Here is a 55,796-nt window from a genome sequence, read left to right as displayed (position 1 = left end):
CGAGGTCGGGTCGTTGACGTCCCAGCCGGCGATCGCCTGCAGGATCGCGGCACAGTCGGCCGCGGACCGGCACATCGGCCCGACATGGTCCAGCGAATCCGCCAGCGCGAAGACGCCGTGCCGGCTGACCCGGCCCCAGGTCGGCTTGATCCCGGTCAGACCGCAGGTGGCGGAGGGGAAGCGGATCGAACCGCCGGTATCGCTGCCCAGCGCGCCGAAGCACATGCCCAGCGCCGTGGCGACGCCGGAGCCGGTCGAGGAGGAGCCGACCCAGTAGCCTTCGTTCCAGGGGTTCGGCGGATAGGGCACGTCCGGGTGATGGCTGGTATAGGCGCCCTCGGTCATCGACAGCTTGCCCAGCATGACCGCCCCGGCGACCTCCAGCCGCTGCACCACCGTGGCGTCGAAGGGCGCCATGAAGCCCCTGTGAATCGTGGTGCCGGCGGTGGTCGGCGCATAGGTGGTGTAGCAGAGGTCCTTCACCGCGACCGGTACGCCGTGCAGCACCCCCTTCCGGATGCCCTTCGCGATTTCCGCATCCGCCTGCGCGGCCTGCTGCAGTGCCCGTTCGGCGCAGAGATGCAGATAGCAGGTATAGTGCGGATCCAGCTCCGCGATGCGTTCCAGGATGGCCTCGGTCACGCCGACGGAACTGACCTCGCCGCGCCCGATCGCGGCCGCGACCTCGGTCAGATTCCTGTAGTGCAACGGTTCGCCCGCCATGCCTGCCCCCTTAAGTTCCTGCGCGCTTGCGAGAGCGGGATACTGGCATCCTGCGGTATGTCGGCGCCAGTGCCCGATCGCAACCGTACTTGCGGGCATACCAAGAAGCGGAGCTGTGCGGTCCCTAGCCGCCGAAGGAGATCGTCGCCACCGCGCGGCCCATCCGGTCCTCCGGCCAGGGCGCCGGGGCCTCGGGGGCGGCCGCCGCACCGTCGACCATCGTGCCCATCCCCTTGGTCAGGGTGACGGTGCCGCCGGCATTGGTCACCGTCACCTCGCCGTCCAGCACGATCACCCCGTAACGGCCGTCCAGCGGCCCGCCCCAGACGGTGGTGCCGCGGATGCCCAGGGTGCCGACCGGGGTGTCGATGGTGACGTCGCCGCCATGCGGCTTCTCGACCTGGCCGCCGACGAACAGGAAGGCGCCCTGCACCACCTCCAGTGCCAGGGAGCCGCCGCGCGGGCCCGGTTCGTAGACGAATTCGTCGATCCGCAGAACGGCGTTCTCGCCCAGCGTGATCTGCGTCTCATCGATCAGGGTTGCCTGCAGGCGGGCATCCGCCCCGGACCGCAGCAGGTCCTGGAAATAGACCGGGCTGCCATCGGCCAGGGTCCGCTGCCCGGCGCCCTGCTCGGCCAGAACGGTGTTCTGCACCTTGTCCACCGCGCCGATATCCTGCCCTTCCGCCCGGGCAGATGCGGCACCGACGACCAGCAGGAGGCCGGCGCACAAGGCCCCGGCCAGACTTCTCGTGGCGACTGGCATCGATTTCATCCTCCTTTGACGGTTTCCGGCCCTGGCTTGCCGCAGACCGGCGGGCCGCATCAGGCCACGGCGCGCCGGCCGGACGACCGGTCCCGCAGCCAGCGGCCTGCGGCCTCCGGCGGCATCGGCCTGGCGAACAGATAGCCCTGCCCCTGGCCGCACCCCATCTCCGCCAGCAGGGCGGCCTGCTCCTCGGTCTCGACCCCTTCCGCGATGGTGGGAATGACCAGATCCTCGGCCAGTCGCAGAATCGTCTGCACGATCTTGCGGCCGTTCTCGCCATGGTCGAAAGCGGCGATGAAGTTGCGGTCGATCTTCAGGGCGCCGATCGGCAGGCGGTGCAGATGGCCGAGGCTGGAATAGCCGGTGCCGAAATCATCGATCGCGACATCCACGCCCATCTCGCGGCAGCGGTGCAGGCTGTCGCGCACGCGATCCGGCTGCGCCAGCATCAGGCTTTCCGTCACCTCGATCTTCAGCCGCCCTTCGGCGTCCGGCCGGCTTGCCAGGCAGGAGGCGATGAAGCCGGGAAAGTCCGGGTCCTGCAGGTCGGCGACGGAGACGTTGACGGTGACATAGACCTGCGCCGCCGAGGCTGCCTCGGTCAGCCGGAGCAGATCATCCAGGGCGCGTGGCAGCGCCCAACGGGTGATCGCCGTGATCAGCCCGCTGGTCTCCGCCCGCGGGATGAAGTCGGCCGGCGGCAGCAGGCCGCGCTCCGGATGGTTCCAGCGCGCCAGGGATTCGAAGCCCAGCACCCGGCGCTCCGCCAGTTCGACGATCGGCTGGAAATGCAGGCAGAGCTCGCCGCGGGCGATGCCCTTCACCAGGTCCTGCTCCAGCCGGATATCCGCCATCGCGCTATGCTCGCCCGTGCCGGGTTCCGGGCCGGTGGCGGGCACCGGCGCGTCGGATGCGGCAGCACGCTCGGTCCTGGCCAGCTGCGCCATGGTGGCGCGCAGCCGGCCGGAGAGCACGTCCACCACCATGCGCAGGACCGGGTCCGCCGCCGCCAGCCGGTGCGACAGCCGGTCGGCGGTCACGACCAGAAGACGGGAATCCTCGATTGCCGTGGCGGTGGCGGAGCGGGTGCTGCCGTCCACGATCGCCATCTCGCCGAAGATCTCGCCGCGTCCCCGCATCGCCACCCGGCGGGACTGCGCCGCATCCTGCAGGGAGATCGCGATGCGCCCTTCCTCGACCACATAGGCGCAGTCGCCGGCATCGCCCTGCCGGAACAGGACCGTCCCTGCGGGCACGAATATGCTGTCCTTGGATGGCACGAACTGCGCTTCCCTGTCCGCCCCGCTCATTCAGGCCTGCGGCCCGGGCATGGTCCCGCAGTCTGGAATATCGGGCCTAACAAATAGTTTCAGCACCATCTGTCCATCCCGCTGATGTAAAACGGTTGCCGGGAAAGGCCAGCCGTGTCGTCGCCGCGGCCTGCCGGGCTGAACAAGCCCGATGGCCTGCAAAGACCCCTGAAAGACCGACGAGAAGCCTTGTCGCGCCGCTACCGATACCTGACCCTGCTGGCCGGGCTGCTGGCCCTGGCCGCTTTCGTCGTGCTGCGCGTCGCCCTGCCGCCCCCGTTTACGGCCCTGCGGGAAGCGGCGTTCGACCTGCTGCAACTGCAGGCGCCGCGACAGGAACGCCCGGTTCCGGTGACGGTCGTCGATATCGACGACACCTCGCTGGAACGGGTCGGCCAATGGCCCTGGCCCCGGGACACCCTGGCCCGGCTGATCGCGCAGCTGGACGGGATGGGTGCGGCTGCGATCGTCCTCGACATTCTGCTGTCGGAGCCGGACCGCGCCTCCCCGGCCCGGCTGGTTGCGGACTGGCAACGCCGCGGCCTGCTTGACCTGTCGCTGGCGCCGGACGCGATGCCCGACTTCGACCGCGACCTGGCGGCGACGATGGCGGCGGCCCGGGTGGTGACGGGTTTCGGCCTCACGCCGCGGCCGTCCTCCCGCGCGCCCGCGATCAAGGCCGGCTTCGCCGTCATCGGCCCGGATCCGATCGGCGGCCTGTTCGCCTTTCCCGGCGCGGTCACGAACCTGCCGGTGCTGGAGGCAGCGGCGACGGGCAATGGCAGCTTCAGCCTGGTCGGCGGCGATGGCGGAATCGTCCGCCGCATCCCGCTGCTCTCCGCCTTTCGGGGCGAACTGGTCCCCTCCCTGGCACTGGAGGCATTGCGGGTCGCGCAGCGGCAGGAGACGATCGCGGTGCGGACGGCACCGCCCGCATCCGCCCCGTTCGTCGACGGGCCGGGCATGCTGCTCCGGGTCGGCGGAATCGAGATCCCGGTCAACAGCGCGGGCGAGTACTGGCTGCATTTCCGGCCGGCTGGCAGCGGCCGGATGCTGCCGGCATGGCAGGTGCTGGACGGGCAGGTGCTGGACGGGCAGGCGGACATCGCCGCCCGGGTCCGCGGCCATATCGTCCTGATCGGCACCAGCGCCGTCGGCCTGTCCGACCTGCGCACCACGCCGGTCAACCCGTTCGAGCCGGGGGTCAATCTGCACGCCCAGGCCCTGGAGCAGATCCTGACCGGGGCCCATCTGGTGCGCCCGCCCTGGGCGCCGGCCGGGGAACTGGCGTTGGGCCTCGCCGGCGCCGCCATTGTCCTGCTCTGCGCCGCCTGGCTGCGTCCGGCCGTGGCGCTCGGCCTGTTCCTGGCGCTGGCGGCGGCGCTGGGCCTCGGCGCCTTCGGGCTGTTCACCGGCGCCCGCCTGCTGCTGGACCCGGTCACCCCGGCTCTCGCCATGGCCACCGCCTTCGCCGCCGCCAGCCTGACGCGCACTGCCCTGGTGGAAGGCGACCGGCGCCGGCTGCGCCACGCCTTCGCCCACTACCTGGCGCCGGAGATGGTGCGCGCCATCGCCGACCGGCCGGACCGGCTGCGTCTGGGGGGCGAAAGCCGCTCCATGACCTTCCTGTTCACCGACCTGGAGGGCTTCACCCGCTATACGGAACAGGCCGACCCTGCGGAGCTGGTGGAGGTGATGAACGCCTACCTGTCGGAGGTCTGCGGCATCGTGATGCGCCATGGCGGCACCATCGACAAGATCGTCGGCGATGCGGTCCATGCCATGTTCAACGCGCCGCTGGACCAGCCCGACCATGCCGACCGCGCCGTCGCCTGTGCGATCGAGATCGGCGCCGCCACCGACCGCTTCGCCGCCGCGCAGGCCGACCGGGGCCGGTCGATCGGCATCACCCGGATCGGGGTCAATACCGGCCCGGCGGTGGTCGGCAATTTCGGCGGCGCCGGGCGCTTCGACTACACCGCCCATGGCGATGCCATCAACACCGCCGCGCGGCTGGAGGCGGCCAACAAGCCGCTGGGGACCCGGATCTGCATCGCAGGCGCGACGGCGAAGGCGTGCAGACGCTTCGCCTTCCGTCCGATCGCGACCCTGCTGGTGAAGGGACGCAGCACCGGGATCGAAACCGTCGCGCCGGTGGCGGCGGAGACGGAGGCGGTGCGCGCCTACCGGCAGGCCTTCGAGACGCTGGCGGCCGGCGGGCCGGATGCCGGCGCGGCAATGCTGGCCCATGCCGCCGCCCATCCCGACGACCCGCTGGCCCGGCTGCATGCCGCCCGCATCGCCGCAGGCGAAACCGGCACCGTGGTCAATCTGTCCTGATCAGTCCCGCCAGCAGCAGGACATAGGCGAAATGGGTCAGCTGGTGCAGCGCCTGGTCAGCGCCCAGCAGCCACCAGAAGCGCGGCTCCGTCGGCGGCGTGCCGCGGGAGGCCAGCGCCTTGCCGCGGTCGATGCCGGCATGGACGGCAATGTCGACCAGGGCCAGGAACCAGAACTGCGGCGCCGCGACCAGGGCGATGGCCAGGGTGCCGGCGGCATGGATGCCGACATGCGTCGCCAGCGGCCGCAGCCAGCCGGCACTGCGTTCCTTGCCGCGCGCCATCCATGTGGTCTGCAGCAGGAAGTCGCAGAGGAACTGCTTCGCCACGAAGGCGATGTAGATGGCGATCAGGGTGGCGAAGCCGTCGGTCATCCCGCCGTATAGTCCGGCGCCGCGCCGCTGGCAAAGGCCCTATGCTGGGTGGCCCGCTGCGGCGCGGCGGCCGGTGCGACGGTGGCGGTCGTCAGCTGCCGCTGTCCGCGTAACGTTCCACCAGAAGGAATTTCTGCACCTTGCCGGTCGGCGTGCGCGGCAGGGGCTCGTCGGCGAACAGCACCGTCTTCGGCGTCTTGAAGCCGGCCAGGCTCTGCCGGCAATGGGCGATCACCGCCTCCTCCGTCAGGCCGCCGCCGGCCTCGCCGCCACGGACGATCAGGGCGGTCACCCGTTCGCCCCAGAATTCGTCGGGCAGGCCGAAGACGGTGGCGTCGGCGACCCCGTCCAACGCCAGCAGGCAATCCTCGACCTCCGCGGCATGCACGTTCTGGCCACCGGTGATGATCATGTCCTTCAGCCGGCCCTTGATGAACAGGAAGCCGTCCTCGTCCATGAAGCCCAGGTCGCCGGTATGGACATAGCCGCCGCGGAAGGTCTCCGCGCTCTTTTCCGGGTTGTCGAAATAGGCGGTGACGGTGGCGGGCGAACGGCCCACCACCTCGCCCAGTTCGCCCGGTGCGGCGCGGCTGCCGTCGGCGCGCTCGATATGGATGTCGGCGAATGCGAGCGGCACGCCGACGGACTCCGGCTGCACTTGCCGGTCCAACGGCGTGGTCATCACAAGCGCGCCGGTCTCCTGCATGCCGTAATATTCGTACAGCGCGGGGCAGAGCTTCTCCGCCACCTTCTGGCGCAGGCTGGGCGGAAACATCGCCCCGGCGAAGACCAGGCCGCGCAGGCACGACAGGTCGCGCCCCTCCAGGCTGGGCTCCGCCAGCAGCATCGCCGCCATGGTCGGCACCAGGTTGAGGATCGTGACTTTCTCCGCCTCGAACAGGCGCAGCGCCTCGGCGGGGGCGAAGTCCGTCAGCACGTTCCGCGCCCCGAACATCAGCCCGGCCGCGATCCAGGCATAGCCGACCCGGCCGAAGGCGGGAAAGACGGTCATCATCACGTCGCGCGAGGTGGTGTCCATGCCCTCGAACATCGGGCTGATCGCGCAGTTGTTCAGATGGGTCAGGCGATAGGCCTTCGGCAGGCCCGTCGTGCCGGAGGTCAGGTTGAAGTAGAACGGGTCGGCCTCCGCCACCTCGACCTCCGGCGCCGCGGCGGAGGCGCCGGCCAGCAGGTCCTCGTAGGGCCTCGCCCAGTCCGGAGCGTCGTCGCCGATGGCGACGAACTGCGCGACCTGCGGCAGGGCGGCGCGGACCCCCTCGGCGGCCGCGGCGAAGCGGGTCGCGAACAGCATCGCCTTCGCCCCCATCGACTGCATCAGGGCAACGATCTCCGCCGGCGCCAGGCGATAGTTCAGCGGCAGCCCGACCAGGCCCAGCTTGGCGATGGCGAAGTAGGCCTCCACCACCTCCGCGCGGTTGTTGCACAGGAAGGCGACGCAGTCCCCCTTTGCCAGACCCAGCCCGGCCAGGCCGTTCGCCAGCCGGTTGGCGCGCGCGTCCACCTGGCGGAAGCTGAAGCGCCGTCCGGTGCCGGCGCAGGTGATCGCCTCCCGGTCGCGAAAGCGCATCGCCGCCACCGCGGGGATGCTGCCCGCCACCATGCGGCCGAGCGCACGGCCTTCAGCCGGTGCGTTGATGGCGCCGCTATCGTTGCTGTCCATTGTCGTTCCTCCCGTTGCGCGCCGCGCCGGCACATTCAGCGTCCGGCGAATTTCGGCGCGCGCTTCTCCACGAAGGCCGCCGCCCCTTCCTTCAGGTCGTCGGTGACGAAGGCCTTGGTCTGCGCCTCGGCCTCGCCGTCCAGCACCGCGTCCAGGTCGGCGGTCCAGGCGGCCTCGCATTCCGCCTTGATCAGCGCCATGGCGATCGGCGGGCCGGCGGCCAGCTTCGCCGCTACGGCCAGCGCCTCGTCGCGCAGGGCGGCATCGTCGACGCATTTCCAGATCAGCCCCCATTCGGCGGCCTGTTCCGCCCCCAGCGGTTCGCCGGTCAGGGCGAGCGCGCGGGCCCGCGGCGCGCCGATCGCCTGCTGCAGCAGGCGCGAGGTGCCGCCGTCCAGCACCGCCCCCAGCCGCACGAAGGACAGGATGAAACGGGCCGAACGGGCGGCGATTACGATGTCGCCGGACAGGGCGACCCCAACCCCGGCGCCCGCCGCGGCGCCGTTGACCGCGGTGACGATCGGCTTGCCGCAACCGCGCATCTTCGCAATCAGCGGATTGATGGAACCGCGCATCTTCTCGCCGATGCCGGCACCGCGGTCGAAGGTGTCGCCGCCGAACTGGGCGCCGGCGCAGAAGCCGCGCCCCGCCCCGGTGATCACGACCGCCCGCACCCCGTCATCTGCCAATGCCGCATCCAGCGCATCCTGCAGGCCGGTCATCAGGTCTGCCGCAAGCGCGTTCATCTGGTCGGGATTGTTCAGGGTCAACAGCGCCACCGCGCCGTGCCTTTCCGTCAGGATCATTGCCATCGTTCGTTCCTCCATTTGGCGGCCGGCCACGGCCCTATGCCTCAGCGACCTTTGCCTTTGCCGGCACGCGCCGGACCGCCAGCCCGTCCACCAGCCGCTCGACGAAGCCGTCGGCGATTTCGTCCACCGACAGCGGACCGTCCGGGCTGTACCAGGTGCCGATGCCGTTCAATGCGCCGGTGATCACGAAGCCGGCGACCTTCGGGTCGCAGGGGCGGATGGATCCGTCGGAGATGCCGCGCGCGATCTGCTCGCGAAAGGCGGCGTCGATGCGGCGCTTGGCGCGACGGATGTCCGCGCGCGCTTCCGGCGACAGTTCGCGGTCGTCGAACCGCACCAGACACTGGCCGAAATCCTGGGTGATCACCTTCGCGTAGGAGCGGATCAGGGCCCGCAGCTTCTCCAGGCCCGAGCCGTCGCGGGCGGCGATGTCGGCGATGCCGGCCTCGTACATCTCCCGCCCCAGGCGGCAGCATTCGAACAGGATCTCGTCCTTGCTGCGGAAATAATTGTACAGCGCCGGCTTGGTGATGTTCAGCGCGGCAGCGACCTCTGCCAGGGAGGTGCGGTGGACGCCGTTCTCCAGGAACAGGCGCACCGCCATGCGCAGCACGGCTTCCTTCTTCCGGCCGCGGGCCCGGCGCCGGTCCTCGAACGGGATCCAGGGCTGAACCTCCACCCCCGTCGCCGTCCCTGCCTCGCCCTCTTCGTCCGTCACCTGTCCTCCGGTCCTGTCTTGACGCTCATCGTCGGCGATTATATTACCGGTGGGTCATTTAATGTCCACGGGGTAATCTTCTCCGGGACCACGGACGGGAGGGAACGGCATGGATCCGAAGGTCATCGTCGCGGGGGTCGGCATGATCCCCTTCGCCAAGCCGGGCGCCAGCGCGCCCTATGACGAGATGGGGACGGAAGCCGCCCGCCTCGCCCTGAAGGATGCGGGGATCGGCTACGACCTGGTGGACCAGGCCTATGCCGGCTATGTCTATGGCGACTCGACGGCCGGCCAGAAGGCGATCTATCCGCTGGGCCTGACCGGCATCCCGATCGTCAATGTGAACAACAACTGCTCGACCGGCTCCACGGCGCTGTTCCTTGCCCGCCAGGCAGTGGCCAGCGGCGCCGCCGACTGCGTGCTGGCGCTCGGCTTCGAACAGATGCGCCCCGGCGCGCTGGGTGCGATCTTCAACGACCGGCCGAGCCCCTTCGTGGAGTTCGACAAGGTCACCGACCGGCTGGTGGGCAACGAGGAAATCCCGCTGGCACTGCGCTATTTCGGCGGTGCCGGCCTGTCGCATATGGAGAAATACGGCACGAAGCTGGAAACCTTCGCCAAGGTGCGGGCGAAGGCCAGCCGTCATGCGGCGAACAACCCGCTGGCGCTGTTCCGCAAGGAGGTCACGGCCGACGAGGTGATGGGCGCGCAGGTGATCTGGCCCGGCGTGATGACCCGCTTGATGGCCTGCCCGCCGACCTGCGGCGCGGCGGCCGCGATCCTTGTCTCGCCGGAATTCGCGAAGCGCCACGGCCTGGACGCCTCCGTCGGCATTGCCGGCCAGGCGATGGTCACCGACCTTTCCTCGACCTTCGACAGCGACGACATGATGAAGGTCGTCGGCTACGACATGGCGAAGGATGCGGCGGACAAGGTCTACGACCAGGCCGGCATCGGGCCCGACGATCTGGACGTGGTGGAACTGCACGACTGCTTCGCGCAGAACGAACTGATCACCTACGAGGCGCTGGGCCTCTGCCCGGAAGGCGGGGCGGAGAAGTTCGTCGAGGATGGCGACAACAGCTATGGCGGCAAGGTGGTCACCAATCCCTCCGGCGGGCTCCTGTCAAAGGGCCATCCGCTGGGCGCCACCGGCCTGGCGCAGTGCTACGAACTGACCCGGCAGCTGCGCGGCACCGCCGGCACCACCCAGGTGGAGGGGGCGGCGACGGCCCTGCAGCACAATCTGGGCCTGGGCGGCGCCTGCGTCACCACCCTCTATCAGCGGGTCTGAGGCGGCGATGGTCGACCAGTCCGCCGTGGGGCGCAGCTTCGCCCCGGTCCACGCGGTCGTGGAGCCGGGGCGCCTGCGCTTCTTCTTCGACACGATCGGAGAGACGAACCCGGTCTACCGCGACCCGGCTGCCGCGAAGGCTGCCGGCCATCGCGGCGTGCCGGTGCCGCCCACCTATCTCTTCTGCCTGGAAATGATGGATGCCGAGAACCCCTTCGCCTTCCTGGAGGATCTGGGCATCGACCTCGCCCGGGTGCTGCACGGCGAGCAGAGCTTTGCCTATCACGCACCCGTGGTGGTCGGCGATGCGCTGACCTTCGCCTCCACCATCACCGGGGTGGCGGAAAAGAAGGGCGGTGCCCTGACCATCGTCGACGTGGCGACCAGGGTGACCAACCAGGACGGCGCCCATGTCGCCGATGCGACGCGCGCCATCGTGGTGCGTAATTGAGGAGGCGGCGATGACGAACCAGATCGCGGTCGGCCAGAAGCTGGTATCGAAGAGCTTCCCGCCGATCACCCGCCACCGGCTGGCGCTCTATTGCGGCGCCTCCGGCGACCACAACCCGATCCATGTCGACATCGATTTCGCGAAGAAGGCCGGCTTTCCGGACGTCTTCAGCCACGGCATGCTGGTCATGGCCTATCTGGGCAATGCCCTGACCGACGCGGTGGCCCCCGACCGGATCCGCAGCTTCTCCACCCGCTTCCAGGCGATCACCCAGCTGGGCGCGAAGCTGACCTGCGAAGGGGTGGTCACGGAGCTGTTCGAGGAAGGCGGCGAGCGACGCGCGCGCCTGTCGCTGACCACGAAGGACGAGGCGGACGAGGTGAAGCTGGCCGGCGAGGCCGTCGTCGCGCTCGGCTGAGGCGGCGCGTCGTTCCTGTCATCCCGGCCTTGAGCCGGGATCCATTCCGCCAGCGGCTGGGCGCTCCGCGGCTGGCGGAATGGGTTCCAGGGTCAGGCCCTGGAACGACGGGAGTCGGCTGGGGCGGCGGATTTCAACTTTGTCATCGCGGCGGCCGGATCGGGCCGCCAGCAGCATCTGGGGAGGCACAAACATGGGCAAGCTGGACGGCAAGGCCGCGCTGGTCACCGGCTCCGGCCGCGGCATCGGGCGGGAGATCGCGCTGAAGCTGGCGAGCGAGGGCGCGAAGCTCGTGGTCAACGACCTGGACGAGGAGCCGGGCAATGCGGTGGCGAAGGAGATCGCCGATGCCGGCGGCACCGCCATCGCGGTGAACGGCAGCGTCACCGCCGCCGGCTTCGCCGACCGCTTCATCGCCGCGTCGATGGAGGAGTTCGGCGGTGTCGACATCATCGTCAACAATGCCGGCTATACCTGGGATGCCACCATCCAGAAGATGACCGACGAGCAGTTCCAGGCGATGCTCGACGTGCATCTGGTCGCCCCGTTCCGCATCCTGCGTGCCGCCGCGGAGCCGATCCGCGTGATGGCGAAGAAGGAGGCGCAGGAGGGGCGCGAGGTGTTCCGCAAGGTGGTGAACATCTCCTCCATCGCCGGTCTGTACGGCAATGCCGGCCAGGTCAGCTATTCCTCGGCCAAGGCTTCCCTGATCGGCATGACCCGCACCCTGTGCAAGGAATGGGGCCGCTACAAGGTGAACGTGAACTGCGTCGCCTTCGGCCTGATCCGCACCCGCCTGACCCAGGCGATCGAGGACAAGCAGGCGACCATCGATGTCGAGGGCCGCGAGATCAAGGTCGGCGTGCAGCCGCAGCTGCTGCAGACCATGGACGCGATGATCCCGCTGGGCCGGGGCGGCACGCCGGAGGAGGCGGCCGGCGCCGTCTACCTCTTCTGCACCCCGGAATCGAACTATATCAGCGGCCAGGTCGTGGTCTGCGGGGGCGGCATCCTGATCTGACGAACCCCGGTCGCTCCAGGCCATAGGTCTGGAAGCCGTCCCGCCAGTCCGGACGCCGGACTGGCGGGACATGTTCCAGGCAGCCCGCCCTACCCCTTCAGGCAGCGGGACATCAGCTGGTCGATGCTCTCGTAGGGCGCGCCGCCATGCGCCTTGCTGCGGCGCAGGACCATCTCGTCCTCGTTGATCATCTCCAGCCAGAGTTCCTTGCCGCCGTCGCAGAACAGGGCCACGGTCGGCCCCTCGCGCCGCACCTCGCATGCCTCCTCCGGCTGCGCCGTGCCGCCGACGAGGCGGCGCACCGCGCCGTCGCCGACCTGCATCAGGTCGGTGGAGCAATTGCCGTCGTACTGGATCCAGTTGCCCTCGATCGCGCGGAAGACGGCGCGCTGCTGCGGCGACAACCGCGCCTTGCTCTGCGGCAGCGGCGGCAGGTCGCGGCCCTCGATCCGGAAATCGGCGACGCCCATGTCGCTGCCGTCCCTGCCCCCATCGGACTTGCCCGTGTCGGTCATGGCCGGCTTTTCCATGCTGTCCTGCGCCGGTTGCTCGGCCGGCATTTCCGGCTTCATCTCCGGCTTCGGCGGTTGCTCCTTCGCCGGCTCCGGCATCTGCGGCTTGGGCTTGGGCTTGGTCACGACCTTCGGCGCCGGCGTGTCGACCGGCTTCAGGTCATGCAGGGTCAGCACGTCGCAATAGCTCCAGCCCCGCTTCACCTCCGCGCAATAGCTGCGCGCCGCCGCCACCGTGTCGAACGGGCCGGTCAGCAGGCGGATATAGGTCCGCCCTTTCACACGCGCCTCGCGATAGAGCGGCTGGTGCCCTTTCAGTTGCGCGGGAATCCGCTTCTCCAGGATGCGCCAGCCGCGCTCCGCATCGGTGCGATTGAAGTAGGACGCCAGATGCGCGCCATAGCCTTCCTCCGCCGCGACGGCGGGCGCCATGGCGGCCGTCTGGAGCAGGATCGCCGTGCCGAGAGCCGCGAGAAGCGGAACCGGGCGCCTCATTTCCCCACCTCGAGCGACTTGTTGACGATCTCGAAGGTATCGCGCGACAGGCCGGGCATGTCGCGGATGCTCTCCAGCGCGGCGCGCATCAGGTTCTGCCGCGGCCCGTCATAGCGCTGCCAGCGGCCGAACGCACCCGCCATGCGGGCGGCAACCTGGCGGTTGAGCCCGTCCAGCTTCTTCACCTGCTCCGCCAGGAAGGCGTAGCCGCCGCCATCGGCGGCGTGAAAGCGCCATTGGTTGCGCATCGCGAAGGCTCCGATCAAGGCATAGACCCGGTTCGGGTTGGACAATCTGAAGGCGGGATGGTCCAGCAGTCGGCGCACCGTGGCAAGGGCGTCGCGGCGGGGCGCCTGTGCCTGGACGGCCAGCCACTTGTCGAGCACCAGCGCCTCGCCGCGATAGCGTTCCTCGAAATCCGCCAGAGCCAGGTTGCGCGCCGCTTCCTGGCCGTGATGCGCCAGCACGGTCAGCGCCGCCAGCCGGTCGGTCATGTTGTCGGCGTCGCGGTAATGGGCCATCACCAGGCGCTGCACCTCCGCGTCTTCCGTCAACAGGCCCAGCAGCGCCAGCGCGGCGTTGCGCTGTGCCCGCAACGCGGCCTGGTCGGCATCGGCCCGATAGGGGCGGGCCGGCTGCAGACGCGCATGCATGCCCAGCAGGACGTTGCGATGCGCCAGGGCGATTGCCCGCAGCATCGCCTCCCGCGCGGCATGCAGCCCGTCGACGTCGACCACCGCCATCTGGTCGGCCAGATAGCCCTCCTCCGGCAGCACCATCGCGACCGCCGCGAAGGACGGATCCATCGCCTCGTCGCGCAGCAGGCCGCCAAAGGCATCGACATAGCGGCCGTCGACCGCCATCGCCGGATCCTCCGCGGCGGCCATCCGAAGCAGCACCCGGGTCGCATAGCGCTGCCCCGCCTCCCAGCGGTTCACCGCATCCGGGTCGCGCACCATCAGGAAGGCATCGTCGGCATCGCCATAATCGGCGTGCAGGATCACCGGCGCGGAGAAACCGCAGTTCAGGGACGGCAGCGGCGCATGCTCCTGCGCCTCGGCGGGCCGGAAGCGGAAACGCTGGCGCGGGCCGGTCAGCCGCAGCAGATGCTCGCCCGGCGCCGACCGGTCCGGTGCGGCATCTGCCGCCTCTTCCAGCCAGGCGGCGATCGGCCGGCCCTCGCCATCCAACAAGGCCAGGCGGATCGGGATGTCCAGGGGCACCTTCTCCGCCTGGTCCGCGGTCGGCGGGGTGTCCTGCGACAGGGTCAGGACCAAGCAGCCGCCGTCCGGCAGCGCCTGCCCGCCCGCACCGGGCCCCGCACCGGATGCCGGGCCCTCGACATGCCACTGCGCCGTGACGCGGGGCGTGCCGGACTGGCTGTACCAGCGGCGGAACTGCACCAGGTCGCAGCCGCTCGCCTCCTCCATCGCCGCGACGAAATCCTCGCAGGTGGCGGCCTGCCCGTCATGCCGTCCCAGGTACAGCCGCATGCCGGCCTGGAAGCGGGCCTCTCCCAGGATGGTGTGGATCATGCGGATCACCTCCGCGCCCTTCTCGTAGACGGTCGCGGTGTAGAAGTTGTTGATCTCCACATAAGTGTCGGGCCGCACCGGGTGGGAGAGCGGCCCGGCATCCTCCGGGAACTGGCGGGCGCGCAGGGTACGCACGTCGCGGATCCGCTTCACCGCGCGCGACCGGTGGTCGGCGGTGAATTCCTGGTCGCGGAACACGGTCAGCCCCTCCTTCAGGGAGAGCTGGAACCAGTCGCGGCAGGTGACCCGGTTGCCGGTCCAGTTGTGGAAATACTCGTGCGCCACAACGCCTTCGATCAGTTCCATGTCGGTGTCGGTGGCGGTGGCCTCGTCCGCCAGGATGTACTTGGCGTTGAAGATGTTGAGGCTCTTGTTCTCCATCGCGCCGGAGTTGAAGTCCGCGACCGCGACGATGTTGAAGATGTCCAGGTCGTATTCCAGACCGAAGCGCGCCTCGTCCCAGGCCATCGACTGCTTCAGCGCCGCCATGGCGCAATGGGCACGCGCCGCCTGGCCGGGCTCGACATAGAGATGCAGGTCGACCTGCCGCCCGCTGCGGGTGGTGAAGGTGTCGGCCAGGCGGTCGAGCCGGCCGGCCACCAGCGCGAACAGGTAGCTGGGCTTCGGGAAAGGGTCCTGCCAGCGCGCCATGTGGCGTCCGTCCGGCAGCGACTGGCGGTCCACGCAATTGCCGTTGGACAGCAATACCGGGCAGCTGCCGGCATCGGCGCGGACCGTCACGTCATAGGTGGCGAGCACGTCGGGCCGGTCGGGGAAGAAGGTGATGCGGCGAAAGCCCTGCGCCTCGCACTGGGTGCAGAAGATGCCGTTGGAGAGATACAGCCCGGTCAGGCGCGAATTCGCCTCCGGTGCGATGCGGCAGCGGGTGCGCAGAACGGCGCGCGGCGGCAGCTCGTGCAGCACCAGCCGGCCGGCGCCGTCCACATGCTGGGCCGGGTCGAGCGCCGTCCCGTCCAGGCTGAGCTCCAGCAGGGTCAGGTCCTCGCCGTCCAGATGCAGCGGGAAGGCGGTCTCCGTCAGGCAGCGCAGCGACAGTTCCGCGGTGACGATGGTCTCCGCCGGATCCAGGTCGAATTCCAGGCGGATCGCATCGACGGTGAAGGTCGGCGGCCTGTAGTCCGCCCGCCTGATGGCCGCGGGCATGTCCTGTCGGTCCAGCATCCTGTGCTCCAGAAAGGTCGGTCCCGGCCCCTCCGGGCCGGCAATGGGATCGCGGGCGGGCTCAGAAGCTCTCCGTCCAGGGGCGCAGCTCGAACTCCCAGGTCCAGGCACTGCGCGGCTGGCGATGGGCGAACAGGTAGGCCGCGGCGATCGCATCGGGATCGAGCTGGCTGTCCGGTCCGCCGCGGCCCTCGCGCGGGTCGGGATTGGGCCGGCCGATGCCGCCGTCGATGACGAAATGGGCGACGTGGATGTTCTTCGGCGCCAGTTCCCGCGCCATGCTCTGGGCCAGGCCGCGCAGGCCGAATTTGCCCATCGCGAAAGGCGCGGACTGGGCAAAGCCCTTCACGCTGGCCGAGGCGCCGGTGAACAGGATCGAGCCGCGCCCCGCCGCCAGCATGTCCCGGGCGGCCCGCTGGCCGACCAGGAAGCCGGCATAACAGGACACCATCAGGCTGTGCCGGACCGCCTCGCGGTCGAGCTCCGCCACGGGCCCGCGGCTGCGCGCGCTGGGATTGAACACCACCACCTCGGGCACGCCCTGTGCCGCGGCCACCGCGTCGAAGAACCTGTCGACGGCATCCGGATCGACCGCGTCGCAGGCGAGCGCCTGCGCGCCGGTCTCCGCGCAGAGATCGGCAAGCTTGTCGGGGTTGCGCGCGCCGAGGGTTACAGGATGGCCTTCCCGCGCGAAGAGGCGCGCCACCGCGGCCGAAAGCCCGGCGCCGGCGCCGATCACGGCCACGCTGCCGGGTGCCGTCGCTGCTGAGCCTGACATCGAATCGCCCTCCTGCCCGGATTGCCCTGCCCCGCCCCGGCAACCCGAAACGGGATCCCGGACCGGCGCCCGCGGCGGGTTCTGCCACGCCCGGCATCTTCACTCTACGCATTCGCGGCCGGCGCCGCTAACTTATGCGCGCGATCCGGGGGAGGACCATGCTGGTTTACGAGATTATCGTCCTGACGGTGGTGTTCCTGACATCCATCGGCCTGGGCATGCATGTCGGCCTGGCCAACCTGTTCCGTGCCTTCCAGGACTGGGATGCCCTGCTTCTGGTCCTGTTCGGCCAGTACCTGATCATGCCCCTGCTGACCTGGGTCGCCATCCACATGGTCGGCGGCGAGCCGCAGACCGACATGTCGATCGCCATCGTCCTGCTGGGCCCCGGCAGCGAGGCCGCCGCCGCCGGCGTCTTCCTGGCGCGGGCGAACCTGCCGCTGGCGGTGATCAGCCTGGTGCTCACCAACATCATCGGGCCGGTGCTCGGGCCGGAACTGATCGACCTGATCGTGCAACCGGAACCGGCCATGTCGGGCCCGGTGCTGACCGCCTTCTCCGACATCCTGTCGATTTTCTTCCTGGCGCTGCTGGCGCCGCTGGCGATCGGCATGACGGTGCGGCAGCTGGCGCGGGCGCCGCAGGCGAACTTCGAGACACCGTTCCGCGTGTTCATCTGGCTGATGCTGGCACTGACCGTGATCTATGCGGCGCTGATGCAGGCCTTCGAGCCGCCCGGGGTGGAGGCGGCCTATGCCTTCCACGAACTGGCGGGCATCGTCGTCGTGACGATCCTCGCCTACATCCTGGTCTTCGGCATCGGCACCCTGGTGGGGATCCGCGCCGAGAACGCGATCGCCGCCGCCTTCATCGTCAGCCTGCAGCCTGTCGCGGTCAGCCTCTATGTCTCCAACAACCTGACCGATGCCTGGCCGAAGCTGACGGAACTCGCGATCGGCTATGCGATGGTGCTCCCCTTCATGATCGCGGCCTGCATCTTCGTGATCCAGCGCCGCCTGCCGTTCGTCAGGCGGCGGTAAGTCCCAGGCGGCGGTAAGTCCCAGGCAGCGGTAGGTCTCACGCGGCGGTAGGGCGGGCGCCCTGTCCGGCCGGCAGCGCCAGCCACTGCCGGACCCACAAGACCGGCAGCGGCAGGGCACAGATCGCCATCACCGCCCATATCGGCCGCGCCCGGTCGGGGTCCAGATTGGCCAGCAGCACCTGGCCGGCCGGCACGCCGGTCGCGATCGCATACCAGGCATATTCCAGGCCGGCGGCGGCGATGCCCGCCAGGCCGGCGACCGCGAGGATCCGGGGCAGCAATGGCAGCCCCAGGCGCCAGCGATCGTGCAGGCGATAGAGCATCAGCGCCACGAACAGCCCGCTCAGCACCGCCGCCTCGGAGATGTCGAGCTTCGACTGCATGAAGAAGTGCAGCAGCCCCAGGGCCGCCAGCGGATAGACCGCCCGGTGCAGATGCCGCCAGCGCTGTCCCAGCCGGCGGATGGCGGCATCGCAGGAGGTCGCCGCCAGCACCGCCAGGCCGGCCAGGGCGACGAACCCGATGGTCAGGTAGATCCGGCTGGCGATCTCGCTGGCCACCATCGCCAGGTCGAGATTCTCATTGAAGGCGTAGAGCACCAGGTGCCCTGCCACATAGGCGAAGGCGGTCAGCCCCAGCATCCGGCGCAGCCCGGCGAGCCGCGGCCAGGACAGCAGCCTGCGCATCGGCGTGATCGCAAGGGTCGCCAGCAGGAAATAGAGGGTCCACAGCCCCGTCAGGTGCAGGACCGCCTTAGTCGGTTCCGGATCATAGGCGCCGCTCAGGGCTGCGGCGGCGAACCAGGCCGCCGGCAGGACCGCCGCGGCAAAGGCGATGGCGCGCAGCGCCGCGAAGCGGCCGGCCCGGTCGTTCCAGGGCAGGTCGGCGGCGGCCGGCATCAGCCGGAACGGCAGCGGCGGGGTCTGGACGGATTTCGACATGGAATGGACGGCCCTCCGGGGCGCCGGCGCGGGAAGCCGCCGGTTCGGCCCAGAGCAAACATGGCGGAGCGCCGCCGCGGGCGCAGCCCCTGCTCACGCAGATGTTGGCGCCGCCGCCCCCGGCTCGCGCCCCTGTGACCTGCGGCCGGCCTGCGACCGGGAGCGGCGTGAGGCGGCCGTCTTCAGGGGTTCAGCACGTCCGGCAGTTCGGTCTCCACGGCACAGCGGATCTGGCCGTTCTCCTCCCGCAGCTCCTTGAACCAGATCAGCAGCTGCTTCTGCCCGTCCGGCACATCGACCGCGGTGACCTCACAGGCTTCACCGCCCCGCCCCCCGGTTTCCAGGCGTGCGACCGGCCGGACGACGATGACGCTGCCGCCCGGGCAATAGCCGCTGCCCATCGAGGTGATGCCGCCGAAGCCAACGCCGACGGACCCCTCCCAGTTCTTGAAGTGGCCGCCAAAGCACTGGACGGAGATGTAGGCGCTCATCGGCTGCGCCGCAGGCGCCTTATCGACGAACAGGTACTCGATCATCTCATTCGCCTGCGAAGGCGCCGCCTGGGCCGCAGCCGGCAGGCAGAGCGCGGCTGCTGTCAGCGCCGCGGCGGATGCGATGCAACGCAGGCGTGAAACATGAACCGACATGGGAGCGTCCCTTTGCTGTCATTGTCTGGTGGACACTCTTGTCGCAATGCTTCGCGGCCGGGCCGCGGCCGGATTGTGGCGATCCGGGGAATTCGCCCCAACGAACACGCCCCAGAGAATTCGCGGCGGTCCGCAGCCGCGACCGGTCAGGCTGGCCGCTTGAACTCCACCAGCACCTCGCGGAACACCGTGTCGCCGATATTGCGCGCGGCATGGGTCGCCGGGATCGCCGGGCCGTCGCCATCCGCCGGCGACAGGCTGTTGCCGTGCAGGGTGTAGCGGCGGCTCTCCCCGGCGGCGATGGTGAAGGTGGAGAGCTTCCGCCCCTCCGCATCCGTGGTCTCCAGGGTCGAGCCCTGGGTGACGTGGAACAGGTAGCTGTTCTCGTGGGTGTGCAGCCCGGTGCTGGCGCCGGGCGGCAGTTCCATCTCCCATACCGACACCAGGTCGGATTCGTAGACCTTGCGCGTGGCGATGTCCGTCATCTGCCGCTCCTCCCCTGCATTCACTTCCGGACAGGATAGGCACGGCCGTGGCCAGGGACCAGCAAACGCCCCGGAAACAGCAATGCCCGGCACGCGCCAGGCGGGCCGGGCATCGCTGCAAACCAAGATCGATCCGACTACGGGGCCGGCCGGTCGGTATGCATCGTGCAGTCCAGGAAGCCGCCGCTCGTGGTCAGTTCCTTGTAGCTGACCCGGACCTGGATCGGGTTTTCCGGGACCTCGAACATTGCGGGCAGGCAGGAGGTCTGCTGGCCGGTCGAACTGCGCACTTCGGACTTCACCATGACGCCGCCAAAGTCCGGGCAGCTGAAGCTGCCGATAGGGGTGATGCGGTTCGAGCCCTGGCCGACCGGGCCGGTCCACTTGATCGAACGGACCCCGATGCATTCGAGCTCGATGGTGCCGGTCAGCTGCGCCGGCACCGCCTTGTCATCGACGAAGACGAAATCAACGCGGGTCTCCTCGGCAGCCTGGGCGAGTGCCGGCAGGCCGAAGGCCGCAGCGGCGAGCGCGACGGCGGTCGCCGCGGGCGCGGCACGATGGAGGAACCCGAAATGTTTCGACATGGGAGCGTCCCTTTGTTGTCGTTGTCCTATGGACGCTCTTAAAGCGGAACTCCGGGGCCGGATGGCGGCCGGATTGGGGTCTTTTCGCGGCAGATCCCGGCGTCCCCGACCTGCGCAGCAAGGCTTTCCGGGCTTGCGCAGCGGACATGCCCGACCGCCCGGCAGGCATGCAGGATGCCCGCCGGCGACGGCGCGCCGGCGAAAGCGGAAACGACCCGCCCGGCGCTTCCGGGCCGGACTTCAGCGCATGGTCTTGAGGGCGGCGGCCCAGCGGGCGAGCTCGGTCAGCATCGCATCCGCGCTCTGGCTCTGGATGTCGTTGGGCGCGAAGGCACCGTCCTTCAGCTGCTGCGCGACCATCGGCACGGTCACGCCTTCCATGATCGGCACCATCTTCAGCACGTTCAGGGTCAGCTTGGTGGTGTGGACGGAACGCATGGCGCCGGAAATGCCGCCATAGCCGACGAAGCCCGCCGGCTTGTAGTTCCACTCGTTGTAGACGTAGTTCAGGGCGTTGAGCAGCGCCGGGGTGGGGCCGAAATTGTACTCCGGCACCACGAAGACGAAGGCGTCCGCGGCAGCGACGGAGGCCGACCATTTCTTCGTATGGTCATGCGCGTACTGCTGCAGCCGCGGATGCTTCGGCTCGTCGTAGATCGGCAGGTTGAATTCGGCCAGGTCGACCAGATGGGCGTCGAAGCCGCCCTGCGCCTTGGCCACCCCGTGGAACCATTCGGCGACGGCGGGTCCGACCCGCCCGGGGCGGGTGCTGGCGATCACGGTATGCAGGCGCAGGCTCATCGGGGGCTCCTCGGCTCGGATGGGTCCGGCCGCATTATGGCGCCCCGGGCGGCGGCGGCAATCGCCCGCCGCCCCCCTTTCGATGCCGGTGCAGTCTCCAGCTACCACTTCTCGGCGGCAAGGGCGCAGGACCGGCCGTATGGCCGCGCGAGCGCGGAGAAGGAAACCCGCACGGATGCCGGATCCCGCGGCATCTCGATATTGGTGGAGTCGCAGTCGGTGACCACGCCACGGTCGTCGCCGACCAGTTCGCCGGCGACCCACATCAGGGTCGCGCCGCGGCATTGCGGGAAGGCGATCGGGGTGACGAAGCCGCTTCCCAGGCCCGCCACGACAAGCGCCTTCTTCTCGAACAGCCGCCCCTCGTCATCGGAGCAGAGCAGTTTGATCTGCGCCTGCACCGGCACCTCGGCACGGGTCTTGTCGACGAAGGCGATCTCGTGCGGCGCCGGGCCCGGCTGCGCCTGCGCCGATGCGCCCAGCGCGCTGGCGGCGGCAAGGAAGGCGGCGAGCGCGAGCGCCGCCCGGCGTCCGACGGAGATGGGGCGCATGGCCTCGACAGATTTCGACATCGGAAGGTCCCTCCGGTTTCCGCTTGTGTCCGGAGCCTCTTAGAGCGCCGCCGCGTGGCACAATCCGGGCGGAACCGGGGTCTTTTGCGGGCAGGCCGGCCGGCCCGCGGCTATCCGTCCGGCGCACCGCCCCTGCCCCGCCGCACCGGCGGGCTGACCGCGGCGGGGTCCTCCGGCCAGGGATGCTTCGGGTAGCGGCCGCGCATCTCCTTGCGCACCTCGGCATAGCTGCCGGCCCAGAAGCGGGCCAGGTCGCCGGTCTTCTGCAGGGTGCGGCCGGCCGGCGACAGGATGTCCAGCTGCACGGCCGACCCGTCCGGCAGACGCGGCGTCTCCGCCACGCCGAACAGGTCCTGCAGGCGCAGCCGCAGCACCGGCCGGCCCTCCTCATGGTCCAGCGCGCGCTCCAGCCCGTTCGCCAGGCGCAGCCGCGACGGTGCCGCGGCCTCCAGCGCCTGCCGTGCCGGCCAGTCCAGCAGCGCCTCCAGCCCCTCCGCCAGCGTCCGTTCCAGCACCTCCGGCGCGGGCGCGGCACGGCCGATCCGCGCCGCCAGCATGCCGGCCAGGGCCTCCTGTACCGCCGCATCGGCCGGCTCAGGCCAGGCCAGGTCCGGCCGCGCAGCCGCGGCCGCCGCGATGCGTGCGCGCATCCGGCCGGCCGCACCCGTCCAGGGCAGCGCATCGGCGCCCCGCGCCGCCACGAAGGCACATATGGCGGCCTGTGCCCGGTCGGCGTCGACCTCGCCCAGGGGCCGGCGTGCCAGTTCCAGTTCCCCCAGGCGGCGGACCGCATGCCCGGTCAGGCCACGCTCCGGCGACCAGTCCAGCCGCTCCTCGGCCACGATCGCCGCAGCGAAGCGGGCCTCCAGCTCGGCCAGGGTCAGGGCTGCGGCGGCATAGATGCGCGCCCCCGACCGCGCGCCGCCGGCATCCAGGACCACCAGCGCCTCGGCCGCCGCCAGGGGATGCCGCTCCGGCAGCACCGCCTGCCGACCGTTGCGCATCTTGAACGCGCCGCCCCCGGCCGGCAGCGCCACCCGGTCCGGAAAGCCGGCTGCAAGCAGCGATCCCAGGGAGGCGCCGCGGTCGCCACCGCCGCCCGCGTCCCGCCCCTGCCCGGCCAGCCGCAGCAGCCGCTTCGCCAGGTCGGCGACCCGGCGGCTGCCCGGCCCGCGGTCGCGCCGCAAGGCAGCCAGCCTGTGGACCAGATCGATCTCGTCCGGCCCGCCGCCCTCCGACAGCAGGGCCGCCGCCTCTGCCGCCGTGGCGGCGGCGCCCTCGTCGATGCCCGCCAGCAGCAGGCGCGCCAGGCGCGGATGCAGCGGCAGGCCGGCCATCCGCCGGCCCAGCGGGGTGACCGCACTACCCGCGTCCAGGGCGCCCAGGTCCTGCAGCAGCCCGGTCGCGGCGGCGACGGCCTGCGGCGGCGGCGGGTCGATCCAGGTCAGCGCCGCGGGCTCGCCCACACCCCAATCGGCCAGGGCCAACACCAGCTCGGCCAGGTCGGCGCGGCGGATCTCGGGTTCCGGCTGCGGGCTCAACGCGCCATGCGCCGCCTTCGGCCAGAGCCGCCAGCAGATGCCGGGCGCCTGCCGCCCGGCACGGCCCGCCCGCTGGGTGGCATTGGCCTGCGCGATCGGTTCCGTCACCAGGCGCGACAGCCCCACCGCATGGTCCAGCGCCGGGCGCCGGGCGCGGCCGCCATCGACCACCAGCCGCACGCCGTCGACGGTGACGCTGCTCTCTGCCACGTTGGTGGCCAACACCACCCGGCGGCGCCCGTCCGGGTCGCGACGCAGGGCGCGGTCCTGTTCCGCCGGCGGCACCCGGCCGTGCAGTTCCAGCACCGCGACCGCCGGCGGCAGGAGCGGCCGCAGGGCGGCGGCGGTGTCGCGGATCTCCCGCACCCCGGGCAGGAAGGCGAGCAGGTCGCCCGGCTCCAGCGCCACCGCCTCCGCCACGGAGCGGGCGACCGCATCCGCCAGGCCCTCACCGTCCCGCGGCGGGGCATGGCGGATCTCCACCGGATGGCCCGGCGCGGCCAGCTCCACCAGCCCGGCATCGGGCAGCACCCGGCGCAGCGCCGCGACATCCGGCGTGGCGGACATCGCCAGCAGCCGCAGGTCGGGCCGCAACCCGGCCTGCACGTCCAGCGCCAGGGCCAAGGCCAGGTCGCCTTCCAGGTTGCGCTCATGCACCTCGTCGAACACCAGGCAGCCGATTCCCTGCAGTTCCGGGTCGGACTGCAGGCGCCGGGTCAGCACCCCCTCGGTCACGAACTCGATGCGGGTGCGCGGGCCCGCCTTGCGGTCCAGGCGCACGGCATAGCCGACGCTTTCCCCGACCGCCTCGCCGCGGGCGGCGGCCACGAATCCGGCCGCCGCCCGGGCGGCGACCCGTCGCGGCTCCAGCACCAGGATGCGGGCGCCGGGCGGCAGCCAGCCGGCATCGGCCAGCGCCGGCGGCACCCGGGTCGTCTTGCCGGTGCCGGGCGGCGCCACCAGGATCGCCTGGCGGCCCGCCTCCAGCCGCGCCACCAGGGCGGCGGCGGCGGCCTCGATATCGGCGGGCTGCGCTTCGGTATTGCGGGAAGGGGGTGCGCTGGGCATCCTGCTTGGACAAGATCGGTGTCAACAACAAACAAGCGCGGGTCCGAGGCTGCCGGGCACCACGCGAGGGGAGGAGATGGAAGCCTCGACCCCAGAGAGAAGCAAGAGCGGGACAATCAAGGCCGGGACAATAAGCGACGGGTCGATCAGGACCACCTGTCCGCGCGACTGCTACGACGCCTGCGGCATCCGGGTGCTGCGCGAGGACGGGGCGGTCCGACATGTGGTGGGCGACCGCGACCATCCGGTCAGCCGGGGTTCCCTCTGCGGCAAATGTGCGCTGGCCTATAACGGCGCCTGGCGCGATCCGGACGCGCGGCTCGGCACGCCGCTGCGGCGGGTCGGCGCCAAGGGCGAGGGCCGGTTCGAGGCGATCGGCTGGGACGCGGCGCTTGCCGAGATTGCCGGATGGCTGACCCCCCTGCTGGCTGCCGGGACGCCGGAGAAAATCCTGACTGCCCATTATACCGGCACCACCTCGGTGCTGGCGGGCGCCTTCCCGATGCGCTTCTTCAACCATGTCGGCGCCACCGAGGTGGAGCCCGACACGGTCTGCAACAATGCCGGCCATGTCGCCCTGGGCTATGTCCTGGGCACGTCGGTGAAGGGCTTCGACCCACGCACGATCCGCGATTCCGCCTGCGTGCTGGTCTGGGGCTGCAACCCCTCCGCCTCCGCCCCGCATGCCCACAAGCACTGGCTGGCGGAACGGCCGGGGAAAATGGTGGTGGTCGATCCGATCCGCACCCCCACCGCGGCGATGGCGGACCTGCACCTGCAGCCCCGCCCCGGCACCGACGCGGCGCTGGCCTTCGGCATGCTGCACGTCCTGCAGCGCGACGGGTTGGTCGACACCGCCTTCCTGGCGGACCACACCATCGGCTGGGAGGAACTGGCCGCCCTGCTGCCGCCCTGCACGCCGGACTGGGCGGCGGCGCAGACCGGCGTGCCGGCCGCCGATATCGAGGCGGCGGCGCGGCTCTACGGCGCGGGCCCGTCGATGCTCTGGCTGGGCCAGGCACTGCAGCGCCAGCGGCTGGGCGGCAATATCATGCGGGCCTGCGCCATGCTGCCCGCGGTGACCGGGCAGATCGGCCGGCCCGGCACCGGCATCTACTACCTGAACGGCAAGGGTGCGACCCGCAACCTGCCGATGGGCGATGTCGCCGGCGAGCGCCTGCGCACCGCGCCGCCACGGGCGATCAGCCATATGGACCTGGCGGACAGGCTGGCATTGCCGGCGTCCGCGCCGGACGGCTTCGGCGCGCTGCTCTTGTGGAACATCAACATCGTCGCCTCCAACCCGCAGCAGGCGGCCTTGAAGGCCGCGCTGGCGCGGGACGACCTGTTCACCGTGGTGATCGACCTGTTCGGCACCGACAGTGCCGACTTTGCCGACATCGTGCTGCCGGCGGCGTCCTTCCTGGAGTTCGACGACCTGGTCTGTTCCTACATGCACCTGTCGGTATCCGCCCAGGCGAAGGCGATGGAACCGGTCGGCGAGGCGCTCCCGAACCAGGAAATCTTCCGCCGCCTGGCCCGCGCCATGGGCCTCACGGAACCGGCACTGTTCGAGGGCGACCGCGCGATCATCGACCGGCTGCTGGCCGCCAGCGGCCTGGGGATCGATTTCGACCGCCTGAAGGCGGCCGGGACGGTGCCGGTCTCCCCCGACCCGGTGATGCTGTTCGGCGATCTGCGCTTCCCCACCCCCTCGGGCCGGATCGAGATCGCCAGCGCCCGCGCGGCGGCGGACGGCTTCCCCCTCGTGCCGCAGCCGCAGGTCGACCCTGCCCCGGCGGACGGCCGGCTGCGCCTGCTGTCGCCGGCCAGCGAATGGCACATGAATTCGTCCTACGACAATGTCGCCAAGGTCGCCGACCAGGCGGGGGCGGAGGTCCTGACCCTCAATCCCGGCGACGCCGCCAGGCTGGGCATCGCCGACGGCAGCGCGGTGGAGGTCCGTAACGCCCTGGGTGCCCTGACCTTCCGGGCGCATCTGGACCCGTCGATGCTGCCGGGCACCGCGCTGGCACCGAAGGGACGCTGGCTGAAGCGCAGCCCGCAGCATGCCAATGTCAACCTGCTGAACCCCGGCGAGCGCAGCGACATGGGCGACAGCACCGCCGTCCACAATGTCGAGGTCAGCCTGGCACCGCTTCCCGGCTAGGCCCGCAGGTCGTCGCCCGTTTCTTTCGTTCCGTATCCGGAGTCCGCGTTCCATGTCCTCCCCCCTGCCGAGCCCCGTCACAGACAGCCGTTCCTTCAAGCAGGCGCCGTTCCGCCATGTCGACTTCCTGCCGCCGAAGGCGGAGCTGGAGCGCCGCGCCGACGGCAGCGCGGTCCTGCGTTCGGCACATCCGCTGGGCGGCTATGACGACCATGTGCTGCAGTTCCTGGAACGCTGGGCGGCGCAGGCGCCGGACCGGCCCTTCCTCTGCCAGCGCACGCCTGCGCCAGCCAACGCCCCGCCGAAGACCCTCGGCCCCTGGCGGCAGCTGAGCTATGCCCAGGTCTGGCAGCAGGCCCGGGCGATCGGCCAGGGGCTGCTGTCGCGCGGCCTGCAGCCCGGCGATGCGGTGATGATCCTGTCCGGCAACAGCCTGGAACATGCCCTGCTGACCCTGGGCACCATGGCGGCCGGGCTGGTGGCGGCGCCGGTCTCGCCGGCCTATTCGCTGCTGTCCTCCGACCTGGGCAAGCTGCGCCATGCGCTCGACCTGATCGCGCCCAAGCTGGTCTTCGCGCAATCGGCCCGCCAGTTCCGCCGCGCCCTGTCGGTGGCCAGGGAAGCGGGCGCGATCCCGGTCCATGCCGCCGACCCGGACCCGGAGGTCGACAGCCTCGCGTTCGAAACGCTGGCGGCGGCGGCGGGGCCGGAGATCGACGCCGCCCTGGCCGCCCTCGGCCCGGACACGGTGGCGAAGTACCTGCTGACCTCCGGCTCCACCGGCATGCCGAAGGCGGTGATCAACACCCATCGCATGATGTGCGCCAACCAGGCGATGGCGCAGACCGCGATCCCGCCGGACCCGGCGCAGCCGCCGGTGATCCTGGACTGGCTGCCCTGGAATCACACCTATGGCGGCAACATGAACTTCAACGGGGTGATGTCGACCGGCGGCACCCTGTATATCGACGATGGCCGCCCGACCCCCGACCTGTTCTGGATCAGCCTGCAGAACCTGCGCGAGATCGCGCCGACCAGCTACCTGAACGTGCCGGTCGGCTTCGGCATGCTGATCCCGGTGCTGGAGGAGGACGAGGGCCTGGCCCGGCACCTGTTCTCCCGCCTGAAGCGGATCGGCTATGGCGGCGCGGCCCTGTCGCAGGAGATGTTCGACAAGCTGCATGAACTGGCGGTCCGTTATACCGGCGAGCGGATCATCGTCTATACCGGCTGGGGCTCGACGGAGACGGCGCCGACCGCGACCTCCACCCACTGGGCGTCCGAACGGTCGGGGCTGATCGGCCTGCCCTATCCCGGGGTGGAGCTGAAGCTGGTGCCCGCCGGGGAGAAGCTGGAGATCCGGGTGCGCGGACCGATCGTCACCCCGGGCTACCTGAACCGCCCCGACCTGACGGAAAAGGCGTTCGACGAGGAGGGCTTCTACCGGATCGGCGATGCGGCACGGTTCGTCGATCCCGATGATCCCGACAAGGGCCTGGTGTTCGACGGCCGGGTGGTCGAGGACTTCAAGCTGGACACCGGTACCTGGGTCAGCGTGGGGCCGCTGCGGGTCGCGGCCGTCGGCGCCGCCGCGCCGGTCCTGCAGGACGCCGTGGTCACCGGCCACGACCGGCCGTATATCGGCCTGCTGGCCTGGCCCAGCCTGGCCGGCTGCCGGGAGGTGGCGGACAATCCCGGGGCGCTCGACGATCTTGCCGCAGCCGCCGCAGACGAGGGGGTCGCCCGCCATCTGCGCCGCAGCCTGGCCACGCACAACGCCCAGGCGGGCGGCTCCAGCATGCGGGTCCGCCGGGTGCTGCTGATGAGCGAGCCGCCGCTCATCGATGCGGGCGAGATCACCGACAAGGGGTATGTGAACCAGCGGGCGGTGCTGGGTCGCCGCAATGCCCTTGCAGAGGCCTTGTATGCCGCCAGCGGCGAATGCCTGCTTGACGGCGGGCGCCTGCTGTTCATCGATTGACCATGGCGTCCGGCAACAATTGCCATTGCGCACAAGCGTGACGTTTCAGACCGGGAGTGACAGATGAAGGATCTCGCCTACCTTCCCGCGGTGGAGATCGCCGCGGCGATCCGGGAACGGAAGATCTCCGCCCGCGAGGTCCTCGCCCTCTACCTGAAGCGGATCGAGACATTCGACCCGCAGATCAATGCGATCGTGGCCACCCTGCCGGAGCAGGCGCAGGAACGCGCCGCCGCCGCCGACGAGGCGCTGGCCGACGGCGAGATCTGGGGCCCGCTGCACGGCGTGCCGATGACGGTGAAGGAAGCCTTCGACCTGGTCGGCACGGCGACCACCTGGGGCCGCACCGAATGGCGCGACAACCGCCCCAACCGCAACGCCATCGCGGTGCATCGCCTGGTCAATGCCGGCGCGGTCGTGTTCGGCAAGACCAACGTGCCGACCGGGCTGGTGGACTGGCAGACCTATAACGAGATCTACGGCACCACCAACAATCCCTGGGACCTGGAACGCGGCCCCGGCGGCTCCTCCGGCGGTTCCGCGGCGGCCCTCGCGGCCGGGCTGACCGGGCTGGAACTGGGCAGCGATATCGGCGCCTCGATCCGCAACCCGTCCCACTATTGCGGCGTCTACGGCCACAAGCCGACCTGGGAGATCATCCCGACCATCGGCCAGCGCCCGCCGGGCCGCAACGCCTCCGCCGACATTGCGGTGGTCGGGCCGATGGGGCGCAGCGCGGAGGATCTGGCGGTATCGCTGGACGTTCTGGCCGGGCCCGCGCCGCACGATGCGGTCGCCTGGTCGCTGGAACTGCCCAAGCCGCGCTGGGAACGGCTGCGCGATTTCCGGGTCGGCGTGATCTACGACCATACCTGCTCCGCCGTCGACCGGACGGTCACCGACCGGATCGCCGAGGTCGTCGCGGTCCTCGGCCGGCTGGGCGCGCGCGTGCAGGAGGGCGCCGCGCCGGATGTCGACCTGGCCCTGTCGCACCGGCGCTATGTGCAGCTGTTCCGCGCCGTCACCCATGCCGGCGGCCCGCAGGCGGTCTATGACGCCGCGCAGGCGGAGGTGCCGAAGCTGGCACCGGACGACATGAGCTATCGCGCCCAGGTGCTGCGCGCCACGGTGCAGGACTATCGCGCCTGGGCGGAGGCGGTGGAGGACCGGGTCGCCATCCAGCGCGCCTGGGAGGCCTGGTTCAAGGATTTCGACGTGCTGATCTGCCCGGCCGCGGCCACCCCGGCCTTCCGGCACGACCAGGACAAGCCGCGGGAAGAGCGGACGATCACCGTGAACGGCCAGACGGTCGACTATAACGACCAGCTGTTCTGGGCCGGCATCGCAGGCGTCGCCTACCTGCCCGCCACGGTGGCGCCGATCGGCACGGCCGGCGGCAGCGGCGATTTCGCGGGCCTGCCCGTCGGCCTGCAGATCATCGGGCCGCGGCTGGAAGACTATACCCCCATCGCCTTCGCCCGCCTGCTGGCGGAAGAGATCGGCGGCTTCCACCCTCCCGGTGGCTACGAATAGCGGCGGTCACGGCACTGCAACGGACAGACGGCAGAACCGACGCCGAAGGTCTGCGAGAGAACAAGCGTAGCGGTCTCCCGCCTGGCACCGGTGGCCGGCTTTCCGCCGGTCATGCGACTGCTGCCGAATTCTGGCCGCATTCGGCCTGTACTCTTCCGGCATGACCGCAACAACGCCAATGCACGGGAGCCGGTGCAGATGACATCCCGGATGGAGTCGGACGATGCCCCGACCGCCGCCGGCCGCGGCGGCGAGCCGGTGCCCCATGCCGTCTTCACCACCGACGGTCTGGCCGGTGGCGAATCCTTCGCCTGCTGGCGCGACAGCATCTCCTGCATCTTCGAGGTGGAGGCGTCGCGCGAGGTGCGGGAGGAGAATTTCCAAGCCAGTGTCGATGCCCACATGCTGGGGCCGATCATGCTGGCCCGGACCGCCAGCCGCCGGCAGCACTGGGCGCGGACGGCGGGGCTGATGGCGCGCGACGGCATGGACCATTACATGGTCCAGCTGTTCGAGAAGGGCTGCACGTTCTGGGAGACCAGGGGCGGCAGCTTCCGCATCCCCGAAAACGGCCTGCTGGTGTTCGACCTGGCGCGGGAGGTCGACACCGTTACCGACGATTTCGCCAACCTTTCGCTGATCCTGCCGCGGGAGATGCTGCAGGACAGCCTGGAGCGGCCGGACGACCAGCACATGCGGGTGCTGCACGGCACGGAGCCGATGGTGGCGCTGCTGCATGACCATATGCTGTCGCTGAAGCGCCTGGCCGCCCGGATGTCGGCACAGCAGGCGATCACCGTGGCGCCGGCGACCGCCGGCCTGGCGGCTGCCTGCCTGAACGCCGCCGCCAGCGACCGGCCCGACATCCGGGCCGGGGTGGCGCTGGCGCAGCTGGGCCGGATCCGGCGCTTCATCGAGGCGCATCTGTCGGAGACGGAGCTGTCCGCCGACTGGATCGCCGGCCGGGTCGGCGTCTCCCGCAGCAAGCTCTACGCCCTGTTCGACGCATTCGGCGGCGTGGCCGCCTATGTCCGCGACCGGCGGTTGCGCAGGGCGCTGCTGATGCTGACCGATCCGTCCCAGGGGCGACGCTCGATCTACGACATCGCGCTCGCCTGCGGCTATGGCAGCGACACCGCGTTCAGCCGGGCGTTCCGCGCCCGCTACGGCGTGCCGCCCGCCGATGCCCGCCGCCACGGCGCCGTGCCCGCGCCGGAGGACAATGACGGCGCCGGCCTGGACCGCCGCTATGAACGCTGGCTCCGCCACCTGTCGGTGTGATCCGCCGATCGCCCGCTTTGCCGCAGCGCAAGGATCGCGTATCGAAGGAGCCTGACGGGAGCGGGAAAGGCGCATACTCAATGGTCAAGGCACGGGCCGGCAGGCGGCGGGGCGATTCCCGATGGCGATGCTGCATCACGTGGCGCCCGCTCCTGCTCGCAATGCTTCTGGCCCTGCCTTTCCAGGCGGGCGCTCCGGCGCAGGCGGAGCCCCGGGTAGGGCGGCAACACCTGGCCCTTCTGGACGAGGTCAAGGACACCCTCGACGACCTGGACCGCAGCATCAGCAAAGAGCTTGGCACCAACAACGGCCGGCAACCGTCCGGGACCGCACCGGCACCGCCGGCGGCAAGGACCTTCAACGGCAATCGCAGCGTCATGCGGCTGGTCCAGCAGCGTCTCAATACGCTGGGCTACGACGCCGGTCCGGTGGATGGGCTGTACGGGACGGCGACCCGGGCTGCGATTCTGGCATTCCAGCGCGACAATGACCTGGCCGCGACCGGCGATGCCACGGCCGACCTGCTGAGCGCGCTGAACAACGCACAGGCTCGCCTGCCCACGCCGAAGCCGGTCCCCCGCAGGACGATCGACAGCGCGCTGACCGGGCTGGTGCCGCGGATCGACGGCCTGCCCCATGCCGAAACGCTGCACAGGATCGCGAACGGCGAGGTCGAGGCGGCGATCGCGGCGCAGCCGGCGCGGAACTACTGGCGGCATTTCTACCACGCCTACCTTCTGGCGATGTCGGACAACGGCCAGGCCTGCGGCGCGCCGGCGGTGCGCGAAGCCCTCACCTTCAGGTTGCTGCTGTCGGACCGGCTGCTGGCGCGGCAGACCGACGAGATCGTTGTGGCGAGGATCCACATCGCCGTCCTCGACAGCGGCGAGGTCCGTTTCACGCCGGAACAGCTGGCGTCGAAGGAGGCCTATCTGGCGGGCTTCCCGTCGATCCAGGATGCCTTCGACCTGCACCAGACGGTGCTGGCCGCCGTCCTGGGCGCGGGCTGCGACCCGAAGGTCCAGCCGTCCTTCGACGACAATGTCCTGCGCCTGATGGCGGCGAGGTTCGGGATCCAGGCCGCACCTGCCGACCGCCGGCGCCCCGGCCCGCCGCCTGGCCTCGGTGGCAGGCCAGGCACACCATAGCGGGAATAGGGCCTCCGCCGCGGTTCAGCGCTGGCGGAGCGCCGCGGTCCGGTCACCGTCGACCTCCCAGTCAACGCCGTTTCCGGCCAGCCGCAGGGCGACGCCGTACAGCGCCTCCGCGCGCTCCGGGCTGAGCCAGTGCCGGTTCGCATCGGCGGCCACCGCCTGCGGGTCTCGGGCATGCGGATCGCCATAGCCGCCACCGCCCGCGGTGCGGAAGCACATCCTCTCCCCCGGCGCGCAGGTCTCCAGGTGGAAGCCGGGCAATCGCTTCTCGCCGCCATCGGCCAGGCGCTTGACGTTGCGGGCCGGCGCGGCATCGCCGCCGCCCAGCACGCCGCGCGGCGGGTTGGTCTCGCCGTCGGAGCAATAGGCGACGGTGATCGGTCCGCGCAGCGGACGATAGCTGCCCTCCATCGACGGCGCGCCGTTCCACTGCCCGGCACCCATCGCCTCCTTCGCCACATGCCGGCTTTCCACCAGCACCGGGTATTTCGCCTCGTCCGTCTCGATCGCGTCGATCGCCAGGATGCCGCCGCCGTTCGGTGCTTCGTAGGTCAGCCAGCCGTCATGGCCGTGCAGCCCCGGCCCGCCGGCCAGCGCCAGGAACAGCCCGTCGACGAAGGGCTGCGGGTCGCCATGGCGGTCGTCGGTGCCGGAGATCAGCCCCATATTGCTGCCGAACTCCACCCCGCCCTCCGCCAGGCCGTAGGGCGCGCCCATCTTCGCGAAGGCGGTCTGGATCGCATTGATCAGCCGGTCGTTCACCCCCATGGTCGCGTTCGAAGTGCCCACCGGATAGGTCGGCCGGCCCACCACGCAGCCGTCGCGCAGCAGCACCCGGATGCGGCCCGCGCTGCCGGCATTGTGCGGGATCGTCGGGTCCAGGTTGTAGAACACGCCGATCCGGCCCGATCCGGTGGCGCAGGCCTCCGACAGGTTCACCCCGCCTGGCACGCAGTCCGGATTGTCGCGCAGGTCGACCGTCACCCAGCCGCCCTCCGGGTCGGTGGTGACATGGGCGGTGATCGGGATGCCGTCCTCGGCCACCCCGGGGATCGGGTCGTGGGTGCAGGTATGGCTCCAGGTGCCGGCCGGCAGTTCGCGGATCGCGGCGATGGCGCGGCGTTCGCCATAGGCCATCCAGGCGGCGACGAAGTCCTTCAGCAGATCCAGCCCGTACTGCGCCGACAGTTCCTTCAGCCGCCGCTCCCCCACCCGGCAGGCGGCCATCTGCGCGCGATAATCGCCGTACCACAGGTGGCTGACCCGGAAATTCTCCCGGCAGAGCCGGATCAGGTCGGCCTTGTCGGCATAGTTCTCCTGGAAGCGCAGCGCCGGGATATGCAGCCCTTCCTCGTAGACGGTGCGAAAATAGGCATCCATCGTCGTCGGCAGATGCGCACCGGTATCGGTGTGGTGCGACCGAGCCAGAGTCCAGAACAGCGGCTCGCCATCGCAGAACACCGGCACGCAGGCGGTCATGTCGGCATGATGGGTGACGCCGTAATAGGGGCTGGTGGAATAGAAGGCGTCGCCTTCCTTCACATCGTCGAACAGCCGGGTGATCGGCGCCGTGGTCAGCTCCAGCGCGGTGACGTGGATCGGCATCGCCTCTTCCACGCAGACCAGGCGATGGTCGTAGGTCAGCAGCCCGCAGGAGAAGTCCCGCGCATTGGTGATGGTCGTCGACCGGCTGGACTTCATCACCGTGTTGACCATCTCGCGGATGATCGCCTCGAAGCGGCTGGACAGCACCGCCATCAGCACGGGGTCGAAGTCGGGGGCCGGCGCGGACCCGGCTGCGACGTCTTCCGTCATGCGCTCACCTCCACCAGGTAGTTGCCGCCGCCATCGACCCGCGCCCGCATCCCCGGCAGCAGCAGCAGGGTGGTGGTCGGCTCCTCGATCACCGCCGGCCCGGCCAGGACCATGCCGGGGCGGAAGACGGTGCCGTCATACACCGGCACCTCCCGCATCCCGCCGGCATCGCGCAGATAGACGTTGCGCTGCCCCTTGGGCGGCGGTGGCGGCTGTTCCGCGCCCGCTGCGGCCGGACGCTCGCCGGCCCGGGCGTTGCGGCCGATCGCCATCGCCTTCCAGGTGGTGATCGCGATCGGGTCGCCCTCCTCCTTGAAGCCGTAGATGGCTTCATGCGCCGCGTGGAAGGCGGCCGTCAGCCGGGCGATATCGGACGCCTGCAGGCCGCCCTCCGGCAGGTCGAACGGCACGGCGATCTCCCAGGACTGGGTCTCGTAGCGGCCCTGGAACGACCAGGCGATGCGGCGGTCCTCTGCCGCCACCCCGGCACCGGCAAGGAAGACCGTGCAGCGGTCCCGCAGTTCCGCCAGCAGCGCGTCCACCGCCTCGGCCGCAAAGGCGCGGCTGCTGGTATGCAGGCTGGCCACGGCCTCCCACCGCAGGTCGGAGATCAGGCCGCCGAAGGCGCTCAGCGCCGCGACATGCTTGGGCACGGTGAAGCCGCGGACACCGAGCACCTGCGCCATCTCCGCCACATGGGCGGCGGTGGCGCCGCCGCCGGCCACCAGCCAGGCATCGCGCGGATTGATCCCCTCGTTGATCGTCACATCCTCGATCGCGGTGATCATGGTGTGGTTGCAGGTGGTGTGGATGGCATAGGCGGCCTCCACATTGGAGAGGCCCAGCCGGCCGGCGATGCCAGCGACAGCCTGCTCCGCCGCCGCGCGGTCGATCCGCATCGACCCGCCCAGGAAATAGTCCGGGTCGATGATCCCCAGCACCACATCGGCATCGGTCACCGTCGCCGCTGTGCCGCCGCGGCCATAGGCGGCGGGACCGGGTTCCGCGCCGGCGCTCTGCGGCCCGACCCGCAGCAGCCCGCCGGCGTCGACCCAGGCGATGGAGCCGCCACCGGCACCGACGGAGCGGACGTCGACCTTCGGCAGGCCCAGCATGTCGTAGGGCAGGATCATCGCCTCCGCCGCCACCACCAGTTCGCCGTCGCGCACGGCGGAGACGTCCAGGGTAGTGCCGCCCATGTCGATGACGACGATCAGCGGCGCGTCGCAGAGCGCGCGGGCCGCCACCGGCGCCAGGGTCGGCCCAGACATCACGCTGTAGATCGGCTTCGCGATGATCTCCGCCGCCGGCATCATGCCGCCGACGCAGTTCGCCACCAGCAGCTCGCCGCCATAGCCGCCGTCGCGCAGCGCCGCCTCCAGCCGCGACAGGTAGGTGGAGAAGATCGGCTGCAGGCTGGCGTCGATGGCGGTGGATATGGTGCGGCGGTATTCCCGCGGAATCGGGTTGATCTCATGCCCCAGGGTCACCGGCACCTCCGGCCAGGCGGCGGCGATCAGCTCCCGCGTGCGGCGCTCATGCGCCGGGTTGGCGATCGACCAGAGGTAGGAGACGGCAATGCCGGCAACCTCCAGGCGCCGCGCCACCGCGACCGCATCCGCGACGGCCGCTTCGTCGAGCGGCGCCACCTCGTTGCCCAGCGCGTCGATGCGGCCGCCGATCTCGAAGGTCCGGTTGCGCGGCACGAACGGGCCCGGATAGTCGGTACGCCAGTTCCAGGTGCGCTTGCGCGGCGCCTCCCGCAGGGTCAGGACGTCCGGATGCCCGGCGGTGCAGAGCAAAGCCACCGGCGCCGTCTGCCCCTGCACCAGGGCGTTGGTGGTGACGGTGGTGCCGTGCACCAGCTGCCGCACCTGCCCCAGGAAGTCGCGCAGGGCCAGGCCGTAATGCCCGGCCGCCAGTTCCAGCGCCGCCATGAAGCCGCGCTCGAATGCGCCCGGTGTGGACGAGGCCTTGAAGATCCGGGCCGCGCCATCCGGCCCCGCCACGATGCAGTCGGTGAAAGTGCCACCGATATCGATACAGACGTCATATGCCATGACGGGAGTGTCTGGCAGCCGGCCGGCGATTACCAGTGTATTTCAGACGGCCCGGTCAGGCTCGGTCAGTCGCCTGCCGCGACACCGGGGAGAGTTGCGACATGGCCACCCCGCTCCGCCTCCGTGCCCAGCCACCAGTCGCCAAGCGCGTCGAGCAGGGGCACCAGGCGTCGCCCGGCCGGGGTCAGGTCGTATTCCACCTTCCGCGGATAGCCGGGATATTCGCTGCGGCGCACGATGCCGGCGGCCTCCAGCTTCCGCAGTTCCAGGGTCAGGACCCGGTGGGACAAGGTTGGATTGTCGCGGCGCAGCTCGCCGAACCGCTTCGTGCCGTCCTTCAGGTAGTAGAGCAGCAGCCCCGGCCAGCGCCCCGACAGCACCTGCATGCATTCCTCGATCGGGCAGCGCGAGACCAGATCCTTCATCGCCCTTCTCCGCGGCGGTTACCGAAATGTGCGTAATTCACATGGCGCCGGGGCCGCCTATGTTCCAGTGGCGCTGCGCAGCGACACCACCCCGACCACAGAACCACCTGGGACATCAGATGGAACCGATCCTGCTTTACGGCTTCCCCGCAGGAAGCTCGATGGGGCTCGTCGCCGCGCTGGAATGGCTCGGACAGCCCTACCGCCTGGCCCGTGTCGACATGCTGGGCGAGATGCGCCGGCCCGACTATGCCCGGCTCAACCCGCGTCACGAAACGCCGGTGCTGATCACCGACCGGGGCCAGCCGCTGACGGAAACGATGGCGATCGCCGCCTGGCTCGAAGCGCGGGACGCCGACCGCCGCATCAGCTTCGATCCTGCATCTCCGGAGGCCGACCGCATGCACCAGCTGATGGGCTTCGTGAACTCCGGCTTCACCGGCGCCTTCAGCGCGCTCTGGGTGGCGATGGAGATGGCCCAGCCCGACCCGGCCTATCAGGAGGCGCTGCACCGCTTCGGCCGCGATGCCGTAATGCAACGCCACGACAAGCTGGAGGGGATGATCGGCGAGACGCCCTTCCTGCTGGGGGAGCTGCCATGCCTGGCCGACGGCCTGCTGGTCGGCGTCGCCCGCTGGCTGGACATCCACGCGGTTGCGGACCCGGCCCGCTGGCCGAAGCTGCAGGCGCTGCGGCAGCGGATCGAGGCAGAGCCGGCCGTGCGGTACGCGCTGGCCCTGGAGGCCGGCGATACGGCTGCGGGAACAGGGGCCTGCCTCGGCCACCTGCCGCTGGCGGAGGTGATCGCACGCTACGGGCGCTGACCCCGACGGCGGTGCCGCCGGTTCGCCGGCGGCGCCGCCACCGCCCGCATCCGGGCCGCGTCAGTCGGCCAGCGCCTCCCGGAACATGCGCAGCGCCGCGATCTGCCCATCGGCGGACGGGATCCGCCAGGCCGGAAACAGCATCGCCATGTCTGCGCCCAGGCGCCGCCAGCCGGCCGCCGCCGCGGCCCAGCGCTCAGGCTGGTCCTCCTTCGCCGCGATCCAGGCTTCCAGCCCGAACGAGACACGGTCCCGGCCATTTTCCTTCAGCAGGCCGTCGAGCTCCGCCAGTCGGGCCTCGGCCTTTTCGTCGGGCGGGATGATCGGCATCCAGCCGTCGCCGATCCGCGCCGCCCGCTTCAGCACCGCGTCGGAGGTGCCGCCGAACCAGACCGGGATCGGGCGCTGCACCGGGCGCGGCCGGACATTGACCGCGCGCATCCGGTGGAAGCGGCCGTCGACGGTGACAAGGTCCTCGGTCCACAGGCGGCGCATCACCTCGACCTGCTCCGCCTGGCGCGCGCCGCGGGTCGACCAGTCCATGTCCAGCGCCTCGTACTCGACATGGTTCCAGCCGCCGCCGATGCCCAGCCGCAGGCGGCCGCCGCTCAGCAGGTCGACCTCCGCCGCCTGCTTCGCCACCAGCGCGGTCTGCCGCTGCGGCAGCACCAGGACGCCGCTGGACAGGCCGATGGAACGGGTGCAGCCCGCCAGGAAGGCCAGGGTGGTGAAGGTCTCGTGGAAATCGTGGCTCTCGTCGTAGAACGGCGTCCAGCCATCCCGCGCCGCGGTGCCCAGGACATGGTCGGGCACCTCGATCATGGCATAGCCCAGATCCTCCGCCGCCTGCGCCCAGTCGCGGATCTTCGCCGGATCGTCGCCGATATCGTTGGTCGGGAAGAAGGCGTTCAGGCGCATGGCGTCCTCGTGTCGATCAGCGCTTCAGCAGCCGGTCCAGCCAGGGGAAGACCCGTTCGTCGAAGACCTCCCGCCCGGCGCCTTCGCAATGGCCGCCCGCGCCCTCGGCCGCAGTGAAGCGCACGAATTCCGCCGGCGTCTCCAGCATCCCCGCCAGCAGCGAACCCTGGCCGGTGGAGACGACATCGATCTCGTTGTCGCAAATCAGGCAGGGGCAGGCGATCCGCTCGGCGCGGCCCGCCAGCGAGAAGTCGCGCATCGCCCGGATATAGGCCTGTACCGACGACAGCCCGTGCGCCGCCATGCGCGGCCAGAACAGAAGCTGCCCCTCCGGACGGGCGACCAGCGCCTCGAACGCCGCCTCGGCCTCCGTGCCGTCCTGGTCGAGCAGCGCCTTCAGCCGCTCCGGCAGGCGCTGCAGGATCGCCGCCCCCATATCGACCTGCCCGGGATCCGCCACCAGGGCTTTCAGTCGCGGCTCGCCGCTGGCGCCCCGCGGCATCAGGTAGCCGCCGAAGCTGATCCCCACCCCGGCGATGCGGTCGCCGTCGACCGGTGCCATCCCCTGGGCGGCATCGACCACTGCCGGCAGGACATGCTCGAAATCGGGTCGCATGAAGGCCCTTCGCGCAGGATCGTACAGGGTACAGCCCTGGCCGGGACCGTCGAAGGCCAGCACGGCATAGCCGCGCGCCAGGGCCGGCCAGCCGACCATGACGGCGGTCTCCTCCGCCGTGCCGTCATAGCCCGACGGCATCACCAGGGTCGGCCAGGGGCCATCCTCCGCCGGGCCCGGATGCAGCAGATAGGCCCAGAGCGAGCGCCCCTCGAACGGCAGTTCGACACGCCCGCCATGGAACGGCGACTGCGCCAGGGCCGCGCGGAAACAGGCGACCAGCCGCGGCCAGGCCGCCTGCAGCTCGGCGCAGTCCAGGTCCACCCGGTGGAAGAAGCAGGCCTGGCGCCAGGCCTCCGTCGCACGCAGGTACAGGCCGAGCGCGGTCTGCCGCTGGCCCGCCGCAGCCGCCGCCCGCCCCCGTGCCTCCAGCGATGCGGCAAGCTTCGACCAAGCCGCATGCCAGCTCGCCGTATCACCGTCGGCAATGCTGGCGGCGACAGCCATCACCTCGCCGACGCTGGCGGCGCCGAGATAGACCTTGCCCAGGCTCCGGTTCAGCTGGCTGTTGAAATCCAGCGTTGCGAACGGCGCGATCGTTCCTGAAGCCATCCTGTGCCCCCCGGCTCCGCCGATCCGGTCCCGCCGGTCGCAGCTGCGGGCATGATACCCCAGGCGAAGCGGCAGGTCACAGCGCCGCGGGCAGGGCCAGGGCGAAAGCGCGGTGCGGCTATTCGGCGGCCGCGCGGAACGCCTGCCGGAACTGCGTCTCCATTTCGCGACGGACCTGCACCGTATCGTCGGCCGCGTCGAATGCCACGTCCGACCAGGTGAGCGACTGGCCGGCAGCCACCGCATGATTCAGCCTGACACCCTGGGCGAGGCCGATCGGCAGCGCCCCCATCTCCAGCGAGCGTACCGCCGGGATCAGCTTTCCCCAGACGGTGGCGCCGCCCTCGCCGTCCAGGACGGTGCCGGCGGCCAGGTCGCTCTTGGCGGTGGCGACCACGTCGCCGCGGAAGTCGCGGGTGGCGCCGGTCGGCTTGCCCAGCAGGCCGGCCGACAGCACCGAGATATTGAGTTCCAGGCCGATCAGGTGGAACGGCTTGAACATCGCGGAATAGCGGCCCGAGGCATCGGTGTTCATGCCGTACTGGCGGAAGCAGTCCGCGGCATAGGCGTTCGGCGCCTCCAGCACCACATAGACGCCCCAGCGCAGGTCCTTGAAGACCGGGCGGCCGTCGCGCTCCAGCGAGGACACGACCTCCACCTGCCCTTTGCATTCCAGCTGGCCGCCCACATCCCGCGGCCGCAGGACATGGGCAAGGTCGTCCATGCCGCAGGGCGGAAAGGCCAGGCCGTCCGACGGCGGCGACAGGGCGCAGGCATTGGCGATCGCCGCCATCTCCAGCGCCGACTTGGTGCCGTCCAGGAAGGAGTTGAACATCTTGGAGTTCATGCCGGCGGCTTCCGCCTGCGCCGCGGTCAGGCCGTAATGGTCCCAGACCGTGTCCGGGGTCGAGGCATGGTAGGCCGGCAGGTATTTCGTCCCCTTGCCGGCGGCGACCACCTCGAAGCCGCAGCAGCGCGCCCAGTCCACCAGTTCGCAGGTCAGCGCCGGCTGGTCGCCATAGGCCATCGAATAGACCGTGCCGGCGGACGCCGCCTCCCGCGCCAGCAGCGGCCCGGCCAGCACGTCGGCCTCCACATTGACCATCACCACATGCTTGCCCTGGGCGAAGGCCAGGCGGGCATGGCGCACGCCGGCCGGCGGATGGCCCGTCGCCTCCACCACCACGTCGACATCGTCGGCGGCGATCGCGGCGGCGGCATCGTCGGTGAAGCGGGTGGCCGCAACCAGGTCCTCCGGCCAGCCCACGGTGCGGCAGGCGGCCTTCGCCGCATCCGGGCGCAGGTCGGCGATGGCGGTCACGACCAGCCCCGGGGTGGTCGGCACCTGGCTCAGGAACATCGAGCCGAACTTGCCCGCGCCGATCAGCAGGACGCGGACGGGTTTCGACGCGGCAGCGCGCGCCATCAGGTCGGCATGCAGGTACATCGCGCCCTCCTATTCCGCGGCCGCGGGTGCGGGTTCCGCCATCCCGGCCCGCCCTGCAAGTTCCGACAGGCAGTCGTCCGGCAGCGCCCGGATGGCTTCGAAGTCGCGATGCGCGATCCATTCCTTGCGCTGGAAGCGGCGGATGTGATTGTCCACATGGTTGAGCGACAGGTAGACGATGGTGCGTCCGAACGGGCTGATGTTCGGCGGGCTGGCATGGACCAGCAGGGAGGAGAACATCAGCACCGAGCCCGCCGGCCCGGTCGGCGCGACGCAGCCGCCCTCGTCGGCCAGCGCCTTCACCGTCTCGCGGTCCAGGGTCCAGAGCGGATAGCTGGTGGTTTCCAGGTCGTGGCCGGCGGCGACCACGCCTTTCCTGTGGCTGCCCGGAATGAACAGCAGCGGGCCGTTCGCCGCGGTCACCTCGTCCAGGAACACGGCGATGTTCATCGCCCGCGGCTCCGGCATGTCGTCGTCGCGCTGCCAGGTGCCGTAGTCCTGGTGCCACTGCCAGACCTCGCCGTCGAAGGCGGCCTTCGCGTTCACCTTGTACTGGTGCATGTAGACCGGCCCGCCGAGGATCTGCATCACCGGTTCGATCAGCCGCGGATGCGCACCCAGCCGGCGGAACGCCTCGTTGTAGCGGTGCGCGGCGAAGGCGGTGCGCGGCGCGCCGCTCTTCTCCCGCCAGACCTCGTCGCGGTGCAGGGCATAGACCTCGTCCGCGGCGCGGTGCAGGACCCCGGCCTCCTGCGGGGTGAAGCGGCCGGGGAAGAACAGGTAGCCCTGTTCGTCGAAGCGCCGGAGTTCGTCTTCGCTCAGTTTCATGATGGCGTTTCCTCGGGTTCCGGTTATTCGGGTGCCGGTTATTCGGGTGCCGGTTATTCGGGTTCGGCTTTCTGTTCTTTCGTCAGACGCGCCGCGGTCCGTTCGGCGGCGGTCTCGGCATGGTCCAGCGACAGGTGTTCCGCCGCGCCGGCATCGCCGGCACGGATCGCGTCGAAGATCGCGCAGTGCTGGCGCCAGACCAGCGGATGCTCGCCGGGATCGGCCAGTACGGCCTGGATCGAGCGGCGGAAATGCACCCAGTGGGGCCGTGCCACCTCCTCGATCACCGGATTGCCGGACAGCCGGTAGATCGCGGTGTGAAAGGCCACGTCCGCGTCAACCTTGGCAGCGAAATCGCCGCTGCCGCGGGGCGCCGACTGCTCCACGAGCAGCGCCTCGACCTCCGCCAGCGGCCCGGCCGGCGCGGTGCCTGCCGCCACCCTGGCGGCGGCCAGCCCGGCCGCCAGCGCATCGAGGCGCCCGCGCACGGCGTAGAGGTGGCACAGCCGCTCCGGCTCCACCGGCGCGACCGTCAGCCCCTTGCGGCCGAGCTCGACCAGGATCCCCTGCTCCTTCAGCACGTTCAGCGCATGGCTGACCGGCTGGCGGGAAACGCCGAGCCGCTGCGCGAGATCCTCCTGCGCCAGCCGCTCGCCGGCCTGGAAGGTGCCGTCGACGATCGCGCCGACGATGGCGTCGCGGACGCGCTCGGTCAGTGCGGGTTCCGGTGCGAAAGGCTTCACGGACGGACCTGGATTTTTGAATTCCGAATTCGGAAATTCTCCGACCGAATGCCGGGCGCGTCAACGCCCCGCCGGCACGACCGGGGCTAGGACGCGGTGCCGGACGGAGCGGACTCGCCGGCCGGCCAGGCGGAAATCGCCTGCGCGGCGACGGCGCGAAGCATCTCGCGACTGAAGCCGGCCTTGGCCTGCACCGACATGCCGTGGAGGACGGCCATGACGAAGGCCGCGAGCACGTCGGGACTGGCATCCGGCGGCAGGTCGCCTTCCGCCCTGGCGCGCTCGAACCGCTCGCGAAGCTGCGCCTCGCCTTCCGCGCGCGCCTCGACCAGCGCCAGCCGCACGGGCTCCGAAGCATCCGACCCCGCCAGATTGCCGGTGATGCCCAGGCAGCCCCTGTGCTCGGGATAGCGGGTGTTCAGGTCGATCGCGCCGTCCAGAAGGTGCGCGACCACCTCCCGGGAGGTCGGGCGCAGAAGCGCCTCCGGCAGGTAGTCCAGGTAATGTTCGTTGTAGCGGGCCAGGGCGCGGCGGAAGAGCGCCTCCTTGTTGCCGAAGGCGGCATAGAGGGCCGGCCGCTCCACCCCGGTCGCCGCGGTCAGGTCGGCATAGGAGGCGCCCTCATAGCCCTTGCGCCAGAACACCCCCAGCGCGGCATCGAGGGCCTCCTCCACATCGAATTCGCGATGGCGTCCCATCAGGTCGGTCCGGCTCGTTTCATAATGAGCGTTATTTAATCTCTTGACCGCCTTCCGTCCAAATTCCATATCGATCGTTATCGTAATGATCATTACGATATAAAGCGCAGCGTACCGGCTGCCGCCGGGCGCTGCCCGACCGCATATGGAAGGAACGGTCATGACCGGATTGCTGGCGGGCAAGGCTGCCCTCGTCACCGGCGGCTCGCGCGGCCTTGGCGCCGCCACCGCGGAGGCGCTTGCCGCAAAGGGCGCGGATGTCGCCATCAGCTACCTGTCTTCGGCGGACAAGGCCGCAGCGGTGGTGCAGAAGCTGGAGGGCATGGGCGTCCGCGCCCTCGCCGTCCGCAGCGACCAGGCGGATCTCTCCGCCGCCGGGCCGCTGATCGAGCAGGTGATCGCCGCCTTCGGCAGGCTCGACATCCTCGTCGCCAATGCCGCCGTCGCGGTCCAGGGCCGGACGGTCGACGATCCGGACTTCGACGCCGTGGCCCATGACCGCCAGTGGCAGGTCAATGTCATGGGCCCGGTCGCCACCACCCGGGCGGCCGCGCCCCGGCTGACGGATGGCGGGCGCATCATCTATATCGGTTCCCTGCTCGGCTCCCATGTGCCCTTCCCCGGTGTCGCCGACTATGCCGGCACGAAGGCCGCGCTGGCCGGCTATGCCAGGGGGGTGGCGCGCGACCTCGGCCCGCGCAACATCACGGTCAATATCGTCCAGCCGGGGATCATGCCCACCGACATGGCGGCTTCGGTCGCCGGCGACCTGCCCGACCACGAGCAGATCCTGGACCTGCACACGATCCGCCGCATCGCGACGGTCGAGGAGGTGGCGGATAGTGTCGGCTTCCTGGCCGGACCCTCCGCCGGCTACATCACCGGCCAGGCGATCAACGTCGCCGGCGGCCTGGGCGCCTGAGCAGGCTGCGCGGCCGACCTGCACTCTCCCGGCGCCGCCTTGCCAAAGGGGCGCCGGGAGCCCATCTCTGTCGCAGGCGAGGACGACCTCGCCCGGCCTCCCTGGTCCGCAGACGGGACGACCCGATACCCATCGGAGCCGTCCCATGCGCAGCACTGCAGACCGTATCCGCCAGGCCGTCAGCTTCGAGGCCATTGGCCTTTTGCTCGTCACCCCGCTCTTTGCTTGGGCATTCGCCCACCCGCTCGACCAGATCGGTGCCCTCGCCCTGCTCGGCGGGACTGCGGCAATGCTGTGGAACTACCTGTTCAACCTGGGCTTCGACCGCGCCCTGAAGCGCTGGCGCGGCAGCCCGCGCAAGACCCTGAAGCTGCGGTGCGCCCATGCGGCGCTGTTCGAGCTGTCCTTGATGGCGATGCTGCTGCCGGTCTTCGCCTGGTGGCTGGACGTGTCGCTGGCCGAGGCGCTGCTGATGGATCTCTCCTTCAGCGCCTTCTACATGGCCTATACCTTCGTCTTCACCTGGGGGTATGACGGGCTGTTCCCGCCGGCCGGGGCGCGAGCGGAGACATAGCCGCCCGGCGTCACGCCTCCGCTACGGCTGGCAGTGCGTCCGCCAGCGTTCCACGCAGGTCCGCGCCGTCTCGTCCGCCGGGCGCTTCCACCAGTCCTCGGCGGAGAAGATCTCCACCTCCTGCGGGCCGTCGAAACCGGCGGCCAGCACCAGGCGGCGCAGGCGGGCGAGGTCGATCACCCCGTCGCCCATCATGCCGCGGTCCAGCAGCAGGTCCTTCGTCGGCACCAGCCAGTCGCAGATATGGTGGGCCAGGATCCGGTTGCCTTCGCCGGCACGCGCCAGCGCCGCCTCCAGCCGCGGGTCCCACCAGACATGGTAGGCGTCCACCGCAACGCCGATGCCGCCGGTATTATCCGGGTCCAGGATGTCGCAGACGTCCAGCGCCTGGTCGATGGTGTTGATGCAGGCGCGGTCGGCCGCATACATCGGGTGCAGCGGCTCGATCGCCAGCGGCATCTTCGCGTTCCGGCAGCGCTCCAGGATCGCGGCGATGCCGTCGGCGACCATCTGCCGGGCGGCGCCGATATCCTTCGATCCGTCGGGCAGGCCGCCGACCACCAGCACCAGGCAGTCGGCCGACAGCGCCACCGCCTCTTCCAGCGCGCGCAGATTGTCGTCGATGGCGGCCTGGCGTTCCTCCGGGGTCGCGGCCGGGAACATGCCGCCGCGGCACAGGCCGGTGACCTGCAGCCGGTTCTCCCGCACCGCGCGGGCGGCACGGTCCAGGCCCACCGCGGCGATCTGGTCGCGCCAGGGGGCGATGGCGGTGATGCCGTGCTTCAGGCAGACATCGACCGCCTGCACCAGGTCGCACTGGCCGCGCAGGGTGGCCAGGTTGATGGACAGCTTCTTCAGGTCTGGCTCGCTCATGCGCTGATCTTTCCCGGCTTCGGCATCGCATCCATCGCCTGCCAGTCTGGCAGCGGGCCGACCCCCAGGCCCGGCGTGTCGAGGGAGCCGATGGCGATGCTGCCGTCGCGGATGTTCAGTCGGGCGCGCCCCGCCTGCCGGTGGTAGATGTCGGGATGCGCCGACAGGAAGGCCGCCTGCTCCGCCTCCGGCGCGCCGGCCATGCCGTCGACATAGTGGTGGCCGTTGCGCTCCACATGGCTGCAGCCGATCAGGGTGGCGAGCGCCAGGTCCTGCTGCACCGCCACGCCGGCCTGGGTGGTCAGGTCCTCCGCCGACATGAAGTAGCGCTCCGCACCGGCTTCCTCGTTCCAGGCGGCGGTGCGCGCGCGGTTCAGGAGGCTGCGGTAGAAGCCCTTGCAGGACTTCGACGAGATGCCGCCATAGCCCAAAGCCTTGGCCCGCGGGAAGACATCGATATCGGCGTCGGACTCGTCGACCTCCACCGGCGCGGCTTCGGCCAGCGGGCCCAGCGGGGCGGACAGGGCGGCGGCGCGGGCGATCGGCTGCTCGATGAACAGGATCGAGGCGCGCAGCCGTTCCAGCCGCGGCTCGGCGGCGATGCGGTGCCACAGCTCCAGCACCGCCTCCGGCGTCCTGTACTGCTCGTTGCCGTCCAGGGTGGAGCGGTAGGGCGCGGGCTGCGCGTCGATCACCGCGGCGATGCCGCAGAGCCGGTCGATATCGGCATCGACATCGCCCTGCACCTTGAGCTTGAAGCTGCGCAGGCCGTAGGTGGCGACCGCCGCCTCCAGGCTCTGCGGCAGGCCGTCGTCCAGCCTGGCATCCGCCGGGATATCGGCGTCGGTCAGGGAATCCACCAGCCCGACCGTGTGCCGCGCCTCGATGGTCGCCGCCGGCGCCAGGCCGGCCAGGAAGCCGCCGATATCGAACCCCTGCAGGTCGGGCGCGGTGTCGCTGCCGATGCCCAGCCGGTTCTCCGCCACCGCGCGGAACACGGACACGCCGTCGCGCCGGCAGACCGCGTCGATGATGGCCCGGTCGACCAGCGCCAGGCCGAAGCCGGCGACCAGGCCGTTCAGCCCCTCCGCCGCGCAGGCCGCGTGATGGTCCGCCTCGTGGGCCGCATGCAGGGCGAAGGGCGCCAGGTCCTGCGGCCCCGCCAGGGTGCGCTCCGCGGCCAGCAGCAGCGAGCGGCGCAGCTGGTCGAAGTTCTGCTCGTTGGTCAGGTCCGGGTTCTTGTCGAACCATTTCGGCGCCAGCATCTCGGCTGCGATGCCGGTGCTGCCGTCCGCCAGTTTCAGGCGGACGAAGACCTGCGGCGCATGGGTCAGGGTGACGATGCCGAAGCGGAACGGCATGCGCAGCACCACCGGGCGCTCGAACAGGTCGATGGATACGACCGATGCCTTTGTCACCTTGCTCATCGGATCGCCTCCAGGATGCCTTTCACATAGCCGATGGACCGCGCGGCGCAGGCGCCGCCGTCGGGCTTGTAGACGAACGGCTCGAAGGCGATATCGCCGTCATAGCCGGTGTCTATCAGCGCCTGCAGGATCGGCGTGAAGGGCAGGTCCCCCTCCCCCGGCCCGCGGCGGTTGGTGTCGTTCAGCTGGATATGCCGCACCAGGCCCGAGGGCATCCATTCGCGGATCACCTCGCCCACCGGCTGCGCCTCCGTCTGGGAGGCGGCGCTGCAGTCGATCATCGTGCGCAGATGCGGGTTGTCGATGCGGCGCACGATCTCGGCTGCCTCCGCGACGGTATGCACGAAGTCGTTCTCCTTCGGCGCCAGCGGCTCCAGGCAATAGGTGACCCCCGCGGCCCGCGCGGCCTCGCCCGCGATCGCCAGCATCTCCACCGCGCGCTCGACCGCGCCCCCATCGCCGCCGGTGCGCCGCTGGTGCGGCGAGCCGTGCACCAGCACCCGGCAGTCGAGTTCGCCGGCCAGGGCGCAGAGCCGCTCGATCACCCGGCGGGTCGCCGCCCGTACATCCGGGTCGGGATCGGTGATCGACAGGCCCTTCGGCGCCAGCAGCAGCCAGTGCAGGCCGGTGGCGGCCAGGCCGTTATCGGCCAGCGACCGGCGCACCGCCTGCACCTCGGCCGCTGTCAGCGCGGTCGGGTCGTCGGCCAGGGTGAAGGGCGCGATCTCCAGCCCCTCATAGCCCAGGGCGGCGGCATAGGCGCATTGCTCGGCGAAGGGCAGGTGCCGCAGCACCTCATTGCACAGAGAGAGGCGCAGAGGGGATTGTGTCGTCATCGGTTCAGGTCTGGTCCTTGTCGGTGTCCCCGCGGCGTCCCGGCAGCAGCCGGCGAAGCCCGTTGCCGGCCACCCGCCGCACGGCGGAGAAGCTGAACAGGATCGTCGCCAGGCAGGCGAGCCACAGCACGATCGAGATCGGGCGGGTCAGGAAGGGTTCGAAACTGCCGTCGGTCAGGGTCATGCCGCGGCGCAGCGACTTGTCGAGGATGTCGCCCAGCACGATGCCCAGCACCAGCGGCGCCATCGGGTATTTCATCTCGCGCAGGGCGAAGCCGACCAGGCCCATCGCCAGCATCACCCAGATGTCGAAGACCCGGCTGGCGATGGCGAAGGCGCCGACGGTGCAGAGCACGAAGACGATCGGCATCAGCCGCTCGCGCGGCACCGACAGCACCGTCAGCAGCGGCCGGGTCAGCGCCAGGCCCAGGACCAGGATGCCGATGGCGGCGAACAGCAGCATGCCCGCCACCTCGAACACGAAGGCCGGGCTTTCGATCATGATCAGGGGGCCGGGCCGGATGCCGTGGATCAGCAGCGCGGCCAGCAGCACCGCCGCCGGGGCGGAGCCGGGCACCGCCAGCACCAGCACCGGGATCAGCGCGCCCGGCACCGCGGCATTGTTGCCGGTCTCAGATGCCAGCAGCCCTTCGCGGCTGCCCTTGCCGAACTGCGCCTTTTCGCGGCTGGCGCGGCGGGCGGCGGCATAGGAGGACCAGGCGCCCATATCCTCCCCCACCCCGGGGATCAGGCCCATCAGGGTGCCCAGGATGCCGGACCGGAACAGGGTGCGCCTGTAGCCCCACAGGGTGCGCAGCTTCGGCAGGGCGGCGGAGCCCATGTCGCGCAGCACGTCGTAGCGGCGCGCCTTCATCACCGACAGGATCTCCGCGAAGCCGAAGGCCCCGACCAGGGCCGGCAAGAGGCCGATGCCGCCGGCCAGGTCGGTCCAGCCATAGCTGAAGCGCTGATAGGCGTGGATCCCCTCCTGCCCGACGGTGGCGAGCAGCAGCCCCAGGAAGCCGGCGATCCAGCCCTTCACCGGGTTGTCGATGGCGGTCAGGTGGCCGGAGATGATGATGCCGAACACCGCCAGCCAGAAGAATTCGAAGGAGCCGAAGCTCAGCGCGAACTCCGCCAGCAGCGGCGCCACCAGCGCCAGGGCGATCAGGCCGATCACCGTGCCGATGGCGGAGCCCGCGGTACTGAGCACCAGCGCCTCCCCCGCCCGGCCGGCCCGCGCCATCGGGAAGCCGTCCAGGGCGCTGGCGGCATTGGCCGGGGTGCCGGGGATGTTCAGCAGGATGGCGCTGCGGCTGCCGCCGTAGATGGCGCCGACATACATGCAGATCAGGATCAGGATCGCGTCGCCGGGCGCCATCCGGAAGGTCAGGGTGGTCAGCAGGGCCACGCCAAGGGTCGCGGTCAGCCCCGGCATCATGCCGACCGCCATGCCCAGCAGGGTCGCCCAGAGCACCGCGAACAGCGCGATCGGGTCGCTGCCGATCGTCAGCAGCCCGTCCAGGAAATAGGTGAGCCCCTCCACGGCGGCGGCCTATGGCAGCCGCACGAGGAAGATCTCCTCGAACAGATAGGTGACGGCGGCAGCGATCACGGCCGCCAGGACAAGCGCGATCGCCAGGCCGCGCAGGCGGTCCCGCAGGCTGCCCTGCGCGGGCCATTCGAAGATCGCGACGAACAGGAAGACGAAGATCGCGGTGGCCAGCCAGAACGGCAGATGGCCGACCAGGATGGCGGCATAGCCGATCGTCAGCACCAGGGTCAGCGCCACCCGGCCGGCGACCGCGCGGCCCTCGGCGCGCCCCTCCACCGTGCCCTGTTTCGCCCGTCGCCAGCCGCCGGCCCGGATTGCGCCTGCCATCAGCACGGCCCCCAGGATCGCGACGACCAGCCCCAGCAGGCCCGGGGTCAGGCCGGGCGCGGTCATCGGGTGCACGCCGAGATTCTCGAAGCGCGGCATGCGCCAGGCCTCGACCGCGGCGGCCAGGCCGAGGGCGATCAGCAGCAGCGAGAACAGGAAATCCGCGCGCGGCATCGGGGCGCTCCGGGCGGTTTGTATTGGTCCACTCCCCCCGATCCGTCGTTCCCGGGCTTGACCCGGGAACCCATTCCGCAAGCGGTGAAGTGCTGCACGGATAGCGGAATGGAACCTCGCCTCAAGGGCGAGGATGACGGTCAGGATTGTACCAGCCCTACGGCTTCGGGATGTTCAGCTCTTCCGGCGACATCGTGGTGCGGCCGGCATCGTGGAAGCTCCAGGCATCGGCCTGGATCTCCGGCCAGACCTGCTCGCGGGCGCCGTCGCCATAGGCAGGGGTGAACAGGGCGCCGCGGTTCAGGGCATAGCCCTTCAGCTCCTTGGCGTTGGGGATCTTCTCCGCCCAGATCGCGTTCATCGTCTCGATCACCTCCGGCGGCGTGCCCTCCTTCGGGATGAAGATGCCGAAGGAGGTGGCGAGCTGCGGCAGCTTCTTGTCGACGAACTGGGTGATCGGCGGCACGGTGCCGTAGCCCTCGATCTCCAGCGGCTTGTCGGACAGCACCGCCAGCGGCCGCAGCCGCTTGCCCCGCACCATCTCCGACTGCTCGGAGGCGAGCTGGGTGGTAACCTCGGCCTCGCCAGAGACCACGGCGATCACCGCCGGGTTGCCGCCGTCATAGCTGACATGGCGATAGTCCAGGCCGGTCGCGCCCTTCAGCGCCTCGATCGCGGCATGGCCCGACGAGCCCGCACCGGCGGTGGCGACCGGGACCTGCTTCTCCTTCATCGCGGCGAGCAGGTCGTCCATCGTCTTGTACGGGGTGTCCGGGTTCACGCTGACCATCGGCACGTTGGTGACGGTGGTATAGAGCTGCCAGTCGTCGACCCAGGTGTCCCACATGCCCAGCAGCTTGTAGGTGCCCAGCTGCTTCGGCGCGCCAGCGGCCCAGGTATAGCCGTCGCGGTCGGCCTCCCAGACATTCTTCTTGCCGATCGAGCCGGAGGCGCCGGGGGTGTTCACCACCACGACCTTCTGGCCCAGCTCGTTCTCCAGCACGCCGGCGGTCACACGGCTGACCTGGTCGGTGGCGCCGCCGGCGCCCCAGGGCACCACGATGGTGATCGGGCGGTCCGGCTTCCAGGCATGGTTGTCGGCCAGGGCCGAACCAGCAGTCAGCGCCAGGGCGGCAGTGAGACCCGCGGCCCCGAACAGCGCTTTCGCGTTCCGTGTCATTCCTTGTCCTCCCTTTCCAGCCGCCGCGTGCGCCATGCCGCGGCGGTTCCGTCCGGCCGCGGGTTCCCCGCGCGGCCGGTCAGCCTTCATGCGGTTCAGGCGGCGAGGCCGTGAACCGCCATCACGTCGCGCATGCGCCGGGCCGCCAGTTCGGGGTCGCGCAGCAGACGGGCCTTGTCCGCCAGCCGCAGCAGCTCCGCCAGGTGCTGGGCGGAGCGCGCGCTCTGCTGTCCGCCGACCATGGTGAAATGGTCCTGGAAGCCGTTCAGATAGGCCAGGAACACGACGCCGGTCTTGTAGAACCGGGTCGGCGCCTGGAAGACATGCCGGCTGAGCGGCACGGTCGGCTCCAGGATGTCGAAGAAGCGGTTGTCGGACCCCTTCCCCAGGGCCTGCAGCGCCGCCGATGCCGCCGGCGCGATCGGATCGAAGATGCCCAGCAGCGCGTCGGAATGGCCCTCCGCATCGCCGTGGATCAGTTCCGCATAGTTGAAGTCGTCGCCGGTATACATCCGCACGCCGTCGGGCAGGCGGCGGCGCATCGCGACCTCCTTCTCCTTCGACAGCAGCGAGATCTTCACCCCGTCGACCTTCGCCGCGTTGGCGGCAAGAACGTCCAGGCAGGTGTCCATCGCGGCCATATGGTCGCCGGAGCCCCAATAGCCTTCCAGCGCCGGGTCGAACATCTCTCCCAGCCAGTGGATGATCACCGGGCGGCGGACCTGGGACAGGATCCGGTCGTAGACCCGGGCATAGTCCTCCGGCCCCTTCGCCGCCTTCGCCAGCGCGCGGCTGGCCATCAGGATCACCCGGCCGCCCAGCCCTTCGACATAGCCGACCTGTTCCTCATAGGCGGCGATCACCTGGTCCAGCGTGACGTCGGGCCCGGGCTCCAGATGGTCGGTGCCGGCGCCGCTGGCGATCACCGGATCGTCGCTGCGCCCCTTCGCCCGGTCCAGCGCGCGGGCGATCAGCTCCTGCGCCTCCGGCCAGGCGAGCCCCATGCCGCGCTGGGCGGTGTCCATCGCCTCCGCCACCCCCAGGCCCAGGTCCCACAGGATGTCGCGATAGGCCAGGGTGCGGTCCCAGTCGATCGACGGCTGCAGCCAGGGGTCGTGCGGCGCCAGCGGATCGGCGACCACATGGGCGGCGGCGATGGCGATGCGGTTGAAGGTGCTGCGATCCGCGCGGCCGCCGTCCTGCCAGTAGGGCGATGGCTCGCGCAGGCGGAACGTCTCCAGGCGGCGGTCGGCAGTCGGCAGGGTGACTTCGGCCATGTCGGATCGGACCTCCGGCTCGTCAGATCTTCAGCTCGGGCACGTCGAGCCAGCGGCGCTCCGCCCAGCTCTGCAGGCCCAGCTCGGCCAGCTGCACGCCCCGCGCGCCCTCGGCCAGGTCGAACTTCCAGGGCGCATCTTCCGCCAGGTGGCGGATGAAGTCCTCCCACTGCAGGCGGAAGCCGTTGTCATAGACCTGCGTGTCGGGGACCTCTTCCCAGGTGCCGAAGAAGTCGATCGACTTCGGCACGTCGGGATTCCAGACCGGCTTCGGCGTGTTGACCCGGCTCTGGCTGACGCAGGAGGTCAGGCCGGCCACCGCGGAGCCGTGCGTGCCGTCGACCTGGAAGGTGACCAGGTCGTCGCGGCGCACCCGCACCGCCCAGGACATGTTGATATGGGCGACAATGCCGCCTTCGATCTGGAAGGTGGCATAGGCCGCGTCGTCGGCATCCGCCTTGTAGGTCTTGCCGTTCTCGTCCACCCGCTCCGGGATGTGGGTCGCGCCGAGGCAGGAGATCGACTGGATCGGGCCGAACAGGTTGTGCAGCACGTAGCGCCAGTGGCAGACCATGTCGAGGATGATGCCGCCGCCTTCGTTCTTGCGGTAGTTCCACGACGGCCGCTGCGCCGGCACGCCCCAGTCGCCCTCGAACACCCAGTAGCCGAACTCGCCGCGGACGGAGAGGATGCGGCCGAAATAGCCGCTATCGATCAGCAGCTTCAGCTTGCGCAGACCGGGCAGGAACAGCTTGTCCTGCACCACGCCGTGCTTCAGGCCGGACGCCTTCGCCTTTTTCGCCAGGGCGACGGCATCGTCCAGGCTCTCCGCCACCGGCTTCTCGCAATAGACATGCTTGCCCGCGTCCAGGGCCTTGCCGACCAGTTCCGCCCGCAGCTGGGTGGTGGCGGCGTCGAAGAACAGCTCGTCGTTGGCGTCGGCCAGGGCGGCATCCAGGTCGGTGGTCCAGCGGGTGATGCCGTGGGCGCGCGCCAGCCCCTCCACCTTCTCCGCGTTGCGGCCCACCAGGATCGGGTCGGGCATCACCCTGTCGCCGTTCGACAGCGCCACGCCGCCCGCATCGCGGATGGCGAGGATCGAACGCACCAGGTGCTGGTTGTAGCCCATGCGCCCGGTGACGCCGTTCATGATGATGCCGAGGCGGCGGGTAGCCATGTCGTCTTTCACTCCATGCCGAGACATTGATACAGCCGGCGCGCATAGACGCCGAAGGGCTCGGTCGATTTGAGGCCGAGCTTGCGCGGAAAGGGCAGCTCGACCGGGAAATAGTCGGCCATCCGCGCGGGCCCGGCGGTCAGGACCGCGCAATGGGTGGACAGGAAGATCGCTTCCTGGATCGAATGGGTCACGAAGACGATGGTCTTGCGGCTTTCTTCCCAGATCCGCAGGAGCTCCAGGTTCATCTTCTCCCGGGTCAGCGCGTCCAGCGCCCCGAACGGCTCGTCCATCAGGATCAGCTTCGGGTCGTGCACGAAGGCGCGCGCGATCGCCGCGCGCTGCTGCATGCCGCCGGACAGTTCGTAGGGATATTTCTCCGCCGCGTCCGCCAGGCCGACCATCTCCAGCAGGTCGCGGGCGCGCTCCCGGCTCGCCTTCTTCGGCAGGCCCAGGATCTCCGCCGGCAGCATCACATTGTCCAGGATGTTGCGCCATTTCAGCAGCAGCGCCTGCTGGAACACCATGCCGATGTCGCGGCCGGGCACCAGGCCGCCGCTCGCGCCGCCCGCGCCGGCGGAGGCGCCGATATGCACCTCGCCACCGTCATGGCCGTGCAGGCCGGCCAGGATCTTCAGCACTGTGGTCTTGCCGCAGCCGGACGGACCGACCAGGGCGACCAGTTCCCCTTCCGACACCGTCATGGTCACGTCGGAGACGGCCAGAACCTCCTCGCCGCCCGCACGATAGACCTTGCGGACATTCTCCAGCCGGATCATCGGTGTCGCTGATGCGGTGCCGGCAGCCGTCGCGCCGCCCGCCGCCCCGCCTGTGGTCGCGGATTCTATGCCGTCCTCCCTGTCCCGTGACGGCTTGCCGGCGATTGCCGCATTCGGTTCGGCCGCCCGTCGCCGGCCGCCAATCACCGGGATGCAGCCCTGACCGACATGCTATTGTCGACGGGGTCGATTTGGTAACCGGATGGTTACAACACCATCACAAAGCGGTGGGAGCGTCAACCGGACCGGCGAACGCTTCCGGCGTTCCGCCACCATGCGGACAGGCCCTCGAAACCACCGGCCCGGCCCGCGTTGACAAGGGCCACCGGCGCCATCGACAATCAAATAACCAGCCGGTTACTTACCGTGCGTCGCACGGGCCCCGCAGGCACCAGCCGCCCGGATCGCTGTTCTGGACCGGTCCGGCGGGGTTGCGCAAGCTGCAATATGGGAGGAGCAGAACAATGCTGAATCGTGCCGTCACCACGGCCGCCCTCGCCGGGGTTATGGGCCTGGCGCTCGCCACCGCGCCGCAGGCGCAGGCCGCCGACAAGACCGAGGCCAACCTGATCCTGAACTGGATCGCCGGCGGCGATCACGCGCCCTACTACTATGCCAAGCAGGAGGGCTGGTACGACAAGGCCGGCCTGGACCTGACCATCGAGCAGGGCAAGGGCTCGCAGCTGGCCACCCAGCGGGTCGGCATCGGCGCCAGCCAGCTCGGCCTGGCGGATATGGGCGTGGTGCTGACCGCGATCGGCGCCGGCGCCGACATCGTCGCGATCATGAACGTCTATGCGAACACCCCGCAGGGCTTCTATTGGCTGAAGAGCTCGGGCATCACCGGCCCGAAGGATTTCGCCGGCAAGAAGATCGGCAACCCGCCGTCGGATGCGGCGCGGGCGATGTTCCCGGTCTTCGCCAAGGCGGTCGGCATCGAGCCCGACTCGGTGCAGTGGATCAACGTGCAGCCGAACGCCAAGCTCTCGGCGCTGAAGGCCGGCTCGATCGACGTCACCACCTCGTTCTACAACATCCACCACATCTTCCAGGGCCAGCTGGGCGACGATATGGGCTTCGTCTCCTGGAAGGATGTCGGCGTGAACCCCTACGGCAATTCGCTGATCGCCAATGGCGAGTTCCTGAAGGAGAATCCGGATGCGGTCCGGACCTTCGTCGAGGTCAGCCAGAAGGCCTTCGCCTTCTGCGTCGAGAACGCGGAGGCCTGCGTTGACGCGCTGGTCGCGGCGAACACCGGCCTGAAGAAGGACAACGAGCTGCAGAACTGGAAGCTGGTCACCGAGCTGATGAGCAACGAGCATTCGCAGAATGTCGGCCTTGGCCATTTCGAGGATTCGCGGATGGCGACCGACTACGACATGGTCGAGACCTATTTCGAGATCAAGCAGCCCTATGACGTGAAGAAGGCCTATACCAACGAGTTCATCGACACGTCGATCAAGATGCCGAAGACCAGCATGTAGGCTGCGCCGC

Annotated in this window: 50 protein-coding genes (1 of these 50 cut by a window edge); 15 read left to right on the top strand and 35 right to left on the bottom strand. The window is 70.2% G+C overall.

Annotated features, from left to right (window positions below; genetic code table 11):
* The 3 genes from ACFOGJ_RS21630 to ACFOGJ_RS21620 form a co-directional block, all read right to left on the bottom strand.
* On the bottom strand, positions 1-723 hold the 5' portion of the coding sequence (locus ACFOGJ_RS21630) for an amidase (protein ID WP_379904472.1). 696 nt of this gene lie to the left of the window's left edge; only the first 723 of its 1,419 coding nucleotides appear in the window; the start codon lies at positions 721-723; its stop codon lies off the left edge, out of view.
* A 124-nt stretch (positions 724-847) separates the two neighbouring features.
* Positions 848-1,489, bottom strand: a complete 642-nt coding sequence (locus tag ACFOGJ_RS21625) for a FecR family protein (protein ID WP_379904470.1) — start codon at positions 1,487-1,489, stop codon at positions 848-850.
* A gap of 59 nt (positions 1,490-1,548) precedes the next feature.
* On the bottom strand, positions 1,549-2,802 hold the full coding sequence (locus ACFOGJ_RS21620; RefSeq protein WP_379904468.1) for an EAL domain-containing protein: 1,254 nt from the start codon (positions 2,800-2,802) through the stop codon (positions 1,549-1,551).
* 189 nt (positions 2,803-2,991) lie between these two features.
* On the opposite strand from ACFOGJ_RS21620, the gene ACFOGJ_RS21615 reads away from it, so the two are divergent.
* Positions 2,992-5,142, top strand: a complete 2,151-nt coding sequence (locus ACFOGJ_RS21615; RefSeq protein WP_379904466.1) for a CHASE2 domain-containing protein — start codon at positions 2,992-2,994, stop codon at positions 5,140-5,142.
* Here ACFOGJ_RS21615 and ACFOGJ_RS21610 read toward each other — a convergent pair.
* The 4 genes from ACFOGJ_RS21610 to ACFOGJ_RS21595 all read right to left on the bottom strand — a co-directional run bounded on the left by ACFOGJ_RS21610 (position 5,129) and on the right by ACFOGJ_RS21595 (position 8,726).
* Positions 5,129-5,515, bottom strand: coding sequence for a DUF3307 domain-containing protein (locus ACFOGJ_RS21610; RefSeq protein WP_379904464.1), 387 nt, complete (start codon positions 5,513-5,515; stop codon positions 5,129-5,131). The genes ACFOGJ_RS21615 and ACFOGJ_RS21610 overlap by 14 nt on opposite strands.
* A gap of 91 nt (positions 5,516-5,606) precedes the next feature.
* On the bottom strand, positions 5,607-7,196 hold the full coding sequence (locus ACFOGJ_RS21605; protein ID WP_379904462.1) for a class I adenylate-forming enzyme family protein: 1,590 nt from the start codon (positions 7,194-7,196) through the stop codon (positions 5,607-5,609).
* 35 nt (positions 7,197-7,231) lie between these two features.
* Positions 7,232-8,008 carry an enoyl-CoA hydratase-related protein gene (locus ACFOGJ_RS21600; RefSeq protein WP_379904460.1) on the bottom strand — a complete coding sequence of 259 codons (777 nt, stop codon included), beginning with the start codon at positions 8,006-8,008 and terminating at the stop codon, positions 7,232-7,234.
* Positions 8,009-8,042: 34 nt separating this feature from the next.
* A complete protein-coding gene (locus ACFOGJ_RS21595) occupies positions 8,043-8,726 on the bottom strand; it encodes a TetR/AcrR family transcriptional regulator (RefSeq protein WP_379904458.1) in 684 nt (227 codons plus the stop codon).
* Between the two features lie 109 nt (positions 8,727-8,835).
* Between ACFOGJ_RS21595 and ACFOGJ_RS21590 the strand changes: the two genes are divergently transcribed.
* The 4 genes from ACFOGJ_RS21590 to ACFOGJ_RS21575 all read left to right on the top strand — a co-directional run bounded on the left by ACFOGJ_RS21590 (position 8,836) and on the right by ACFOGJ_RS21575 (position 11,910).
* Positions 8,836-10,020 carry a lipid-transfer protein gene (locus ACFOGJ_RS21590; RefSeq protein WP_379904456.1) on the top strand — a complete coding sequence of 395 codons (1,185 nt, stop codon included), beginning with the start codon at positions 8,836-8,838 and terminating at the stop codon, positions 10,018-10,020.
* 7 nt (positions 10,021-10,027) lie between these two features.
* Positions 10,028-10,471, top strand: a complete 444-nt coding sequence (locus tag ACFOGJ_RS21585) for a MaoC family dehydratase N-terminal domain-containing protein (protein ID WP_379904454.1) — start codon at positions 10,028-10,030, stop codon at positions 10,469-10,471.
* Positions 10,472-10,481: 10 nt separating this feature from the next.
* Positions 10,482-10,889, top strand: a complete 408-nt coding sequence (locus ACFOGJ_RS21580) for a MaoC family dehydratase (RefSeq protein ID WP_379904452.1) — start codon at positions 10,482-10,484, stop codon at positions 10,887-10,889.
* A 193-nt stretch (positions 10,890-11,082) separates the two neighbouring features.
* Positions 11,083-11,910: an SDR family NAD(P)-dependent oxidoreductase gene (locus ACFOGJ_RS21575; protein ID WP_379904450.1), complete on the top strand. Its 828-nt coding sequence runs from the start codon at positions 11,083-11,085 to the stop codon at positions 11,908-11,910.
* A gap of 89 nt (positions 11,911-11,999) precedes the next feature.
* Here ACFOGJ_RS21575 and ACFOGJ_RS21570 read toward each other — a convergent pair whose 3' ends face one another.
* The 3 genes from ACFOGJ_RS21570 to ACFOGJ_RS21560 form a co-directional block, all read right to left on the bottom strand.
* The gene (locus tag ACFOGJ_RS21570; protein ID WP_379904448.1) at positions 12,000-12,917 is read right to left on the bottom strand and encodes an SPOR domain-containing protein; all 918 of its coding nucleotides are present in this window, start codon (positions 12,915-12,917) and stop codon (positions 12,000-12,002) included.
* Positions 12,914-15,634: an aminopeptidase N gene (gene pepN / locus ACFOGJ_RS21565; protein ID WP_379904446.1), complete on the bottom strand. Its 2,721-nt coding sequence runs from the start codon at positions 15,632-15,634 to the stop codon at positions 12,914-12,916. Before pepN ends, ACFOGJ_RS21570 begins: the two co-directional genes overlap by 4 nt.
* Positions 15,635-15,695: 61 nt before the next feature.
* Positions 15,696-16,412 (bottom strand): SDR family NAD(P)-dependent oxidoreductase, encoded by a 717-nt coding sequence (locus ACFOGJ_RS21560; RefSeq protein WP_379904443.1) that lies wholly within the window; start codon positions 16,410-16,412, stop codon positions 15,696-15,698.
* A gap of 158 nt (positions 16,413-16,570) precedes the next feature.
* Here ACFOGJ_RS21560 and ACFOGJ_RS21555 point away from each other — a divergent pair, with 158 nt between their 5' ends.
* Positions 16,571-17,452 carry a bile acid:sodium symporter gene (locus ACFOGJ_RS21555; RefSeq protein WP_379904441.1) on the top strand — a complete coding sequence of 294 codons (882 nt, stop codon included), beginning with the start codon at positions 16,571-16,573 and terminating at the stop codon, positions 17,450-17,452.
* A 37-nt stretch (positions 17,453-17,489) separates the two neighbouring features.
* Here the strand turns inward: ACFOGJ_RS21555 and ACFOGJ_RS21550 are convergent, their stop codons facing one another.
* The 7 genes from ACFOGJ_RS21550 to hrpB form a co-directional block, all read right to left on the bottom strand.
* Positions 17,490-18,395: a protein-methionine-sulfoxide reductase heme-binding subunit MsrQ gene (locus tag ACFOGJ_RS21550; RefSeq protein WP_379904439.1), complete on the bottom strand. Its 906-nt coding sequence runs from the start codon at positions 18,393-18,395 to the stop codon at positions 17,490-17,492.
* 182 nt (positions 18,396-18,577) lie between these two features.
* Positions 18,578-18,931 (bottom strand): hypothetical protein, encoded by a 354-nt coding sequence (locus tag ACFOGJ_RS21545; protein WP_379904437.1) that lies wholly within the window; start codon positions 18,929-18,931, stop codon positions 18,578-18,580.
* A gap of 257 nt (positions 18,932-19,188) precedes the next feature.
* Entirely contained in the window at positions 19,189-19,527 is a 339-nt protein-coding gene (locus ACFOGJ_RS21540; protein WP_379904435.1) for a hypothetical protein, read from the bottom strand.
* A gap of 137 nt (positions 19,528-19,664) precedes the next feature.
* Positions 19,665-20,114 carry a hypothetical protein gene (locus tag ACFOGJ_RS21535; protein WP_379904433.1) on the bottom strand — a complete coding sequence of 150 codons (450 nt, stop codon included), beginning with the start codon at positions 20,112-20,114 and terminating at the stop codon, positions 19,665-19,667.
* Between the two features lie 240 nt (positions 20,115-20,354).
* Positions 20,355-20,915, bottom strand: a complete 561-nt coding sequence (locus tag ACFOGJ_RS21530) for an NADPH-dependent FMN reductase (protein ID WP_379904431.1) — start codon at positions 20,913-20,915, stop codon at positions 20,355-20,357.
* Between the two features lie 101 nt (positions 20,916-21,016).
* Positions 21,017-21,487 (bottom strand): hypothetical protein, encoded by a 471-nt coding sequence (locus ACFOGJ_RS21525; RefSeq protein WP_379904429.1) that lies wholly within the window; start codon positions 21,485-21,487, stop codon positions 21,017-21,019.
* A 110-nt stretch (positions 21,488-21,597) separates the two neighbouring features.
* Positions 21,598-24,096 (bottom strand): ATP-dependent helicase HrpB, encoded by a 2,499-nt coding sequence (gene hrpB, locus ACFOGJ_RS21520; protein WP_379904427.1) that lies wholly within the window; start codon positions 24,094-24,096, stop codon positions 21,598-21,600.
* A gap of 76 nt (positions 24,097-24,172) precedes the next feature.
* On the opposite strand from hrpB, the gene ACFOGJ_RS21515 reads away from it, so the two are divergent.
* The 5 genes from ACFOGJ_RS21515 (at position 24,173) to ACFOGJ_RS21495 (ending at position 32,209) form a co-directional block, all read left to right on the top strand.
* A complete protein-coding gene (locus ACFOGJ_RS21515) occupies positions 24,173-26,266 on the top strand; it encodes a molybdopterin-containing oxidoreductase family protein (protein ID WP_379904425.1) in 2,094 nt (697 codons plus the stop codon).
* A gap of 52 nt (positions 26,267-26,318) precedes the next feature.
* Positions 26,319-28,247 carry an AMP-binding protein gene (locus ACFOGJ_RS21510; RefSeq protein WP_379904423.1) on the top strand — a complete coding sequence of 643 codons (1,929 nt, stop codon included), beginning with the start codon at positions 26,319-26,321 and terminating at the stop codon, positions 28,245-28,247.
* Positions 28,248-28,310: 63 nt separating this feature from the next.
* Entirely contained in the window at positions 28,311-29,780 is a 1,470-nt protein-coding gene (locus ACFOGJ_RS21505) for an amidase (protein WP_379904421.1), read from the top strand.
* 198 nt (positions 29,781-29,978) lie between these two features.
* The gene (locus ACFOGJ_RS21500) at positions 29,979-31,061 is read left to right on the top strand and encodes a helix-turn-helix domain-containing protein (protein WP_379904419.1); all 1,083 of its coding nucleotides are present in this window, start codon (positions 29,979-29,981) and stop codon (positions 31,059-31,061) included.
* Between the two features lie 17 nt (positions 31,062-31,078).
* Positions 31,079-32,209, top strand: coding sequence for a peptidoglycan-binding domain-containing protein (locus ACFOGJ_RS21495; RefSeq protein WP_379904417.1), 1,131 nt, complete (start codon positions 31,079-31,081; stop codon positions 32,207-32,209).
* Positions 32,210-32,233: 24 nt separating this feature from the next.
* Here the strand turns inward: ACFOGJ_RS21495 and ACFOGJ_RS21490 are convergent, their stop codons facing one another.
* From ACFOGJ_RS21490 to ACFOGJ_RS21480, 3 genes are all read right to left on the bottom strand, one after another.
* Complete coding sequence (locus ACFOGJ_RS21490; RefSeq protein ID WP_379904415.1) at positions 32,234-34,030, bottom strand: hydantoinase B/oxoprolinase family protein; 1,797 nt, start codon at positions 34,028-34,030, stop codon at positions 32,234-32,236.
* A complete protein-coding gene (locus tag ACFOGJ_RS21485; protein WP_379904413.1) occupies positions 34,027-36,090 on the bottom strand; it encodes a hydantoinase/oxoprolinase family protein in 2,064 nt (687 codons plus the stop codon). Before ACFOGJ_RS21485 ends, ACFOGJ_RS21490 begins: the two co-directional genes overlap by 4 nt.
* Before the next feature lie 65 nt (positions 36,091-36,155).
* A complete protein-coding gene (locus ACFOGJ_RS21480; RefSeq protein WP_379904411.1) occupies positions 36,156-36,515 on the bottom strand; it encodes a winged helix-turn-helix transcriptional regulator in 360 nt (119 codons plus the stop codon).
* 119 nt (positions 36,516-36,634) lie between these two features.
* On the opposite strand from ACFOGJ_RS21480, the gene ACFOGJ_RS21475 reads away from it, so the two are divergent.
* Entirely contained in the window at positions 36,635-37,339 is a 705-nt protein-coding gene (locus ACFOGJ_RS21475) for a glutathione S-transferase family protein (protein ID WP_379904410.1), read from the top strand.
* 60 nt (positions 37,340-37,399) lie between these two features.
* Here the strand turns inward: ACFOGJ_RS21475 and ACFOGJ_RS21470 are convergent, their stop codons facing one another.
* From ACFOGJ_RS21470 to ACFOGJ_RS21445, 6 genes are all read right to left on the bottom strand, one after another.
* On the bottom strand, positions 37,400-38,257 hold the full coding sequence (locus ACFOGJ_RS21470; RefSeq protein ID WP_379904408.1) for an LLM class F420-dependent oxidoreductase: 858 nt from the start codon (positions 38,255-38,257) through the stop codon (positions 37,400-37,402).
* Positions 38,258-38,273: 16 nt separating this feature from the next.
* Positions 38,274-39,485 (bottom strand): alpha/beta hydrolase family protein, encoded by a 1,212-nt coding sequence (locus tag ACFOGJ_RS21465; RefSeq protein ID WP_379904405.1) that lies wholly within the window; start codon positions 39,483-39,485, stop codon positions 38,274-38,276.
* Between the two features lie 118 nt (positions 39,486-39,603).
* Positions 39,604-40,932, bottom strand: coding sequence for an NAD(P)H-dependent oxidoreductase (locus ACFOGJ_RS21460; protein WP_379904403.1), 1,329 nt, complete (start codon positions 40,930-40,932; stop codon positions 39,604-39,606).
* 9 nt (positions 40,933-40,941) lie between these two features.
* Positions 40,942-41,760: a phytanoyl-CoA dioxygenase family protein gene (locus ACFOGJ_RS21455; RefSeq protein WP_379904401.1), complete on the bottom strand. Its 819-nt coding sequence runs from the start codon at positions 41,758-41,760 to the stop codon at positions 40,942-40,944.
* A gap of 53 nt (positions 41,761-41,813) precedes the next feature.
* On the bottom strand, positions 41,814-42,503 hold the full coding sequence (locus ACFOGJ_RS21450) for a GntR family transcriptional regulator (protein WP_379904399.1): 690 nt from the start codon (positions 42,501-42,503) through the stop codon (positions 41,814-41,816).
* A gap of 86 nt (positions 42,504-42,589) precedes the next feature.
* Positions 42,590-43,201, bottom strand: coding sequence for a TetR/AcrR family transcriptional regulator (locus ACFOGJ_RS21445; protein WP_379904397.1), 612 nt, complete (start codon positions 43,199-43,201; stop codon positions 42,590-42,592).
* A 160-nt stretch (positions 43,202-43,361) separates the two neighbouring features.
* On the opposite strand from ACFOGJ_RS21445, the gene ACFOGJ_RS21440 reads away from it, so the two are divergent.
* Both ACFOGJ_RS21440 and ACFOGJ_RS21435 read left to right on the top strand, forming a co-directional pair.
* Positions 43,362-44,123, top strand: a complete 762-nt coding sequence (locus ACFOGJ_RS21440; RefSeq protein WP_379904395.1) for an SDR family NAD(P)-dependent oxidoreductase — start codon at positions 43,362-43,364, stop codon at positions 44,121-44,123.
* A 145-nt stretch (positions 44,124-44,268) separates the two neighbouring features.
* The gene (locus ACFOGJ_RS21435; protein WP_379904393.1) at positions 44,269-44,697 is read left to right on the top strand and encodes a PACE efflux transporter; all 429 of its coding nucleotides are present in this window, start codon (positions 44,269-44,271) and stop codon (positions 44,695-44,697) included.
* 21 nt (positions 44,698-44,718) lie between these two features.
* Here ACFOGJ_RS21435 and ACFOGJ_RS21430 read toward each other — a convergent pair whose 3' ends face one another.
* From ACFOGJ_RS21430 to ACFOGJ_RS21390, 9 genes are all read right to left on the bottom strand, one after another.
* On the bottom strand, positions 44,719-45,570 hold the full coding sequence (locus tag ACFOGJ_RS21430; protein ID WP_379904391.1) for a sugar phosphate isomerase/epimerase family protein: 852 nt from the start codon (positions 45,568-45,570) through the stop codon (positions 44,719-44,721).
* Complete coding sequence (locus tag ACFOGJ_RS21425) at positions 45,567-46,997, bottom strand: mandelate racemase (protein ID WP_379904389.1); 1,431 nt, start codon at positions 46,995-46,997, stop codon at positions 45,567-45,569. The genes ACFOGJ_RS21430 and ACFOGJ_RS21425 overlap by 4 nt, the downstream gene beginning before the upstream one ends.
* On the bottom strand, positions 46,994-47,833 hold the full coding sequence (locus ACFOGJ_RS21420; protein WP_379904387.1) for a sugar phosphate isomerase/epimerase family protein: 840 nt from the start codon (positions 47,831-47,833) through the stop codon (positions 46,994-46,996). Before ACFOGJ_RS21420 ends, ACFOGJ_RS21425 begins: the two co-directional genes overlap by 4 nt.
* 4 nt (positions 47,834-47,837) lie before the next feature.
* Entirely contained in the window at positions 47,838-49,379 is a 1,542-nt protein-coding gene (locus tag ACFOGJ_RS21415; protein ID WP_379904385.1) for a tripartite tricarboxylate transporter permease, read from the bottom strand.
* 9 nt (positions 49,380-49,388) lie between these two features.
* A complete protein-coding gene (locus tag ACFOGJ_RS21410; RefSeq protein ID WP_379904383.1) occupies positions 49,389-49,889 on the bottom strand; it encodes a tripartite tricarboxylate transporter TctB family protein in 501 nt (166 codons plus the stop codon).
* Between the two features lie 157 nt (positions 49,890-50,046).
* Entirely contained in the window at positions 50,047-51,069 is a 1,023-nt protein-coding gene (locus tag ACFOGJ_RS21405) for a Bug family tripartite tricarboxylate transporter substrate binding protein (protein ID WP_379904381.1), read from the bottom strand.
* Between the two features lie 95 nt (positions 51,070-51,164).
* Positions 51,165-52,346, bottom strand: coding sequence for a dihydrodipicolinate synthase family protein (locus tag ACFOGJ_RS21400; protein WP_379904379.1), 1,182 nt, complete (start codon positions 52,344-52,346; stop codon positions 51,165-51,167).
* A gap of 22 nt (positions 52,347-52,368) precedes the next feature.
* The gene (locus tag ACFOGJ_RS21395) at positions 52,369-53,523 is read right to left on the bottom strand and encodes a Gfo/Idh/MocA family protein (RefSeq protein ID WP_379904377.1); all 1,155 of its coding nucleotides are present in this window, start codon (positions 53,521-53,523) and stop codon (positions 52,369-52,371) included.
* 8 nt (positions 53,524-53,531) lie between these two features.
* The gene (locus tag ACFOGJ_RS21390; protein WP_379904376.1) at positions 53,532-54,302 is read right to left on the bottom strand and encodes an ABC transporter ATP-binding protein; all 771 of its coding nucleotides are present in this window, start codon (positions 54,300-54,302) and stop codon (positions 53,532-53,534) included.
* Positions 54,303-54,766: 464 nt separating this feature from the next.
* Here ACFOGJ_RS21390 and ACFOGJ_RS21385 point away from each other — a divergent pair, with 464 nt between their 5' ends.
* Entirely contained in the window at positions 54,767-55,786 is a 1,020-nt protein-coding gene (locus ACFOGJ_RS21385; protein ID WP_379904374.1) for an ABC transporter substrate-binding protein, read from the top strand.
* Positions 55,787-55,796: the final 10 nt, after the last annotated feature.

Source organism: Marinibaculum pumilum, from assembly GCF_042646425.1.
Lineage (GTDB): Bacteria > Pseudomonadota > Alphaproteobacteria > Ferrovibrionales > Ferrovibrionaceae > Marinibaculum > Marinibaculum pumilum.
This window is presented reverse-complemented; position numbering and strand designations above follow the sequence as displayed.

Excerpts from the sequence above, each read along its gene's own strand:
- ACFOGJ_RS21625 (WP_379904470.1), bottom strand. The coding sequence starts at position 1,489 with ATGCCAGTCGCCACGAGAAGTCTGGCCGGGGCCTTGTGCGCCGGCCTC.
- ACFOGJ_RS21620 (WP_379904468.1), bottom strand. The coding sequence starts at position 2,802 with ATGAGCGGGGCGGACAGGGAAGCGCAGTTCGTGCCATCCAAGGACAGC.
- ACFOGJ_RS21610 (WP_379904464.1), bottom strand. The coding sequence starts at position 5,515 with ATGACCGACGGCTTCGCCACCCTGATCGCCATCTACATCGCCTTCGTG.
- ACFOGJ_RS21605 (WP_379904462.1), bottom strand. The coding sequence starts at position 7,196 with ATGGACAGCAACGATAGCGGCGCCATCAACGCACCGGCTGAAGGCCGT.
- ACFOGJ_RS21600 (WP_379904460.1), bottom strand. The coding sequence starts at position 8,008 with ATGGCAATGATCCTGACGGAAAGGCACGGCGCGGTGGCGCTGTTGACC.
- ACFOGJ_RS21590 (WP_379904456.1), top strand. The coding sequence starts at position 8,836 with ATGGATCCGAAGGTCATCGTCGCGGGGGTCGGCATGATCCCCTTCGCC.
- ACFOGJ_RS21585 (WP_379904454.1), top strand. The coding sequence starts at position 10,028 with ATGGTCGACCAGTCCGCCGTGGGGCGCAGCTTCGCCCCGGTCCACGCG.
- ACFOGJ_RS21580 (WP_379904452.1), top strand. The coding sequence starts at position 10,482 with ATGACGAACCAGATCGCGGTCGGCCAGAAGCTGGTATCGAAGAGCTTC.
- ACFOGJ_RS21575 (WP_379904450.1), top strand. The coding sequence starts at position 11,083 with ATGGGCAAGCTGGACGGCAAGGCCGCGCTGGTCACCGGCTCCGGCCGC.
- ACFOGJ_RS21570 (WP_379904448.1), bottom strand. The coding sequence starts at position 12,917 with ATGAGGCGCCCGGTTCCGCTTCTCGCGGCTCTCGGCACGGCGATCCTG.
- pepN (WP_379904446.1), bottom strand. The coding sequence starts at position 15,634 with ATGCTGGACCGACAGGACATGCCCGCGGCCATCAGGCGGGCGGACTAC.
- ACFOGJ_RS21560 (WP_379904443.1), bottom strand. The coding sequence starts at position 16,412 with ATGTCAGGCTCAGCAGCGACGGCACCCGGCAGCGTGGCCGTGATCGGC.
- ACFOGJ_RS21555 (WP_379904441.1), top strand. The coding sequence starts at position 16,571 with ATGCTGGTTTACGAGATTATCGTCCTGACGGTGGTGTTCCTGACATCC.
- ACFOGJ_RS21550 (WP_379904439.1), bottom strand. The coding sequence starts at position 18,395 with ATGTCGAAATCCGTCCAGACCCCGCCGCTGCCGTTCCGGCTGATGCCG.
- ACFOGJ_RS21545 (WP_379904437.1), bottom strand. The coding sequence starts at position 18,931 with ATGATCGAGTACCTGTTCGTCGATAAGGCGCCTGCGGCGCAGCCGATG.
- ACFOGJ_RS21540 (WP_379904435.1), bottom strand. The coding sequence starts at position 19,527 with ATGACGGACATCGCCACGCGCAAGGTCTACGAATCCGACCTGGTGTCG.
- ACFOGJ_RS21535 (WP_379904433.1), bottom strand. The coding sequence starts at position 20,114 with ATGTCGAAACATTTCGGGTTCCTCCATCGTGCCGCGCCCGCGGCGACC.
- ACFOGJ_RS21530 (WP_379904431.1), bottom strand. The coding sequence starts at position 20,915 with ATGAGCCTGCGCCTGCATACCGTGATCGCCAGCACCCGCCCCGGGCGG.
- ACFOGJ_RS21525 (WP_379904429.1), bottom strand. The coding sequence starts at position 21,487 with ATGTCGAAATCTGTCGAGGCCATGCGCCCCATCTCCGTCGGACGCCGG.
- hrpB (WP_379904427.1), bottom strand. The coding sequence starts at position 24,096 with ATGCCCAGCGCACCCCCTTCCCGCAATACCGAAGCGCAGCCCGCCGAT.
- ACFOGJ_RS21515 (WP_379904425.1), top strand. The coding sequence starts at position 24,173 with ATGGAAGCCTCGACCCCAGAGAGAAGCAAGAGCGGGACAATCAAGGCC.
- ACFOGJ_RS21510 (WP_379904423.1), top strand. The coding sequence starts at position 26,319 with ATGTCCTCCCCCCTGCCGAGCCCCGTCACAGACAGCCGTTCCTTCAAG.
- ACFOGJ_RS21505 (WP_379904421.1), top strand. The coding sequence starts at position 28,311 with ATGAAGGATCTCGCCTACCTTCCCGCGGTGGAGATCGCCGCGGCGATC.
- ACFOGJ_RS21500 (WP_379904419.1), top strand. The coding sequence starts at position 29,979 with ATGACATCCCGGATGGAGTCGGACGATGCCCCGACCGCCGCCGGCCGC.
- ACFOGJ_RS21490 (WP_379904415.1), bottom strand. The coding sequence starts at position 34,030 with ATGACGGAAGACGTCGCAGCCGGGTCCGCGCCGGCCCCCGACTTCGAC.
- ACFOGJ_RS21485 (WP_379904413.1), bottom strand. The coding sequence starts at position 36,090 with ATGGCATATGACGTCTGTATCGATATCGGTGGCACTTTCACCGACTGC.
- ACFOGJ_RS21480 (WP_379904411.1), bottom strand. The coding sequence starts at position 36,515 with ATGAAGGATCTGGTCTCGCGCTGCCCGATCGAGGAATGCATGCAGGTG.
- ACFOGJ_RS21475 (WP_379904410.1), top strand. The coding sequence starts at position 36,635 with ATGGAACCGATCCTGCTTTACGGCTTCCCCGCAGGAAGCTCGATGGGG.
- ACFOGJ_RS21470 (WP_379904408.1), bottom strand. The coding sequence starts at position 38,257 with ATGCGCCTGAACGCCTTCTTCCCGACCAACGATATCGGCGACGATCCG.
- ACFOGJ_RS21465 (WP_379904405.1), bottom strand. The coding sequence starts at position 39,485 with ATGGCTTCAGGAACGATCGCGCCGTTCGCAACGCTGGATTTCAACAGC.
- ACFOGJ_RS21460 (WP_379904403.1), bottom strand. The coding sequence starts at position 40,932 with ATGTACCTGCATGCCGACCTGATGGCGCGCGCTGCCGCGTCGAAACCC.
- ACFOGJ_RS21455 (WP_379904401.1), bottom strand. The coding sequence starts at position 41,760 with ATGAAACTGAGCGAAGACGAACTCCGGCGCTTCGACGAACAGGGCTAC.
- ACFOGJ_RS21445 (WP_379904397.1), bottom strand. The coding sequence starts at position 43,201 with ATGGGACGCCATCGCGAATTCGATGTGGAGGAGGCCCTCGATGCCGCG.
- ACFOGJ_RS21440 (WP_379904395.1), top strand. The coding sequence starts at position 43,362 with ATGACCGGATTGCTGGCGGGCAAGGCTGCCCTCGTCACCGGCGGCTCG.
- ACFOGJ_RS21435 (WP_379904393.1), top strand. The coding sequence starts at position 44,269 with ATGCGCAGCACTGCAGACCGTATCCGCCAGGCCGTCAGCTTCGAGGCC.
- ACFOGJ_RS21430 (WP_379904391.1), bottom strand. The coding sequence starts at position 45,570 with ATGAGCGAGCCAGACCTGAAGAAGCTGTCCATCAACCTGGCCACCCTG.
- ACFOGJ_RS21425 (WP_379904389.1), bottom strand. The coding sequence starts at position 46,997 with ATGAGCAAGGTGACAAAGGCATCGGTCGTATCCATCGACCTGTTCGAG.
- ACFOGJ_RS21420 (WP_379904387.1), bottom strand. The coding sequence starts at position 47,833 with ATGACGACACAATCCCCTCTGCGCCTCTCTCTGTGCAATGAGGTGCTG.
- ACFOGJ_RS21410 (WP_379904383.1), bottom strand. The coding sequence starts at position 49,889 with ATGCCGCGCGCGGATTTCCTGTTCTCGCTGCTGCTGATCGCCCTCGGC.
- ACFOGJ_RS21405 (WP_379904381.1), bottom strand. The coding sequence starts at position 51,069 with ATGACACGGAACGCGAAAGCGCTGTTCGGGGCCGCGGGTCTCACTGCC.
- ACFOGJ_RS21400 (WP_379904379.1), bottom strand. The coding sequence starts at position 52,346 with ATGGCCGAAGTCACCCTGCCGACTGCCGACCGCCGCCTGGAGACGTTC.
- ACFOGJ_RS21395 (WP_379904377.1), bottom strand. The coding sequence starts at position 53,523 with ATGGCTACCCGCCGCCTCGGCATCATCATGAACGGCGTCACCGGGCGC.
- ACFOGJ_RS21390 (WP_379904376.1), bottom strand. The coding sequence starts at position 54,302 with ATGATCCGGCTGGAGAATGTCCGCAAGGTCTATCGTGCGGGCGGCGAG.
- ACFOGJ_RS21385 (WP_379904374.1), top strand. The coding sequence starts at position 54,767 with ATGCTGAATCGTGCCGTCACCACGGCCGCCCTCGCCGGGGTTATGGGC.